This window comes from Hymenobacter sp. UYAg731 (assembly GCF_054061335.1).
Map to the genome: position 1 here is coordinate 634,387 of NZ_JBSSEC010000002.1, position 56,838 is coordinate 691,224.

The 56,838-nt window shown below is 61.1% G+C and carries 54 protein-coding genes (2 of these 54 cut by a window edge); 30 read left to right on the plus strand and 24 right to left on the minus strand.

Features of this window, described 5'->3' with window-relative positions:
- The 6 genes from ACVWYF_RS07105 to coaE form a co-directional block, all read left to right on the plus strand.
- Positions 1–295 carry the 3' portion of a YtxH domain-containing protein gene (locus ACVWYF_RS07105; RefSeq protein ID WP_457066055.1) on the plus strand. The gene continues 17 nt to the left of window position 1, outside the view, so 295 of the gene's 312 nt are visible here — the last part of the coding sequence; its start codon lies off the left edge, out of view; its stop codon occupies positions 293–295.
- Positions 296–423: 128 nt separating this feature from the next.
- Entirely contained in the window at positions 424–1,422 is a 999-nt protein-coding gene (locus ACVWYF_RS07110; RefSeq protein ID WP_457066057.1) for an isocitrate/isopropylmalate dehydrogenase family protein, read from the plus strand.
- Between the two features lie 134 nt (positions 1,423–1,556).
- Entirely contained in the window at positions 1,557–2,057 is a 501-nt protein-coding gene (locus ACVWYF_RS07115; RefSeq protein ID WP_457066059.1) for a DUF1573 domain-containing protein, read from the plus strand.
- A gap of 27 nt (positions 2,058–2,084) precedes the next feature.
- Positions 2,085–2,420 carry a preprotein translocase subunit YajC gene (gene yajC, locus ACVWYF_RS07120; protein WP_457066061.1) on the plus strand — a complete coding sequence of 112 codons (336 nt, stop codon included), beginning with the start codon at positions 2,085–2,087 and terminating at the stop codon, positions 2,418–2,420.
- A gap of 48 nt (positions 2,421–2,468) precedes the next feature.
- Positions 2,469–3,110 (plus strand): hypothetical protein, encoded by a 642-nt coding sequence (locus ACVWYF_RS07125; protein ID WP_457066063.1) that lies wholly within the window; start codon positions 2,469–2,471, stop codon positions 3,108–3,110.
- Positions 3,111–3,148: 38 nt separating this feature from the next.
- Positions 3,149–3,757, plus strand: a complete 609-nt coding sequence (gene coaE / locus ACVWYF_RS07130) for a dephospho-CoA kinase (protein WP_457066065.1) — start codon at positions 3,149–3,151, stop codon at positions 3,755–3,757.
- Between the two features lie 54 nt (positions 3,758–3,811).
- Here the strand turns inward: coaE and ACVWYF_RS07135 are convergent, their stop codons facing one another.
- The gene (locus ACVWYF_RS07135; RefSeq protein WP_168671712.1) at positions 3,812–4,132 is read right to left on the minus strand and encodes an ArsR/SmtB family transcription factor; all 321 of its coding nucleotides are present in this window, start codon (positions 4,130–4,132) and stop codon (positions 3,812–3,814) included.
- A 245-nt stretch (positions 4,133–4,377) separates the two neighbouring features.
- Between ACVWYF_RS07135 and ACVWYF_RS07140 the strand changes: the two genes are divergently transcribed.
- From ACVWYF_RS07140 to ACVWYF_RS07150, 3 genes are all read left to right on the plus strand, one after another.
- The gene (locus ACVWYF_RS07140) at positions 4,378–5,607 is read left to right on the plus strand and encodes a Glu/Leu/Phe/Val dehydrogenase dimerization domain-containing protein (RefSeq protein WP_457066067.1); all 1,230 of its coding nucleotides are present in this window, start codon (positions 4,378–4,380) and stop codon (positions 5,605–5,607) included.
- A gap of 377 nt (positions 5,608–5,984) precedes the next feature.
- Entirely contained in the window at positions 5,985–6,728 is a 744-nt protein-coding gene (locus ACVWYF_RS07145) for an LOG family protein (protein WP_457066517.1), read from the plus strand.
- Between the two features lie 144 nt (positions 6,729–6,872).
- Positions 6,873–8,072, plus strand: a complete 1,200-nt coding sequence (locus ACVWYF_RS07150; protein ID WP_457066069.1) for a lycopene cyclase family protein — start codon at positions 6,873–6,875, stop codon at positions 8,070–8,072.
- 29 nt (positions 8,073–8,101) lie between these two features.
- Here the strand turns inward: ACVWYF_RS07150 and ACVWYF_RS07155 are convergent, their stop codons facing one another.
- The 3 genes from ACVWYF_RS07155 to ACVWYF_RS07165 all read right to left on the minus strand — a co-directional run bounded on the left by ACVWYF_RS07155 (position 8,102) and on the right by ACVWYF_RS07165 (position 10,560).
- Positions 8,102–8,785 (minus strand): ABC transporter ATP-binding protein, encoded by a 684-nt coding sequence (locus ACVWYF_RS07155; protein ID WP_457066071.1) that lies wholly within the window; start codon positions 8,783–8,785, stop codon positions 8,102–8,104.
- Positions 8,786–8,919: 134 nt separating this feature from the next.
- Entirely contained in the window at positions 8,920–9,141 is a 222-nt protein-coding gene (locus ACVWYF_RS07160; protein WP_035561220.1) for a DUF2795 domain-containing protein, read from the minus strand.
- Positions 9,142–9,240: 99 nt separating this feature from the next.
- Complete coding sequence (locus ACVWYF_RS07165; protein WP_457066074.1) at positions 9,241–10,560, minus strand: DUF349 domain-containing protein; 1,320 nt, start codon at positions 10,558–10,560, stop codon at positions 9,241–9,243.
- Positions 10,561–10,842: 282 nt separating this feature from the next.
- On the opposite strand from ACVWYF_RS07165, the gene ettA reads away from it, so the two are divergent.
- The gene (ettA, locus tag ACVWYF_RS07170; protein ID WP_457066076.1) at positions 10,843–12,507 is read left to right on the plus strand and encodes an energy-dependent translational throttle protein EttA; all 1,665 of its coding nucleotides are present in this window, start codon (positions 10,843–10,845) and stop codon (positions 12,505–12,507) included.
- An 87-nt stretch (positions 12,508–12,594) separates the two neighbouring features.
- Here ettA and ACVWYF_RS07175 read toward each other — a convergent pair whose 3' ends face one another.
- The 12 genes from ACVWYF_RS07175 to panC form a co-directional block, all read right to left on the minus strand.
- Positions 12,595–13,968: a hypothetical protein gene (locus ACVWYF_RS07175; protein ID WP_457066078.1), complete on the minus strand. Its 1,374-nt coding sequence runs from the start codon at positions 13,966–13,968 to the stop codon at positions 12,595–12,597.
- A 13-nt stretch (positions 13,969–13,981) separates the two neighbouring features.
- Entirely contained in the window at positions 13,982–14,344 is a 363-nt protein-coding gene (locus ACVWYF_RS07180) for a hypothetical protein (protein ID WP_457066080.1), read from the minus strand.
- Between the two features lie 108 nt (positions 14,345–14,452).
- The gene (locus ACVWYF_RS07185) at positions 14,453–15,160 is read right to left on the minus strand and encodes a peptidoglycan-binding domain-containing protein (RefSeq protein WP_457066082.1); all 708 of its coding nucleotides are present in this window, start codon (positions 15,158–15,160) and stop codon (positions 14,453–14,455) included.
- A gap of 66 nt (positions 15,161–15,226) precedes the next feature.
- A complete protein-coding gene (locus ACVWYF_RS07190) occupies positions 15,227–16,456 on the minus strand; it encodes an amidohydrolase family protein (RefSeq protein WP_457066084.1) in 1,230 nt (409 codons plus the stop codon).
- Between the two features lie 7 nt (positions 16,457–16,463).
- The gene (locus tag ACVWYF_RS07195) at positions 16,464–17,828 is read right to left on the minus strand and encodes a hypothetical protein (RefSeq protein ID WP_457066086.1); all 1,365 of its coding nucleotides are present in this window, start codon (positions 17,826–17,828) and stop codon (positions 16,464–16,466) included.
- A gap of 76 nt (positions 17,829–17,904) precedes the next feature.
- Positions 17,905–18,432, minus strand: a complete 528-nt coding sequence (locus ACVWYF_RS07200; protein ID WP_457066087.1) for a hypothetical protein — start codon at positions 18,430–18,432, stop codon at positions 17,905–17,907.
- A gap of 241 nt (positions 18,433–18,673) precedes the next feature.
- Positions 18,674–19,288 carry a LuxR C-terminal-related transcriptional regulator gene (locus tag ACVWYF_RS07205; protein ID WP_457066089.1) on the minus strand — a complete coding sequence of 205 codons (615 nt, stop codon included), beginning with the start codon at positions 19,286–19,288 and terminating at the stop codon, positions 18,674–18,676.
- A 264-nt stretch (positions 19,289–19,552) separates the two neighbouring features.
- Positions 19,553–20,230 (minus strand): zinc metallopeptidase, encoded by a 678-nt coding sequence (locus tag ACVWYF_RS07210; RefSeq protein WP_457066091.1) that lies wholly within the window; start codon positions 20,228–20,230, stop codon positions 19,553–19,555.
- Positions 20,231–20,335: 105 nt separating this feature from the next.
- On the minus strand, positions 20,336–20,815 hold the full coding sequence (rfaE2, locus tag ACVWYF_RS07215) for a D-glycero-beta-D-manno-heptose 1-phosphate adenylyltransferase (RefSeq protein ID WP_457066093.1): 480 nt from the start codon (positions 20,813–20,815) through the stop codon (positions 20,336–20,338).
- Between the two features lie 109 nt (positions 20,816–20,924).
- A complete protein-coding gene (locus ACVWYF_RS07220) occupies positions 20,925–21,974 on the minus strand; it encodes a lysylphosphatidylglycerol synthase transmembrane domain-containing protein (RefSeq protein ID WP_457066095.1) in 1,050 nt (349 codons plus the stop codon).
- An 84-nt stretch (positions 21,975–22,058) separates the two neighbouring features.
- Positions 22,059–22,406, minus strand: a complete 348-nt coding sequence (panD, locus tag ACVWYF_RS07225) for an aspartate 1-decarboxylase (RefSeq protein WP_457066097.1) — start codon at positions 22,404–22,406, stop codon at positions 22,059–22,061.
- A 69-nt stretch (positions 22,407–22,475) separates the two neighbouring features.
- Entirely contained in the window at positions 22,476–23,324 is an 849-nt protein-coding gene (gene panC / locus ACVWYF_RS07230; protein WP_457066099.1) for a pantoate--beta-alanine ligase, read from the minus strand.
- Positions 23,325–23,443: 119 nt separating this feature from the next.
- Between panC and ACVWYF_RS07235 the strand changes: the two genes are divergently transcribed.
- The 8 genes from ACVWYF_RS07235 to ACVWYF_RS07270 all read left to right on the plus strand — a co-directional run bounded on the left by ACVWYF_RS07235 (position 23,444) and on the right by ACVWYF_RS07270 (position 32,885).
- Positions 23,444–24,256, plus strand: coding sequence for a glycogen/starch synthase (locus tag ACVWYF_RS07235; protein WP_168671700.1), 813 nt, complete (start codon positions 23,444–23,446; stop codon positions 24,254–24,256).
- On the plus strand, positions 24,240–25,733 hold the full coding sequence (locus ACVWYF_RS07240; protein ID WP_457066101.1) for a DUF4270 family protein: 1,494 nt from the start codon (positions 24,240–24,242) through the stop codon (positions 25,731–25,733). Before ACVWYF_RS07235 ends, ACVWYF_RS07240 begins: the two co-directional genes overlap by 17 nt.
- 72 nt (positions 25,734–25,805) lie before the next feature.
- On the plus strand, positions 25,806–27,641 hold the full coding sequence (gene glmS, locus ACVWYF_RS07245; protein ID WP_457066103.1) for a glutamine--fructose-6-phosphate transaminase (isomerizing): 1,836 nt from the start codon (positions 25,806–25,808) through the stop codon (positions 27,639–27,641).
- A gap of 131 nt (positions 27,642–27,772) precedes the next feature.
- Complete coding sequence (locus tag ACVWYF_RS07250) at positions 27,773–28,156, plus strand: RidA family protein (RefSeq protein ID WP_457066105.1); 384 nt, start codon at positions 27,773–27,775, stop codon at positions 28,154–28,156.
- 58 nt (positions 28,157–28,214) lie between these two features.
- Positions 28,215–28,406 carry a hypothetical protein gene (locus ACVWYF_RS07255; protein ID WP_457066107.1) on the plus strand — a complete coding sequence of 64 codons (192 nt, stop codon included), beginning with the start codon at positions 28,215–28,217 and terminating at the stop codon, positions 28,404–28,406.
- A gap of 154 nt (positions 28,407–28,560) precedes the next feature.
- Positions 28,561–30,111 carry a glutamate--tRNA ligase gene (gene gltX, locus ACVWYF_RS07260; RefSeq protein WP_457066109.1) on the plus strand — a complete coding sequence of 517 codons (1,551 nt, stop codon included), beginning with the start codon at positions 28,561–28,563 and terminating at the stop codon, positions 30,109–30,111.
- Between the two features lie 192 nt (positions 30,112–30,303).
- A complete protein-coding gene (locus tag ACVWYF_RS07265; protein ID WP_457066111.1) occupies positions 30,304–32,352 on the plus strand; it encodes a tetratricopeptide repeat-containing sensor histidine kinase in 2,049 nt (682 codons plus the stop codon).
- A gap of 143 nt (positions 32,353–32,495) precedes the next feature.
- Positions 32,496–32,885 carry a hypothetical protein gene (locus ACVWYF_RS07270; RefSeq protein ID WP_457066113.1) on the plus strand — a complete coding sequence of 130 codons (390 nt, stop codon included), beginning with the start codon at positions 32,496–32,498 and terminating at the stop codon, positions 32,883–32,885.
- Positions 32,886–32,949: 64 nt separating this feature from the next.
- Here the strand turns inward: ACVWYF_RS07270 and ACVWYF_RS07275 are convergent, their stop codons facing one another.
- Complete coding sequence (locus ACVWYF_RS07275) at positions 32,950–33,558, minus strand: toxin-antitoxin system YwqK family antitoxin (RefSeq protein WP_457066115.1); 609 nt, start codon at positions 33,556–33,558, stop codon at positions 32,950–32,952.
- Positions 33,559–33,710: 152 nt separating this feature from the next.
- Here ACVWYF_RS07275 and ACVWYF_RS07280 point away from each other — a divergent pair, with 152 nt between their 5' ends.
- Positions 33,711–34,493 (plus strand): TIGR00266 family protein, encoded by a 783-nt coding sequence (locus ACVWYF_RS07280; protein WP_457066117.1) that lies wholly within the window; start codon positions 33,711–33,713, stop codon positions 34,491–34,493.
- 21 nt (positions 34,494–34,514) lie between these two features.
- On the opposite strand, the gene ACVWYF_RS07285 is transcribed toward ACVWYF_RS07280, so the two are convergent.
- The 3 genes from ACVWYF_RS07285 to lptB form a co-directional block, all read right to left on the minus strand.
- On the minus strand, positions 34,515–34,748 hold the full coding sequence (locus ACVWYF_RS07285) for a hypothetical protein (protein ID WP_457066119.1): 234 nt from the start codon (positions 34,746–34,748) through the stop codon (positions 34,515–34,517).
- A 136-nt stretch (positions 34,749–34,884) separates the two neighbouring features.
- Positions 34,885–36,435, minus strand: coding sequence for a GH3 auxin-responsive promoter family protein (locus ACVWYF_RS07290; RefSeq protein ID WP_457066121.1), 1,551 nt, complete (start codon positions 36,433–36,435; stop codon positions 34,885–34,887).
- A gap of 175 nt (positions 36,436–36,610) precedes the next feature.
- Positions 36,611–37,342 carry an LPS export ABC transporter ATP-binding protein gene (lptB, locus tag ACVWYF_RS07295; protein WP_457066123.1) on the minus strand — a complete coding sequence of 244 codons (732 nt, stop codon included), beginning with the start codon at positions 37,340–37,342 and terminating at the stop codon, positions 36,611–36,613.
- Positions 37,343–37,494: 152 nt separating this feature from the next.
- Here lptB and ACVWYF_RS07300 point away from each other — a divergent pair, with 152 nt between their 5' ends.
- The gene (locus tag ACVWYF_RS07300; protein WP_457066126.1) at positions 37,495–38,805 is read left to right on the plus strand and encodes an OmpP1/FadL family transporter; all 1,311 of its coding nucleotides are present in this window, start codon (positions 37,495–37,497) and stop codon (positions 38,803–38,805) included.
- A gap of 33 nt (positions 38,806–38,838) precedes the next feature.
- Positions 38,839–40,296 carry an SGNH/GDSL hydrolase family protein gene (locus ACVWYF_RS07305; RefSeq protein WP_457066128.1) on the plus strand — a complete coding sequence of 486 codons (1,458 nt, stop codon included), beginning with the start codon at positions 38,839–38,841 and terminating at the stop codon, positions 40,294–40,296.
- A 78-nt stretch (positions 40,297–40,374) separates the two neighbouring features.
- Here ACVWYF_RS07305 and ACVWYF_RS07310 read toward each other — a convergent pair whose 3' ends face one another.
- The gene (locus ACVWYF_RS07310) at positions 40,375–41,331 is read right to left on the minus strand and encodes a YpdA family putative bacillithiol disulfide reductase (RefSeq protein WP_457066130.1); all 957 of its coding nucleotides are present in this window, start codon (positions 41,329–41,331) and stop codon (positions 40,375–40,377) included.
- A gap of 115 nt (positions 41,332–41,446) precedes the next feature.
- Here ACVWYF_RS07310 and ACVWYF_RS07315 point away from each other — a divergent pair, with 115 nt between their 5' ends.
- Positions 41,447–42,361, plus strand: coding sequence for a class I SAM-dependent methyltransferase (locus tag ACVWYF_RS07315; RefSeq protein ID WP_457066132.1), 915 nt, complete (start codon positions 41,447–41,449; stop codon positions 42,359–42,361).
- 121 nt (positions 42,362–42,482) lie between these two features.
- Here the strand turns inward: ACVWYF_RS07315 and ACVWYF_RS07320 are convergent, their stop codons facing one another.
- Positions 42,483–44,600, minus strand: coding sequence for an alkaline phosphatase (locus tag ACVWYF_RS07320; RefSeq protein WP_457066134.1), 2,118 nt, complete (start codon positions 44,598–44,600; stop codon positions 42,483–42,485).
- A gap of 193 nt (positions 44,601–44,793) precedes the next feature.
- On the opposite strand from ACVWYF_RS07320, the gene ACVWYF_RS07325 reads away from it, so the two are divergent.
- Positions 44,794–45,864, plus strand: coding sequence for a hypothetical protein (locus tag ACVWYF_RS07325; protein ID WP_457066136.1), 1,071 nt, complete (start codon positions 44,794–44,796; stop codon positions 45,862–45,864).
- A gap of 104 nt (positions 45,865–45,968) precedes the next feature.
- On the opposite strand, the gene htpG is transcribed toward ACVWYF_RS07325, so the two are convergent.
- The gene (htpG, locus tag ACVWYF_RS07330) at positions 45,969–47,786 is read right to left on the minus strand and encodes a molecular chaperone HtpG (protein ID WP_457066138.1); all 1,818 of its coding nucleotides are present in this window, start codon (positions 47,784–47,786) and stop codon (positions 45,969–45,971) included.
- A 126-nt stretch (positions 47,787–47,912) separates the two neighbouring features.
- Positions 47,913–48,389 (minus strand): hypothetical protein, encoded by a 477-nt coding sequence (locus ACVWYF_RS07335; protein WP_457066140.1) that lies wholly within the window; start codon positions 48,387–48,389, stop codon positions 47,913–47,915.
- Between the two features lie 171 nt (positions 48,390–48,560).
- On the opposite strand from ACVWYF_RS07335, the gene ACVWYF_RS07340 reads away from it, so the two are divergent.
- The 7 genes from ACVWYF_RS07340 to ACVWYF_RS07370 all read left to right on the plus strand — a co-directional run.
- On the plus strand, positions 48,561–48,911 hold the full coding sequence (locus ACVWYF_RS07340) for a hypothetical protein (protein WP_457066142.1): 351 nt from the start codon (positions 48,561–48,563) through the stop codon (positions 48,909–48,911).
- 95 nt (positions 48,912–49,006) lie between these two features.
- The gene (locus ACVWYF_RS07345) at positions 49,007–51,466 is read left to right on the plus strand and encodes a TonB-dependent receptor (protein WP_457066144.1); all 2,460 of its coding nucleotides are present in this window, start codon (positions 49,007–49,009) and stop codon (positions 51,464–51,466) included.
- Between the two features lie 275 nt (positions 51,467–51,741).
- Positions 51,742–54,252, plus strand: a complete 2,511-nt coding sequence (locus ACVWYF_RS07350) for a T9SS type A sorting domain-containing protein (protein ID WP_457066146.1) — start codon at positions 51,742–51,744, stop codon at positions 54,250–54,252.
- Between the two features lie 142 nt (positions 54,253–54,394).
- Positions 54,395–54,952, plus strand: coding sequence for an RNA polymerase sigma factor (locus ACVWYF_RS07355; protein WP_457066148.1), 558 nt, complete (start codon positions 54,395–54,397; stop codon positions 54,950–54,952).
- Positions 54,953–54,955: 3 nt separating this feature from the next.
- Positions 54,956–55,210 (plus strand): hypothetical protein, encoded by a 255-nt coding sequence (locus ACVWYF_RS07360; RefSeq protein WP_457066150.1) that lies wholly within the window; start codon positions 54,956–54,958, stop codon positions 55,208–55,210.
- A gap of 168 nt (positions 55,211–55,378) precedes the next feature.
- Positions 55,379–56,074 (plus strand): ClpP family protease, encoded by a 696-nt coding sequence (locus ACVWYF_RS07365; protein WP_457066152.1) that lies wholly within the window; start codon positions 55,379–55,381, stop codon positions 56,072–56,074.
- A 64-nt stretch (positions 56,075–56,138) separates the two neighbouring features.
- Positions 56,139–56,838, plus strand: the 5' portion of a protein-coding gene (locus ACVWYF_RS07370) for a cation diffusion facilitator family transporter (RefSeq protein ID WP_457066154.1). 275 nt of this gene lie beyond the right edge of the window; 700 of the gene's 975 nt are visible here — the first part of the coding sequence; its start codon is at positions 56,139–56,141; its stop codon lies beyond the right edge, outside the window.

Sequence of the window (56,838 nt, forward strand, 5' to 3'; positions counted from 1 at the left end):
CACCGGCATCCTGTGCTTCGCGGGCGGCGCCCTCACCGGCGCAGCCCTTGGCTTGCTCTACGCCCCCGAACCCGGCACCGAAACCCGTTCCTGGCTCAGCTACCAGCTCGAAAAGTACCGCTCGGTGCTTGCCGACCTCACCGACAGCCTCGTGACCAGCCGCGAAGGCATGGGCCAGTCCTCAGCCAAAAGCGAGGGCCAGCGCGTGATTTCCGATGCCAAATCCAAAGCCGAACAATTGCTCGGCGATGTTGACCAGCTCATCAACCAAATCAATTCCCGCAAGGGCGCTTAATTTTTTTTACGGGTGCCTAAGTGATTGACGGAATGAGAGAATGGGTGAAAGGCCGATGAAAATTCAGTCTTCCCTCATTCCCTCATTCCGTTCTTTGCTTTCTCATTCAGTCATTTATTACCAGTACGATGCACGTAGTAACCCTTATTCCCGGCGATGGCATAGGCCCCGAAATCACAAAAGCGGTAACCGATATTTTTGCCGCCGCGCAGGTGCCCATTCAGTGGGAAGAGCAGAACGCCGGCCAAACAACGTTCGACCAGTCGGGAGAATTGATTCCGACCTCGCTGCTCAAGTCGCTGGAAAAGAATAAGGTGGCCCTCAAAGGTCCGATTACTACGCCGGTTGGCAAAGGCTTCCGCAGCATCAACATCACGCTGCGTCAGAAGTACGACCTCTACCAAAATGTGCGGCCCAGCAAAACCACGGCCGGCATCCACACCCGCTACGAGGGCATCGACCTCGTGCTGTTCCGCGAAAACACCGAAGGCCTGTACTCCGGCCTCGAAGTGTACGACGAGCGCCTCGGCATTGCCGACTCGTTCAACCGCATCACGGTGGCCGGCTCGCGCAAAATCTGCCGCGCCGCCTTTGCCTACGCCGCCAAGCACGGCCGCAAAAAGGTAACGCTGGCCCACAAAGCCAACATCCTGAAAATGGCCGGCACACTAATGCTCAATGCCTGCAAAGAAGCCAGCAACGAGTTTCCGCAGATTGTGTTCGAGGATAAAATCATCGACAACATGTGCATGCAGCTCGTGAACAAGCCCGAGCAGTTCGACGTGGTGGTGACCACCAACCTGTTCGGCGACATCCTGTCTGACCTCTGCGCCGGCCTCGTGGGCGGCCTGGGCGTGGTAGCCGGGGCCAACATCGGCGACAACATGGCCATTTTTGAAGCCGTACACGGCTCGGCCCCCGACATCGCCGGTCAGGGCAGAGCCAACCCCACCGCCCTGCTCCGCTCGGGTATCATGATGCTGCACTACCTCGGCGAGCACGCCCTGGCTGACAAAATCGACAAAGCCCTGGAAGCCACCCTGATGAACCAGGCAGAATGCACCGGCGACCTCGGCGGCAAAGCCAGCACCAGCCAGTTTGCCCAAAGCATTATCGACAAGTTGTAATTTTATACGGTTGTGCCCCATCTGTCATCCTGAGCTTGCGAAGGACCTTATTACCACCGAGCAATTTGTTCTGGTTTGATAAGGTCCTTCGCAAGCTCAGGATGACGGATTATTACAACAACCTCTTAACTCATATGAAACAGTACCTCATACTGGCGGCCGCCCTGTCGCTGGCAGCTTGCAACCGCGACAAAACCGCCGAAGTAGGCACCGAAGGCGTCAACGCCGCCGCAACTATCGAATCTGATGCCGCCAACCCGACTGTGGACAACCCCAACGTGGTGAGCGACAACGAAGCGCCCAACCCTAATGCTCCGGTAATGAAATTTGCCGAAGCCGAGTTTGATTTCGGCGATATTCAGCCCGATACCAAAGTTCACCACACGTTTACCTTTATCAACACCGGCAAGTCGCCGCTACTCATTGAGGATGCCACCGCTTCCTGCGGCTGCACTACCCCCAGCTGGACCAAGGAGCCCGTGGCTCCCGGTGCGCAGGGCAAAATGGAAGTGCAGTTCGACAGCCGGGGCAAGCAGGGCATCATCAGCAAGCAGGTGGCGGTGCGGGCCAATACGCAGCCCAGCATCACCACCATTCTCATCAAGGGCAACGTGCTCACCCCCAAGGCTAACTAGCCTATTCCCGCTTCTTACTCCAACGCCATGTTCCTGAACCTTATGCTGCAAGCCGCCGGCGGTGCCGACTACGCCCAGCCGCTTTTCCTGCTGATTGCTGCTGGCGTCTTCTATTTCTTCATGATTCGGCCGCAGCAAAAGCGGGCCACCGATGCCAAAACCTTCCGCCAGTCGCTGGCCAAGGGCTCGCGCATTGTCACCATCGGCGGCCTGCACGGGCTAATTGTGGAGCTCACCGACGACACCGTGGTGGTGGAAGTGGACCGGGGCACCAAGCTGCGCTTCGACCGCTCGGCCATTGCCCGCGAAGTGGGCAACAAGGCCAACACCGGCACCGGGGCCGACACCATCGCCGCCGCCTAAGTCATGGACGGGCCGCTGAATCGGGCAAGCAGGCTTCTGCGCTGGTTCGTGCGGCCCTTCGCGGGCCAGGAGCCCAGCTTTTACCGGGCCATCACGGCCTGCCTGCTGGCAGCGGGCCTGTTCTGGCAGATGAATGCCCTGAACAAAACCTACACCACCCGCCTGAACTTCCCGCTGGCCTGGCACTACGACTCCGTGCATTACGTGCCCATGCGGCCTTTGCCGACGGCGCTGCCCGTCACGGTCACGGGCCAGGGCTGGCGGCTGCTGCGCGCCAACCTGGGTTGGGGCACCCACCCCGCCGACCTGCGCCCGGTGCCGCTGCCAGGCACCCGCTACCTGCCCGCCACCGCCTGGCACCGGGGCCTGCAAAACGCGCTGGAAGGCGTGCAGGTAACCGAATGGGCCGGCGATACCCTACGCCTCACCTTCGACCGCTACGTCAGCCGCCGGTTGCCGCTGGCCCTGCCGCCCGACTCGGCCCGGCGCTACAAGGCCAGCTTCACGCCCGCAATGGTCACGTTTCGGGGGCCGGCCAGCTTGGTGCAGGCACTGCCCAGCCCCTACCCCATTGTGCCGCCGCAGTCCTCAGCGCGTGGCAGGGCGGAGGAAATGGAGGCAGACGTTAAAACCCCAGCCCGGATTCGGGCCTCCGTGCCCACGGTGCGCCTGCGCCAGACGCGGCGCTAGTTTCTTGCCGCATACTACATCCAAACCTCTGTTTTCCCATGTTGCGCATCGGCATTACCGGCGGAATCGGTTCAGGCAAAAGCATTGTCAGCCGCTTGTTTCATGCGCTGGGCGTGCCCATCTACGATGCCGACACCCGCGCCCGCTGGGTGATGGAAAACGACGCGGAGTTGCGCCAGCAGCTCACCGCTTCTTTTGGCCCCGATACGTACGATGTTGCCGGCCGCTTAAATCGGCCCGTGCTGGCTGGCACCGTATTCAACAACCCGGCGCTGCTGGCCCAGCTCAACAGCTTGGTACACCCGCACGTAGGTACCGATTTTGAGCGCTGGGCCAGGGAGCAGGCGCAGGCCGGCCACGCCTACGTGCTCAAAGAAGCCGCCCTGCTGTTCGAGGCCGGTTCCTACAGGCAACTCGACCGCGTCATCACCGTGTTTGCACCGCTGGCGGTGCGGGCGGCCCGCGTGCTGCGGCGCGACCCGCACCGCTCTACTGCCGACGTGCAGGCCATCATGGCCAAGCAGCTCAGCGAGGAAGAAAAAATAGCACGGGCCAACTACGTGCTGACCAACGACGATGTGCAGCCACTCTTGCCGCAGGTGCTGGCGTTGCACGCGGCCTTCAGCACCCCACCGGCCACCCCGTAAACGAAGAAAGGCTGCCTCTTGCGGGGCAGCCTTATCCTTCGGACGCTGGGGAGCTTAAATGCGGCCCGAGTAATCTTCCAAGGTATCAATCACTTTCAGGAGCTGGGGCACCGCCAGTGAGTAATAAATCTTCGTACCAATTTTGCTGGACTTCAACACGCCCCGGTCTTTAAGGGTGATGAGGTGCTGCGAGGCGATGGCTTGGGGCAAGTCGAGCGCCTGGTAGATGTCGGTAACCGACATTTGGCTGTCTTTGCCCTTAGTCTTTCCCAGCAGGTCCACAATGGCAAGGCGCTTAGGGTGCGAGAGAACCTTGAGCATAGCCGCGGCGCGGTCCAGCTGTTGCGCTTCTACACGCGAATGCAATGGTTTCATGAAGTCGATAAAAAGTGAGGGGGGGAATGGAAGAGTAGAATAAGTGCAATACAGCGGTACTGCTGAGCTAGTTCCTAATGATTACGCAAAATAGCGTTAAAGGGGTTTGTTATTCCTAAAATACTTTAATATTTATTCATTTTTATTTCTTACTGAAATCCTATTCCTGCCTTCCGGCCACTTCGGGAGCAGGGGCTACCTTTGTTGTTCTGCTTATTGGCATTCTTTCTTATCCTTTTTGTCCTATGCTCGACCTGCTCACCAAGTTTGAAAACAAGCGTCCCGAAATCGTCTTCGAGTGGAAAGATGCCGAAACCGAAGCCGAAGGCTGGGTCGTTATCAACTCCTTACGGGGCGGAGCTGCCGGTGGGGGCACCCGCATGCGAAAAGGTCTCGATAAGCGCGAAGTAGAAAGCCTGGCCAAGACCATGGAGGTGAAGTTCACGGTATCGGGGCCGGCCATCGGCGGGGCCAAGTCGGGCATCAACTTCGACCCGCAGGACCCCCGCAAGCGCGGCGTGCTGGAGCGCTGGTACCGCGCCGTATTTCCGCTGCTGAAAAATTATTACGGCACCGGCGGCGACCTCAACGTGGACGAGATTCACGAAGTCATCGCCATCACCGAGGAATATGGCCTCTGGCACCCGCAGGAAGGCGTAGTAACCGGCCACTACCACGCTACCGAGCCCCAGAAGATTCAGAAGCTCGGCCAGCTGCGCCAGGGTGTTATCAAGGTGGTGGAGGATGCCACATTCTCGCCCAATCTGGCCCGCAAGTACACCGTGGCCGACCTTATCACCGGCTACGGCGTGGCCGAGGCCGTGCGCCACTACTACCGCCTCTGGCCCGGCACGGAGTTGGCCGGGCAGCGCGCCATCATCCAGGGCTGGGGCAATGTGGGCGCGGCGGCGGCCTACTACCTGGCCGGGCAGGGCGTCCACATCGTGGGCATCATCGACCGGGCCGGTGGGCTGCTGAATGTTGAGGGCTTCGGGCTGGAAGAAATCCGGGCACTGCTGCTGGCCCGCCAGGGCAATGCCCTCACGGCCGATAACCTACTGTCCTTCGAGGAAGTGAACGAGAAAGTATGGTCGATAGGAGCTGATATCTTTATTCCGGCCGCGTCGTCGCGCCTCGTGGCGCGTGAGCAGGTGGAGCAGCTGCTGGCCGGGGGCCTCAAAGTCATCAGCTGCGGGGCCAACGTGCCGTTTGCCGACCCCGAGATTTTCTTCGGTCCCACCGGCGTCTTTGCCGATGAGCGCACGGCCGTCATCCCCGATTTCATTGCCAACTGCGGCATGGCCCGAGTCTTTGCATACCTCATGGAAACCGGGGCCGAAATCACCGACCAGGCCATTTTCGCCGATACTTCGCACATCATCGGCGCGGCTCTGGAGCGCACCCACGCCGAGAACGCGCAGCCCACCGGCATCGCGCAACGCTCGTTCGAGATGGCGCTGCGGCAGCTGGTGTAGGGTCATGCAATTGCGTCGAATTTCCAGAACGTCATGCTGAGCTTGTCGAAGCATCTCTACTGCACAAGTAATTATTTACTACTGCGGTAGAGATGCTTCGACAAGCTCAGCATGACCTGTCTGGTTTTGTTCTATAACATTGTAGTCGCAGCATTTTTATTTGGTAACAATTCGATAACTTTGACGCCCTACTTTTGGTCGCCCCGCGTTCGGGGCGATTTTGTTTTGGTAGGAATTCCCAATTGAATAATATGTCTACTCTGAAAAAAGCCAAGACCAGCAAAACCAAGGTCTCCGACGACATGCTGAATGCCGGCAGCGGCAAAACCATCAAGCAGCCCAACGTCAACGACGACAAGCTCACCTCCATCACGGAGATGCGCCAGACCACCAACGGCCAGACCGCCCTGGCCATCGAGGACGAGCAGCGCCTGCGTAAAGCCTTTGTGGACAAGGACTGGAACGAAATCAAAATCGCCGACTCCTGGCAGATTTTCAAGGTGATGGCCGAGTTCGTGGAGGGCTTCGAGAAGATGTCCAAAATCGGCCCTTGTGTGAGCATCTTCGGCTCGGCCCGTACCAAGCCGGACAACCCTTACTACCAGATGGCCGAGGAAATCGCGGCCAAACTGGTGCGCCACGGCTACGGCGTTATTACGGGCGGTGGCCCCGGCATCATGGAAGCCGGCAACAAGGGTGCCCGCGCCGAGGGCGGTAAGTCGGTGGGGCTCAACATTGAGCTGCCCTTCGAGCAAACCCACAACATCTACATCGACCAGGACAAGTGCATCAACTTCGACTACTTTTTTGTGCGGAAGGTGATGTTTGTGAAGTACGCGCAGGCCTTCGTGGGCATGCCCGGTGGCTTCGGCACGCTCGATGAGCTGTTTGAGGCCATGACGTTGATTCAGACCAAGAAAATCAGCCGCTTCCCCATCGTGCTAGTGGGTTCGGCCTACTGGAACGGCCTGTTCAAGTGGATTGAGGACGTGATGCTGCACGAAGAGCACAACATCTCGGCCGAGGACATGCAGCTGGTGCAGATTGTGGACGATGCCAGTGAGGCCGTGAAAATCATCGACGACTTCTACCACAAGTACCTGCTGTCGCCAAACTTCTAGACCACGGATTTTTGCAGATTTGACGGATACAAACGGGTTTTTTGCCGTATTGGCCAAACAGTCTGCAGGGAAAGCCGCTTCTTCGGGAGCGGCTTTTTTTGTGGGCTGCCGTGCGTTGTCGGTGCGTTTGTAGTTTCTTCGTTTATGCCCTCCCCTACTTCTGCCACTGTTCTGGAATTCGATTACCTCATTGTGGGCGGCGGGGCAGCGGGGCTGAGTCTGGCATATCACATTGCTCAGGAGCCTCGGTTAGCCAATAAGAAAATACTACTCATCGAGCCTGAGGCCAAAACGCAGAATGACCGCACCTGGTCGTTCTGGGCCGATGAGCCAGGAATGTTCGATAGCATTGTGGCCCACGAATGGCGCAAAATAGCCTTCCGTAGTCCCGGCTTCGAGCGCGTGATTGACATGGGCCGCTACCGCTACAAGACCATCAACGGGCTGGATTACTACCGCTTTGTGCAGCAGGCACTGGCTGATAATCCGCAGTTCACGCGGGTACGCGGCAATGTTGAGCAGTTGGACAACACGCCAGCTGGCGTGCGCGCAACCACCGCTGCCGGTGGGGCTTACACCGCCCGCTATGCCTTCGATAGCCGCCCGCCGAACCTAGCGAAGCTCCAGCAGCCCGAGAAATACCGCTACCTGTTGCAGCACTTCGTGGGCTGGGAAATTGAAACCGACACCGACGTTTTCGACCCGGCCACGGTGGAGTTCATGGACTTTCGCGGTGAGCAGCAGCATGAGGCGCGGTTCATCTACGTGCTGCCTTTCGGGCCACGCAAAGCGTTGGTTGAGTACACGTTGTTCTCGGAAACCATCTTACCCAAAGCGGAATACGAAACGGCTATTCGGGAGCATCTGAGCAACACGTCGGGCCTGAAAACCTATCGGATAGTAGCCGAAGAAGTAGGCGCTATTCCAATGACGGACCACCCCCTGCCGGTCCGCAACGGCGCGCACATCATCAACCTGGGCACGCGGGGCGGCCGGGCCAAGCCCAGCACCGGCTACGCCTTCAAACGCATTCAGCAGCACTCGGCGCGGCTGGTGGCGGCGCTGGCCGAAACCGGCCACCCGCCCGCCGACGCTACAGGCGACAAATGGCAATTCCGACTATTTGACACGCTGCTGCTCGACATTATGCGGCGGCGCGGCGAAACCACGCGCGATATTTTCCGGCAACTCTTCGAGCGCAACCCGGTAGAGCGCATTTTCCGCTTTCTGGATGAGCAAACCTCCTGGGCCGATAACCTGCGAGTGATGAACTCAGTATCGGCCGGGCCATTTATGCGGTCCATCGGGCAGGTGCTGCGCGGCCGGCCGGGGAGACGGAGTTAGGAGTGCAGAGTTAAGATTTTCAGGTCTTTTCAACTCTTAACTCCCAAAGGAGCCTGTTCCAGCCACGTCCGGGCCTCGCGTACGGTAGCCTCAGAAATTGGGCGCAGCTGCGGCTGCGGCTCCGACAGGTTTAGCAGGAAGCCGGTGAGGGCGGGCAGATTGTCAAGGTCGTGGGTGCTGCATAGCACGGTTTTGCCCTGCTGGGTAACCCAGTCGTGTACGAGGCTGAATACCTGGCGGCGGTAGTACACGTCGAGCTGCTGGGTGGGCTCATCAAGCAAATACACCTGGGCGTCCTGCAGGCTGAGTTGGGCCAGCCACACCAGCTGCTGCTCGCCGCCGGAAAGTTGCATGAAATTGCGGGCAGCCAGGTGGGCCATGCCTACGCGGGCCAGCGCAGCATCGGCCAGAGAATAATCGGCCGGGGCGTAGGCACTGAGCAGACCGTGGTGGCGGTAACGGCCCATCACCACCAGCTCACGCACGGCAATGGCAAAGTCGAGGCTGCCGCGCTGCGGTAGGTAGCCCAGCAGGCCGGCCGTGGCGGCGCGGCGCAGGTCGCGCACTTCGTGGCCGTGCAATTGAGCACTTCCTTCATAGGGAAGCTGCCCCGTGAGTACCCGAAACAGGGTGGTTTTGCCGCTGCCGTTGTGCCCCACCACGGCCACAAAGGCGGGCGCGGGCAGGCACAAAAAAAGGTTGCGGACCAACACCCTACCGGGGTAGCCCGCAACCAGATTCTCCGCGCTGAGCGCGGGAGTTATGAGTTGAGAGTTATGATTTATGAGTTCAGGGGAAGAATTACCGCTCAACTCATAATTCATAATTCAAAACCCATAATTAAAGATTAATACTCGTCCTCGTTGAACATGAAGTCCTCCTTGGTCGGGTAGTCGGGCCATACTTCCTCGATATTTTCGTAGGGTTGGCCGTCGTCCTCAAGGGCTTGCAGGTTCTCTACTACCTCCATGGGCGCACCCGAGCGGATAGAAAAGTCAATCAGTTCGTCTTTGGTGGCGGGCCAGGGAGCATCTTCCAGGTAGGAAGCCAGTTCGAGTGTCCAATACATAGTGAAGCGGATAAAAAAGGGTGGGCGAAGGTAACAGTTTCCCGTCAAGATACAAACGACGGGGAATTTTCAACCGACAACGCAAAATGTTGGCCAAGGTTAGCCGGCAGTCTGCGCCTGCTGGCTGAACAGGGCAATAAGGTCATTTTTTGTGCGGATTTTGCGTTCAAAGGACCTGATTTTGGTTTGCAGCATCTGCCGAAAAGCATCATTGGCGGCGCTGGGGCTCAGGTTGTCGAGGTTGGCCTGCAGGGTGTTGAGTTCCTCGTGGTCGTCCTTAAGCAGCTCACGTAGCGTGCTGGCCCGGAAGCGGGCGCGCTCGGCCGGGGCAGTGGGCATGGGCGCACCATCGGCCCGCTTGCGCAGGTGGTATTCGAGGGCACTCAGCTCAAAAATCTTATCGCAGGCCACCATGAAGCGCTGCCAGATGCGGTCCGACTCTTCGCCGCGCACGGTGCCGACTTGCTTCCATTCGGCCTGCAGCGACTTGGCCTGGTGAATAGCTTCCTGCGGCGGAATGGCCATCAGGGCTTCGGCGCGCTCGGCCAGAGAGCGTTTGCGGGCCAGCAGCACTTCGGGGGTGGCGGGGGCCCCGGGCGCGCCGGCCGACTGCTGCGCGGCAATATGCACCTTGAGCCGCTCGAAGAAGTGGTTGTTGGCGGCCCGAAAGCGCGTCCAGAGCTCGGAGGCCAGCTTTTTGGGCAGGTTGCCGTTCACGTCGCGCCAGACCTGTTGCAGCACCTTGAGTTGGCGTGAGGTGGTTTCGAACTGGTCGGAATTTTTGAGGGCTTCGGCTTGCTGAATGAGGTCACGGTAGCGGGTTTGCACCCGGTTGGTCATGGCCTTTTTATCGGACTGGAAGGCCTTACGGCGGTCGAAAAACACCTGAATGGCGGTCTGGAAGCGGTGCTCCAGTTCGTCGGTCATGGCTTTGTCGACGGGGCCAGTTTTGAGCCAGCCCTGGCGCAGGTCCTTCACTTTCTCGCTGGCCGAAATCCACTCCACGCTTTCGCTGAGGGCTTCGGCTTCGTGAATGAAGCTGATTTTGGTGGCCAGGTTTTTTTCACGGTTGCGGACCACGGTCACGGCAATGGCCTCCTCGGCCTCGGTGAGGCGGCGGTGCAGGCGGGCAAAATCGCCGAGGCCGTCGTGGGTCAGGAGCTGCTCTTTGAGGTGCAGGGCCTTCATCAGGAAGGAGCCTTTGTTGTCGCTGGCCTCCATTTTTTCCAGCAACGAATCGACTTTGGCGCGCAGGCTTTCAAAACGTTGGCTGAAGTACCGCAGGGCGGTATCGTCCGAATCTTTGACTAGGCCAATCTGGCGGGCGGGCTGGCCCAGCACGGGGCGTAGCCATACGCCGTCGGCGTCCACGTAGCCGTAGCGCTGGGCTTCGGCCAGCAGGTGGTCGGTTGGTTCCATAATAGATAGTAAGCTCGTGGGTAGGAAGGTGGAGTATTGGGCAGGAGAGGCAAAAAAGAACGTAGGGGGCTGCAATTGAAACGCGGACCGGGAAGGGACTACAAGTTTACGGTAAAAACGTGATGAATAGATGTGCCATTCGGTAAACCCCGGCTAAACCGGCTCATTCGGCGGCCAGGGCCGGACCAACCCGTTGACAGAACCCGGAGCCGGGTTGCGGGTTGCAAGCGGCGGCTGTCGTTCTTTGCAGTCGCAATTCTTTCATTAGCCCCACCCCACCCCATGAGCGACCAGACCATCATCTTCAGCATGGCCGGCGTGAGTAAGATTTACCCGCCGCAGAAGCAAGTTCTTAAAAACATCTACCTCTCGTTTTTCTACGGGGCCAAAATCGGCGTGCTGGGCCTCAACGGCTCGGGCAAGTCGAGTTTGCTGAAAATCATTGCTGGCGTTGATAAGCAGTTTCAGGGCGAAGTGGTATTTTCGCCGGGCTACTCGGTGGGCTACCTGGAGCAGGAGCCCCAGCTCGACCCTACCAAAACCGTGCGCGAGGTGGTGGAAGAAGGCGCGGCCGAAACCGTGGCCTTGCTGAAGGAATACGACGAAATCAACGAAGCCTTCGGGGCCGAGGATGCCGATTTCGACAAGCTGCTGGACCGCCAGGGCAAGGTGCAGGAGCGGCTGGACCAGCTCGACGCCTGGAACCTCGACACCAAGCTGGAGCGGGCGATGGACGCTCTGCGCACCCCGCCGCAGGAGGCCGTTATCGGTAACCTCTCGGGGGGCGAGAAGCGCCGCGTGGCGCTGTGCCGCCTGCTATTGCAGGAGCCGGATGTATTGCTACTGGACGAGCCCACCAACCACCTCGACGCCGAGAGCGTGCTGTGGCTGGAGCAGCACTTGCAGCAATATAAAGGCACGGTCATCGCCGTGACCCACGACCGGTACTTCCTCGACAACGTAGCGGGCTGGATTCTGGAGCTGGACCGGGGTTCGGGCATCCCGTGGAAGGGTAACTACTCCTCGTGGCTGGAGCAGAAAACCGACCGCATGGCCAAGGAGGAAAACTCGGAAAGCAAGCGGGCCAAAACCCTCCAGCGGGAGCTGGAATGGGTGCGAATGTCGCCCAAAGCCCGCCAAAGCAAGGGCAAGGCCCGCCTGGCCAACTACGACAAGCTGGCCAGCGAGGAAGCCAAGGACAAGGAGCAGAAGCTGGAGCTATTCATCCCCGACGGCCCGCGCCTGGGCGCGCAGGTGATTGAGGCCGAGGGCATCACGAAATCATTCGGCGACAAGCTGCTGTTTGAAAACCTGAGCTTCTCGCTGCCGCAGGGTGGCATCGTGGGCATTATCGGGCCGAACGGCGCGGGCAAAACCACGCTTTTCCGTCTCATTACGGACCAATTGCAGCCCGACGCGGGCACCTTTGAAGTGGGCCCCACGGTGCTCACGGCTTACATCGACCAGCAGCACGACACGCTGGATGGCGCGAAGTCGGTGTTCGACACTATCACGGGCGGCACCGAAACCATGCTGCTGGCCGGCCGGCCAGTGAACTCCCGCGCCTACGTGAGCAAGTTCAACTTCGGCGGCGGCGACCAGGAGAAGAAGGTCGGCACGCTCTCGGGCGGCGAGAAAAACCGCGTACATCTGGCCATGACGCTGAAGCAGGGAGCCAACCTGCTGCTGCTCGATGAGCCGACCAACGACCTGGACGTCAATGCTATCCGGGCGCTGGAAGACGCACTGGAAAACTTCGCCGGCTGCGCCGTTATCATCAGCCACGACCGGTGGTTCCTAGACCGGCTGGCCACTCACATCCTGGCCTTCGAGGGCGACTCGGAAGTGGTGTGGTTCGAGGGCAACTTTTCGGACTACGAAGAAGCCAAGCGCAAGCGCCTGGGCGACGTGGAGCCGAAGCGGGTGCGGTACAAGAAGCTGGGGTAGAAATCTCAATCAATAGCAGACCGAAGGGGCCACCGGAACGATTTCCGGTGGCCCCTTCGCATTTCACCAATCCTCCCATCCATAGACCTAAGGTTTGGCCGAATAACTGGCAACATTATATTGAATACCGAAAATGGTGAGCAGATTATTTGTGTTCACAAACATCTCATTAAAGTTCTTGCCGATAGTGGATGTAATAGAAATAGTGTCACTGAATTTATAGTTGATATTCACATCAAACCGCTCCGTGTTTTTCCGGAGCTTGTGAACCTCAAAGAATCCACTCCCAGCATCAATCGTTTTATCGCGGCGGTACTGGCGAAACAGCACTTCACCGCCTATCTTGAATTTACTCGTGCTCGTGCCGTAATTGAGTTTGATGCCCACATCCAGCGTGCGGGCACTGTCGGGAGTGCCCACGGGGTTCAAAAATCGGCCCACGGCCAGCAGGTCCAAATCGCCGGTATCGTAGCCGATGGTCGTCCAGGCCCCCCATCTCTGAAAGCTTGAATTGCCCCAGGTGCTTTCCGGAAAAGCCAGCACGGTAGCGGCCGCAAAGTCCCACAAAAAGCCCGACCGGTTTTTATCGAGCGAGACTTCGTTGGTAATAACCTGCTGCACCACCTTGTTCGCAATCGTCTCGTCCTTAAGGTGGTTCACCCAGGCTCGCAGGTCGGCCCGCGTGGCAATGGGGCCGGCATACTGAATGGTCAGGTCCTGAATGCAGACTTCCATGTACTGCGTAATCACGCGGGCCAGGTCATCATCCGAAAGCGCGCTACAGGTGGAACTGCTCTTAATGTTGGCTTGAATCGCCGGGCGGTTCTTGGTGATGCGCAGGCGGATGTGCCGGGCCACGGCCCGGCGAAGGCTGTCGTGTTTGGTCACAATGTCGTTATCAGTCAGCGGCAGCGTTCCGGTGAGGGCATCAGTATCGGTTTCGTTGTCGACAACGGCTACCGAAATCTCATTGCGTACGCCGTCGCGGGCAAAAATTTCCAGGCATTTCCGAGCGTTGCTGTCGGCCAGCTTATCAGGTGGGATGTGGCCGGAAAAAAGCTGGACCCGCGCCCCAATTCCCATTCCAGTGCCCACTTTGGCTAGGCTGGACGTAGCGAACGACAGGGAAAATGTCTGGCTAATGTTTTGCCGAACAGTCGGATTGCGGTACTCATCCAGCGTCAGCGACGGGCGGCTTACCAGCCAGTAAGGGGCTACTTCCATTGAATAGCCCGGCCGCACGCCCGTAGCGGTGATGGCTGATTGCAGACTGGTGGCGAAGGCCGAAGGCGTAGTCGGCTTATCAATGGATGTTGGCTCGATGCCAAGCAGCACAAACCCGGGGGCAGTAGGCGTGTGCAGGTCGGTTATCGTGGGCGTGCTTTGGGCCAGGACCGGCGTACCGGCAACGAGCACGGCCAAGCTCAGAATGCAAGCCCAAAGGAGTCGTTTTTTCATCATAATCCAATGGTTACTAGACGAATCTGACACGGTCATCAAAATACACGATGCTGTCTATTGGGTTTGTTACCGTATTATCGGCAGTCATTTGGGCCGGGCGGCCTCCCGAAGCTTCGTACAGCAGGTTGCAGGTCGTCACCTCGTTCGAATTGGGGCGCGTCACCGAGGTCATGATGCGTAGCGTTTTCCCACGGATGCTCTCACCACCCGCGAACGTAACTACCCCACTAGTTGAGTCAGGGCGTTCAGGAATCAGGATTTTAGTGCCGAGATAAAACGTTGGTAAGCCCGACTGGGCATTACCTACCGTCGCTTTTACCAGTACTTTTTGGCCGTCGAGCACTTTGTATTCCAGGTCTTTTTGAGGAGCATCCATGGGTAAGCTGAGTGAAAGGAGAAAAATATTCAATTGCTGAGCGCTGAGCATTCACCCGATGGTATTGCGGTATTCCTAATGCGACGCGCCAGCAATTAGCCAGTGTCATTACGGCCATTCCACGCCCAGCTTTTTGGCAGTGAGCGGCCCCACCACACCATCCGACACAAGGCGGTGGGTACTCTGGAAAGCCGCCACGGCAGCTACCGTATGCGGACCGTACTTATCGTCGAGTACCCCGGGGTTAAAGCCGGCATCGCGCAGGGCGTGCTGGATGCGGCCCACCAAGGCACTTTTGGTGTTGGGCTCTTCAAGCACGAGCAGGAAGGGCAGGGCTTTGGGGCGCACCACGGCACCGGAGTCCTGGTAGGTTACGTCGGGAATTTGCACGCAGAAGTGCCACAGGCGGCCTTCTACTTTGCCGCGGCGCACGTTCAGGCCCCGGCCGGCGGCTTCCACGGTGCCGCCCTGGCCGTCCGTGATGGCGACGTGGCCCATCTGGCCGGGCAGGGGCGGCCGGCGAATAAGGACGACGCCGGCCATGGTATTGGCATTGGCCTGGCTGGTGGGCAGCAACGGGCCGTTCAGCGCGTCGCGCACCCAGTAGCCAGAGTAGGCGTCGGCTGTGGCGGGCTTGCCGTGGTTGTTGTCGCAGCCGTAGAGCTGTTGGGTTTTCTGAAACACCACCCAAGAGGCAAACTCGGCGCAGTCCCAGGGGCCGTGCCAGTTGGCATTATCCTTCGGGACGAGGACGTTGACGTATTTTTCACCGAGGTGGGCTTCCGCTAGTTTCAGCAGGTCATTTCCGGTTGGCATGGCAGTGGGGTTGCTTGAGGTGAATGGATTAAGAGAAGTGGCCCTGGCACCGCAGCCCGGGCCAGGTTAGGCGACATCCCAGGCCAGGCCAGAGCGCTCCACGGGGGTGTAGGCTTTCGAGTGCAGGTAGCGCGTGGGATTTTCGTTGGCGAGTTGCTGCCAGGCACTGGCAGTAGGGTCGCGGGTTAGCAAATCAGTCATTAGCTCGCTGGCCAGCGCATCTTCGGGCTTCTCCTGGGTGGTCATGAAGAAATCGGTACCGAAGAGCACCCGCTCCCGCAGCGGGGCTGGCGGGGTGGCTGGCAGCAGGTCGGCGGCCAGGGTTTCGAACAAGCTTTTATCGGCCAGCGTGTACGATACATCGGTGTACACATTGGGGTATTTCGGATTGGCCAGCAGGGCGCGCACGCCTTGGTACCAGTTGAAGGCAGCAGAACCAGGATTTTTGATGTTCAGCTGGATTTCTTCGGCCCCACCGTAGTGCGCCAGGCAGATTTTCAGCTTCGGAAACCGGTCGAGCACCAGCTCGTAGGCGCGGGGGTCGAGGAAATAATCGCAGAAGCTGGCGTTGGTTTCCTTGCCCTCCACCTTCAATGGAAAAGGCTGGTCGTAAAGCCCCGGCGGGCTGGGCAGCGGATACGACAGATTGGACGGCAGGTCGGGCCGGCGCAGGGCGGTGGTCAGCCCACCCTGGTAGTAGATGCCGCCCCGGCTGCAGTGCGTCATGATGGGCAGGCCGTTTTGCTCAGCGTAACCATATACCTCGTCCAGGCCCTTATCGAAGGGATAAAACCCCAGGGCCGGATAAAGCTTGATGCCCACGAAGCCCCGGCCAATCCAGCGCTCCACAAAGGCACGGTTTTCGGCAGCCGTGCCTTGGCGGGGGTCTACACTCACGAAGGGCAGGCAGGTGTTGGGGTAGCGCTTGCGCACCTCCAGCAACTGCCACAGCTGGCTTTCCTGGTTAAGAGGCGCTTTGCCGGCCCCCATCAGGTCAAAATTAATGGGGAGGGCCACAAAGCGGGTGCCCGTGGGATAGGCTGGCAGCAGGTGCTTCTCAAAAATAGCCAACGGGGACAAGCTGCTGCCAATGCCCAGAAAAGCCGCATACTTGCGGGCGGCCGGAAACTGATTGGCTAGCCGCAGCCCCCAGCCCGTGACTGTGGGCAGGGCCAGTAGGCCATACAGCAGGTGCGCTCCAATCTTGCCCACCCAGCTGGGGGCCATGCCTTCCAGAAACCGGTCGGGCGTGCAGTCCAGGTTGAACAGGTGCGTGTGGCAATTGTAAATATTCATCACTGAGCTATTTAGAAGTGGACGCCCCATCCGCCGGCACCGTGGTGGAAGGCGGGCGCAGGCCGCCGCTGCGCATATTCACGAACTGATTGAGCAGCTGGAACCAGAACGGTGCCCCGAACGACAGCGCCGCCGCCGTGAGCAGCCAGCCGAGCGCCGCCCAGCCCCACCCCCAACCGTGGGGCCGGCCAGCAAGCCACGGCCCGTCGGGCTGAAGCCAGCCGGTGGCCGCCTTGGGCAGCGGCACTGCCAGTTGCTGCACATCTTCTTCGGCCACGGGCACCAGGCCAGTTCGCAACGCGTGGAGGGTATCCGGCTGCCACGCCCGGTGCCGCAGCAGCACCTGGCTGCGGCCCAGCGGCCGGGTGAAGGTGGTGAGCACGTAGCGCACCCAGTAGGGCTGGGGCTGCCAGTCGCCGGCCACACTCGCTGGCACGATGGCGCGGTACAGGGTATCCAGCGTGGTGCGGTGGTCCCGGAACGACCACCCAATGGGGAAGCCGAGGCCCTGCAGCGCCCGGGTAAGGGAGTCGACTTGGCTGGCGTAGCGGCGCACCGCCTGTTTCACCTGCCGGGTGGTGGCCGTGTCGGCCGGGGGTATGAATTGCAGCCGGGTCATCGTTGCCGAATCCCGGGCCTGCATTTCGGCAAAGGCCACGATGCGCTGCCGGGCGGCGGTATGCCGCCACAGGTAGCTGCCAACCCGCAGGGAATCCAGGTTGCAAACCACCGCAATAACCAAGCCGACAGCAAACAGAAAAGGCCGGACATAGCGCTTGTACCAGCCCGAGACGCGCTCCATATAATCATCATACCACACGGCCAGGCCGTGTAAAAATTGCTCGAACACGTTGGCATCGTCGGCCGCCTGGCACCCTTCGGCATTGAAGAGCAGGGTCCGCAACAGGACTTTGAAATCGCCTTCGGAGAGCCGGGCCACGCCCGCCTTTAGCTGCTGAAGGGGGGAAAGCGCGGTACTATCGGGAGCGGCCAGGTTGCTCAGCTGGTACACCCGCTCCCCACCGGGTACGGGGTTGCCGTGCTCGTCGAGGCGGGGGACAAATTCGTGCATCCGGACTTCGTCAATCACCAAATCCACAATGGCCTTCACGAACACGCTCGACGGCACATAGGCGGGTGTGCGGTTGGCTTTCTGCGCCAGCATGTCAACGCTGGGGTGGCGATACATCAGCTCGGCCCAGTTTTTATCGGTGCCGCTGTTAAGGGCCTCGTTCAGGTACCGCCGCAGGTACCGTCCCCGCAGGTTCAGGCGGCCGGCCAGCCACTCAAACACGGAAAGCACTACCTGGCTAAAGAACAAGTAGAGCAACGACAGCGAAATGGCAACTTCTACCAACGGCAGCGTAAACATGCGGGCACAATCAATGTAAAAATCAACTGACTACTGTACTAAAGGCAAGAGGGCCTTGGCGGTTGGCTACCAGATGCTACTGCGTCGCCTCGTCGAAATTTAGTGGCCCCGGCTGTGGTCCCCCTAGGCAGCGGTAGGCGTAGTTGCCAATCCAGTAAGGAGCCGTATTCTGCTTGCCCACCGAACTATTGTCTCCGTGGCCGAAATCGTGGACGGGGTCCGCCTCGTCGGCCGCATGCACACACTCATGGATGATAGTAGCGGCGATTTCGGCCATTGGCGGGGTCTTCTGGGCCAGCCAGCGACTGTTCAGGAAAAGGGTGTCGGGCTGGCCGGGGTCAGTATACGCCTGGGTTTTAAAATACTTGATGCGCTGAATTGGCCCGCGTGGCGTGAACAAGCTCACGCTGAAGGCGAGCGGTAGCTGCTGCATGAAGGCAGCAATTTGCGCGGGGCCAACGCGGGTCGGTGGCCCGCCCGCATCCTCGTCGAAGCTCGGATGGGCAGCAATGCCGGCAAAAAACGCGGGGTCCTGCAACAAGCCATTGGCCTGGGCACAGGCGCTGACCACGGAGGGCCAGTCAGTTTGGGCTATTACGTGCATGGCAATGGAGGGAAATAGCCGTCAAAAGCAGGCACCGGTGCAACCATTTAGCGGTTCAGGCTTGAGTCATCTGCGGATGCGAAGCATGGCGTGCCCACGCAACCAGACCGCCGACGGTGAATGAAAATAATGCGCCTACCACACTTAAACGAGCCTTGAATCAACTCATTTGCCAGTTGGCAGCGTGGGTGTAAAGCACGGCTTTTCGCCCCCCCATTCGCATCAGTGGCAGCACTGAAATTTAGGCTACCCAGCCCTCGCGCACGGCGCGGGCGGCGAGGCCCACCAGTGTGCGGGTGCCGGCTTTCTGGAGCAGCATGCGGCGGTGGCTTTCCACGGTGCGCACGCTCAGGCAGAGTTGGTCGGCAATTTCCTCGTTGCAATAGTCGGCCACTACCAGGCGCAACACCTCCAGCTCGCGGCGGCTGAACGGGTCGGGCACGGCATAGGCTCGGAGGGAGCAACCAGTCCCTGCAGTGCCATTCGGCGCATCAAGCCATTGCGTCAGCGCCCCAACCAGCACATGGGGCAATATGTGGCGGGGCAATTGCAGGGGCTTGCCGGGGCCGGCCGGCTGGGAAGCGGGGGCGTGATGGTCCGTGAGTACTACCAGGCGAAGACCGGGCCGGGCACGTTGCAGCCGCCCCAATAGTTCGGGCAGGTGGCGGCCGGGCAGCTGCTCATCCAGCACCAGCAGGCTGAATGCGACGTGGTCGACCAGCTCCACAACTTGCGTGGCATCGGCGGTGAGGGTGAGCTGGAGCTGGGGCCATTGCTCCCGCAGAGTCGCTACCAATCCCTGCCGGAGCAGCGTGGGAGCGGCCGCCACCAGGGCGGTGGGGGTAGAAGAAATCATAGCATTGGCAGACACAACGCGGTGAACCCGCTGACCAGCAAGCTTTGGGAGGCAAAGCGCTGGCGCAGGCAACAGGCGGAAAGGTCTGCCAAAGTAGTATTTTAACTTCGATAAACAATACTATAAATTATCTGAATAGTTGATTTATTATTGAAAGCTCGTTTGGGCCGCGTTTTACTATTGCCAACCGGCCTACTGTCCATAAAAAGAGCCGCCACTCTGCAAGCAGAATGACGGCTCCTATACTAAAAGCACGATGGTGGCTTAGCGGCGGCGCATGAAAATACCCACGTAATAAAGCAGCGTGGCCAGCGAAGCCAGGGCCGCTACCACGTAGGTCATGGCCGCCCACCACAGCGCGTCTTTGGCCATGGCGTGCTCCTGCACGGTTACCACGCCGCGCCGGTCCATCCAAGCCAGGGCCCGGCGCGAGGCATCGAACTCGACCGGCAGCGTGATGAACGAAAATAGCGTGGTGAGGGCAAACAAGCCAATGCCTACGCCCAACGGGATGATGCTGGTGCGCAGCATCAGAATGCCCGCAATCAATATCCAGGGCATGAAGCGTGACACAGAACTGAGCGCCGGCACCAAGGCTGACCGAAACGTCAGCATGGAGTACGCCGTGGCGTGCTGCACGGCGTGGCCGCACTCGTGGGCTGCGATGGCCGCCGCGGCCGCACTGCGCTCGGCGTACACGCCTTCGCTCAGGTTCACGGTTTTATCGGCGGGGTTGTAGTGGTCGGTAAGCTGGCCGGCGGTGCTGATGATGCGGACATCGTAAATACCGTGGTCGGCCAGCATGCGGGCCGCGATTTCGGCCCCGCTCAGGCCCGAGCTCAGGCCCACCTGGGCATACTGCTTAAACTTGCTGCGCAGCCGCCATTGAATGGCCCAGCTGGCCGCCATCAGCACGATGATGAGCAAATAGGAAACTGACATGGGGAGAAAGTGAGATGAAGAAACACGCGCGGCAAAATGCCTGGCGTTGCTATCAAAACACCAGCTCAGCAAAAAAGATGCAGTCTTTCGGCCCTGCCAAAGTGGCTACCGCGTGGCAATAATGTGCTCCACGATGCGCGAGGTGCTGTAGCCGGCCACCAGCGGCACGGTGAGCACCTGCCCGCCCCGGGCCAGCACCAGCTCGTGGCCCACAATGTGCTCTACGGCGTAGTCGTCGCCCTTCACCAGGATATCGGGCTGCACCAGTTCGATGAGGGCCAGCGGCGTGGGCTCGCCAAACAGCACCACGGCATCAACGAAACCCAGCGCGGCCAGAATGCGTGCCCGCGCCTCCTCGTCCTGAATGGGCCGGCCGGGCTTGAGGCAGCGCACCGAATTATCGGTGTTCACGCCCACTACCAGCGCATCGCCCAGGTGCCGGGCCTGCTCCAGGTAGTCGACGTGGCCGAGGTGCAGCAAATCGAAGCAGCCGTTGGTGAACACCACTTTGCGGCCTTGCGCGCGCCAGTCGGCCAGCGTGGCCGGCAGTTGCTCGCGGGTCAGGATTTTATCTTTCGTCCACATAGGAAGGGAGTTAAGAGTTATGAGTTAAAAGTTTAGTAGTTATGGGTTATGGGTGAGTGGAGCCATCGACCGCTCGCTCATCCGCAACTCTTAACGCCTACCTTTCAACTCATAACTCACTAGTAAGCGGTTCGTCGGCCAGGGCTTCGGCCTCGGTGAGCAGGCTGCGCTTGTCGGCGGCGGCCACGGCCACGAAGCTGATGCCGCCCATGAGCACCACCAGCAGCGTTTGGGCACCGTGTACCACCAGCGCGTAGGCAATGCCGGCCTCCTTACTCACGCCGTACACCAGCAAAATGCCCTGCACCATTACGTGGAACGGCCCGATGCCGCCCGCCACCGGCGCGGCCATTCCAAATGCGCCAAAGGTGAGCACCGCCAGACCGGCCTTCATGTCGAGGTTGTAGGTTTCGGGAAAGCAGAAGAAGGCCAGGTAATCCATGAGGTAATACACGCCCCAGGTAAACAGGGTGTGCAGCAGAAACACCCCCTTATTTTCCATCTTCAGAATGCTGAACACCCCCGCCAGCAGGCCCTTAACGAACAGAATACCCTTGTTGAAAAAGGCATTCTGCCGGAGCCGCTCCAGGTTGCGAAACAGCGCGTAGCCCGTGGCCAGCAGCAGCACCCCGCCAATGATGGCCGCGATAAGCAGCGGCGTACGGTTGCGGGCCAGCGCTTCGTAGCGCCCGCCCAGCACCTGCACCGTCACAAAATTCCAGAACGTATTGAAATCCAGCAGCAGCAGGCTGGCAATCAGGCTAAAAAGCACCAACACGTCAATCACGCGCTCCGTTACGACCGTGCCCAGGGCTACCTGCACGGGCACGCCGCTCGTGCGCCGCAGCACCGAGCAGCGGATAACTTCGCCCATACGCGGCAGCACCAGGTTGGCCAGGTAGCCCACCATCATGGCGTGGTACACGGCCCAGTACGGGGCCGGCGTTTGGGAAGCATTGAGCTGCATCTGCCAGCGGTAGGCCCGGCTGAAATAGCCCAGCGCCGACAGCGACAACGTGAGCGTAAGCCAGAAATAATTGGCTGTGGCGATGTAGTGCCCAATGCGCGACAGGTCCTGCCCGCGCACCGCGTACCACATCAGCGCCACCGAAATACTCAGCAGCAGCACGTACTTTACAACCGTCAGCAGGTGTTTCATCAATCAATGGGGAAATGAGTGAATAAGTGACTGAGCGAATGGCTGCGAAAACCATTCGCTTAGTCACCTCCTTCACCCATTTAGTTAGACTAAGCGGTTGTGCTCATTGGGAAAAATGACCGTGGGCTTGTGCTGCCGGGCTTCGGCAAAATCCACCAGTGCGTAGGAGAAGATGATGACCACATCGCCCACCGCCACTTTGCGCGCCGCCGGGCCATTCAGGCAGATGGTGCCCGAGCCCCGCTCCCCGCGAATGGTGTAGGTTTCAAACCGCTCGCCGTTGTTCACATTCACGACGGTCACCTTTTCGTTTTCCACGAAATTGGCAGCATCCAGGAGGTCTTCGTCAATCGTCACGCTGCCCACATAGTGCAATTCGGCCTGCGTGACCGTTGCATGGTGGATTTTGGACTTCATTACTTCAATGTGCATAGCTTGGCCCGCAGGCTTTGGTTGAGGGCTGCAAAGATAAACCCCGCCCCCGCCCCGCTTTGGCTGGGCTCACCCATCCACCACCACGTTATCAATCAGCCGTACGCCGCCCAGGTGGGCGGCCAGGCACAGCACCACGGCCCGGCCGGGTGCGTATTCGGCCAGCGGCTGCAGGGTTTGGGCATCGGCTATTTCCACGTATTCAGGCGTGATGCTGGGCTCATGAGCCAGCGCGGCCAAGGCATCGGCTTGCACCTGGGCCGGCCGCACGCCCTGCCGCACCTGGGCGGCGGCGGCGCTCAGCACCCGGTATAGCAGCGGGGCCACGGCCCGGGCGGGCGCATCGAGGCGGCGGTTGCGCGAGGACATGGCCAGCCCATCGGCTTCCCGGATGGTGGGGCAGGCCACGATTTCGAGGTCGAATGACAGGTCGGCCACCAGCTGCTTCACCACGGCCACCTGCTGCCAGTCCTTCTGCCCGAAATACGCCCGGTGCGGGCGGGCCAGGTGAAACAATTTGCTCACCACCGTGGCCACGCCGTTGAAATGCCCCGGCCGGTGCGCCCCTTCCATCACCTGTTCCAACGCCCCGAAATCGAACCGCAGCACCGTGGGCCGGGGGTACATTTCCTCCACCGAAGGCACGAATAAGGCCGTGCAGCCGGCCGGTTCCAGCAGGGCCGTATCGGCCTCCGGCACCCGGGGGTAGAGCCGGAAATCATCGGCGTTATTGAACTGCGTGGGGTTCACAAAGATGGTGGCTATCACCTCGTTGCACTCGGCCCGGGCGGCCTGCACCAGCTGGATGTGGCCGGCGTGCAAAGCGCCCATCGTGGGCACCAAGCCCACCCGTTGGCCGGCCTGGCGCGCCTGTTCGGTGTAGGCTTGCAACCCGGCAGCGGTAGTTAGTATCTGCATAGAAGAGGAAGGCAATTGGAACGGCCCCCAAAGTAGCTTTTATTGAATTTTCGCTCAAAATTGTTTAATTTTGTGGACCCATAGCATGGCCATGTTCCATTCTCTTCAATAATTCCTTTATGTCGAAGCTACGAATCCTTTACGCGGCCACCGAAATTGACCCCTTTCTCCAGACCACCAAGGTGGCCGAAATGCTGCGGCGCCTGCCCGCCAGCATGCAGGAGATGGGCTGCGAAATCCGGATTTTCGTGCCACGTTTTGGCATTATCAACGAGCGCAAGAACCGGTTGCACGAAGTAGTGCGCCTCTCGGGCATCAACATCGCGGTTGGTGATGACGAGAAACCGTTGGTTATTAAAGTCGCCTCGATTCCGACGGCAAAGTTGCAGGTTTATTTTATCGATAACGAAGATTATTTCCACCGCAAGTCGGCTTTGGTCGACAAAAACGATAAATTCTACGCCGACAACGACGAGCGTGCCATCTTTTTCTGCAAAGGCGTCCTCGAAACGGTGAAGAAGCTGGGCTGGTCGCCCAACATCGTACACTGCTCCGACTGGATGACCGGTCTGATTCCGTTGTACCTGAAAACCACCTACAAAAAAGACCCGGTGTTCAAGGATGCCAAATCGGTATTCTCGATTTATAGCAACGAGTTCATGGATAAGTTCGAGGGCAATATCCTCGAAAAAGCCAAAATGCTCGACATCGATGATTCCATGATGGCTTCGTTGAAAACCGCTGATTTCAGCGGATTTATCAAAATGGGCATGGAGTATGCCGATACCGTGGTGCGGTCCGACGAGGATTTTTCGGACAACATGAATGGCATGTTCCACGAATACGCCCTGCACAATAAGCTTAGCCAGGTGGCTACCGACGAAAACCTGCACTCTTCTTACCTAGCGCTCTACAATGAATTGGCTAACTAGCCGCTGTGCTCCTCTGGTAGCTTTTGCCGCACTGGCCCTGACGGGCTGCGACACGGGCACCGCCCTCAACGTGGACCTGCCCGATACCACGGGCATCAGCACCCAATACCTGGACTTGCCCGTGACGAGCGGCACCGTGCGCCTGGCACCGGTACAAAGCCTGAAAACCGACCGTTTCCTCATCGGCCGCCTCAACGACAACGTGGCCGGCCTGACCGAAGCCCGGGCGTATTTCAACGTGCTGAACGGGGCCGTAGCCGACTCATTGCCCGCCAAATTCACCACCCCGGTGCTGGATTCGGTGGTGATGGTGCTGGGTTTCGACAAGGTGAACGGCAGCACCACGCCGGTGCAATACGATGTGTACCAGCTCCCAACAGCGCTCGATGACCGGCAAGTGTATGATGCGAGCACCGCCACCCCGGTAGGTACCCTGCTGGGCCAGAACCTGACCAGCCGCCTCGACCGCACCCAGGTGCAAATCGTGACGGCGGCCGTAGCGGCCACCCCCGCCAACCCCGCTGTGCCAGCGGTGACGACCATCGCGGCCGACCCCACCGTGCGGCTGATACTGCAACGCACCACCGCCACAGCCGGGCAGCCGGCGGTGTCGTCGGCGTTTTTCACCGATTTTTTCCAAAAGCTTCAGCAGGCCAGCTTCACGCAGGCCCAGTTTGATGCGCTGCTGAAAGGCATTGCCATTGCCCCCAGTGCCGGCCACAATGGCAACATTCTGAGCTTTGGTCAGAATGGCCTGCCGCGCATTATCATGTATTTCCACTCGATGGGTGCTACCAGCAACGTGCTGAAGCACTTTTATGGGATTTACTTTGGGCCGGTATCGGCTTACCTGACTGGAACATCTACCGCCAGCGACCCGCGCTACTACACCCAGATTACGAACACATTACCGGCCGCACTACAAGCATTGGCCACCCGCCCCGGCTTCGTGGCCTCGGGCGACCTGAACAATACCAGCTACGCGCAAGAAGGCACGGGGCTGGGAACGCGCATTGCCTTCACGGGCCTGGCAGCCCTGGCCACCAAACCCGGCCTGACCATTAACCGTGCGGAGCTGCGCGTGCCGGTGAAGCCTTTTTCCAATGCGCTGTTTGCCAATCCGGCCCGCCTCTTTGCCCTGGAGGTGAACACCGCGAACGAGGTACTGCAACGCACAGTGAACTATACGGCCGTTGACCGGGTAGTGCAGGCCGATGGGACGCCCCAGCTAGCTGCCGGCTATCCTGCTTACAGCTTGCTGGTTGATGGCACCTCCACCCAGCCGTATTACAGCATTCCCGTTACGACTTACTTGCAGGAGTACCTGACCAACAAACTTGAAAGTACCCCCGATGCTCTGGTGCTGGTGCCCAACCTCCGCTCCTACGGCAACTTGGTAATTAATACCCTGACTCTTGACCGGGCAGCCATTGATGCCGCAAAAATAACATTGCGCGTATACTACTCCCAGCGTTAGCGCCGGGCCGGGGCCTTGATAACTGGCCCCACCAGTCACCTTCTGATTTTTAAGAACTTAACCCCATTTGCCATGTGCGGCATTGTTGCTTATTTGGGCCATCGTGAGGCCTGCCCTATTATCCTCAAAGGCCTGCATCGGCTCGAATACCGCGGGTACGACTCGGCGGGTGTGGCGCTGCTTAATGGTGACCTCACCGTTTATAAAAAGAAAGGCAAGGTTAGTGACCTCGAAGCGTTTATCGCTGACAAGAACACGCACGCCAACGTGGGCATGGGCCACACCCGTTGGGCTACCCACGGCGAGCCCAACGATGAGAATGCCCACCCGCATTACTCCACGTCGGAGCGCATTGCCATCATCCACAACGGCATTATTGAAAACTATGCGGCGCTGAAAACGCACTTGCAGCAGCAGGGTCACGTTTTTCATTCCGATACGGACACGGAGGTTTTCGTGAACCTGATTGAGGAAATCCAGAAGCAGAACAGTTGCTCGCTGGAAGAGGCCGTGCGGCTGGCCCTGCACGAAGTGGTAGGAGCCTACGCCATCGTGGTGCTCAGCAAGGACGCCCCCAACCAACTCATCGCCGCCCGCAAAGGCTCGCCGATGGTGATTGGCATCGGCGAAGGCGAGTTCTTCATTGCCTCCGATGCCACGCCCATCATTGAGTACACCAACGAAGTGGTGTATGTGAACGACTACGAAATCGTGGTTATCCGCGATGGCCAACTGGAAATCCGCAGCCGTGAGGACGTGAGCCAGACGCCCTACATCCAGAAGCTGGAGATGGAGTTGGACTCCATTGAGAAAGGTGGTTACCCGCACTTCATGCTGAAGGAGATTTTCGAGCAGCCCCGCTCCATCCTCGACTCCATGCGCGGCCGCCTGGAGCTGGAAGCTAACCACCTGAACATGGGCGGCATCCGCGCCTACGAGCAGAAGTTTATCAATGCCCAGCGCATCATCATCGTGGCCTGCGGCACCAGCTGGCACGCTGGCCTAGTGGCCGAGTACCTGATTGAAGACCTGGCCCGCATTCCGGTAGAGGTTGAATACGCGTCGGAATTCCGCTACCGCAACCCCATTATCACCGAGCGCGACATCGTAATTGCGATTTCGCAGAGCGGTGAGACGGCTGATACGCTGGCCGCCATCGAGCTGGCCAAGAGCAAGGGCGCCACCATTTTTGGCGTGTGCAACGTGGTGGGCAGCAGCATTGCCCGCGCTACGGATGCAGGAGCTTACACCCACGCCGGCCCCGAAATCGGGGTGGCTTCGACCAAAGCCTTTACGGCGCAGGTGACCGTACTGACGCTGTTGGCCATGATTATGGGCCAGAAGCGCGGCACCATCACCGACACCAAGCTGCGCGAACTGATGGTGGAACTGGAGACGATTCCGGCCAAAGTAACCAAGGCTCTGGAGCTGGATGCCCAGATTCAGGAGATTGCCGAGGAGTTCAAGGATGCCACCAACTTCCTGTACCTAGGCCGGGGCTACAACTTCCCCGTAGCCTTGGAAGGCGCGCTCAAACTCAAGGAAATCAGCTACATCCACGCCGAGGGCTACCCGGCTGCCGAGATGAAGCACGGCCCCATCGCCCTGATTGACGAGAACATGCCGATGGTGGTGATTGCCACCCGCGACAGCTCGTACGAGAAGGTGGTGAGCAACATTCAGGAGGTGAAAGCCCGCAAGGGCCGCATTATCGCCATCGTGAGCGAAGGCGATACGGTGATTCCGGCCATGGCCGAGTACGTGATTGAGGTGCCTCATACCTCGGAAGTGCTGATGCCGCTGGTGTCGGTAGTGCCGCTGCAGCTCCTCTCCTACCACATTGCCGTGCTGCGCGGCTGCAACGTCGACCAACCCCGCAACCTGGCCAAGTCAGTGACGGTGGAATAGTGGAGTATGAATTGGTGGGTTTCTAAAACTTGCCTTGGAGAAGCCGCTTCTGGAAACAGGGGCGGCTTTTCGCGTTATTTGCGTTCCATAATTCATTAATTCGCCAACCCACAAATCCACCAACCCACCGCATGGCCCACCAGATTATCCTCACCGACCAGGCTCCGGCCCCCATTGGCCCCTACTCGCAAGCCGTGAAAGCGGGCAACACCGTGTACGTTTCGGGTCAGATTCCGCTGGATGCGGCCGGGCAGCTGGTAGACGGCGACGTGACCGCCCAGACCCACCAGGTTCTGAAAAACCTGACTGCTGTGCTGACCGCCGCCGGCCTGAAACTCACCGATGTGGTGAAGTGCAGCATTTTCGTGAAAGACCTCGGCAACTTCGCCGCCATTAACCAAGTGTACGGCTCTTATTTCGACGATGCCACCGCCCCGGCCCGCGAAACGGTAGAAGTAGCCCGCCTGCCGCGCGACGTGGAAGTGGAAATATCCTGCATCGCCGTGGGCGCATAATATCCCGACAATGTGGGCGTTGGGTTGAAAAATCATTCCATCCCAACACCTACATCGCATGAAAGAACTTGGACTCGGCCTGCTCATTATTGGGTTTATTTCGCTGGTACTGCCGTTTATCAACCCCAATATCCACTACGTTTTCCTGACGTGGATTGACCAGTGGGGCTCCGCCGTGGCGTGGGGTATTCGGGGTGGCATTACGTTGCTCGGGCTGGTGCTCTGGCTGGGATTTAAAGACCGGAACTGAGTTTCAGTTAACATTTACCAATCAACATTTGACAGCTGTTCAACGGCAGCAAATCCGACTCGCCAAAACTGCTGTTAAATGATAAATGATAATTGTTAAATGACTCCGACCTTTGCAGCGCGTTCCGAACCCCGGGGCGCGCTTTTTTTCTGTTATGACCGAGAGAGAAGTCCGGGTGCGTTTCGCACCTTCGCCCACCGGGCCGCTGCACATTGGCGGCGTACGCACCGCCCTGTATAACTACCTGCTGGCCCGTAAGCTGGGCGGCAAAATGCTGCTGCGCATCGAGGATACGGACCAAAACCGCTTCGTGCCCGGTGCCGAGGAGTACATTCTGGAAGCCCTGGCCTGGATTGGCATCGTGATTGACGAAGGCCAGGGCGTGGGCGGCCCCCACGGCCCCTACAAGCAGAGCGAGCGCAAGCCCATGTACAAGCAGTACGCCGACCAGCTCATCGCCGACGGCCACGCCTACTACGCCTTCGACACGCCCGAGGAGCTGGACGCCATGCGCGCCCGCCTGCAGGCCGCCAAGGTGCCCAACCCGCAGTACAACTCCATCACCCGCGCCCAGATGCGCAACTCCCTCACCCTGCCCGAGGACGAGGTGAAAGCCCTGCTGGAAGGCGGCGCGCAGTATGTGATTCGTCTGAAAGTGCCCCGCAAGGAGGAAATCCGTTTTCAGGACATGATTCGCGGCTGGGTGGTGGTGCATTCTTCGGCGGTTGATGACAAGGTGCTGATGAAGTCGGACGGCATGCCGACCTACCACCTGGCCAACATCGTGGACGACCACCTGATGGAAATCTCGCACGTAATCCGGGGCGAGGAGTGGCTGCCGAGCGCGCCGCTGCACGTATTGCTGTACCGCTATTTGGGCTGGGAGAAGACCATGCCGCAGTTTGCGCACCTGCCCCTGCTGCTGAAACCCGACGGCACCGGCAAGCTGAGCAAGCGCGACGGCGACCGCCTGGGCTTCCCCGTGTTCCCGCTGGAGTGGCACGGCACCGATGCCGAAACCGGTGAAGCCACCGTCAGCCGGGGCTACCGCGAAGAGGGCTACCTGCCCGAGGCCATGGTAAACTTCCTGGCTTTCCTGGGCTGGAACCCCGGCACCCAGCAGGAGATTTTCTCGATGGATGAGCTGATTCAGGCCTTCTCGATTGAGCGCGTGAGCAAGTCGCCGGCCAAGTTCGACCAGAACAAGGTGAAGTGGTTCAACGAGCACTACCTGCGCGCCAAATCCAACGCCGAGCTGGCCCCTTACCTGCTCACGGCCCTGCACGAGCACGCCATTGTGTGCAGCCAGGAAAAAGCGGAGCAGATTGTGGGCGTGATGAAGGAGCGCGTGAGCTTCCCGCACGACTTCTGGCAGGAGGCCAAATACTTCTTCCAGGCTCCCACGACCTACGACGAAACCGTGGTGAGCAAGAAATGGAGCGGCCCGGTAGCCGCCGCCCTCACGGCCTACGCCACCGCGCTGCCCACCGCGCCCGAAGTTTCGGCCGAAGGCCTGAAAACCCTGTTCAACGACACCATGGCGGCCCAGGGCCTCAAGCCCGGCCAAGTGCTGCAAGCCCTCCGCACCGCCGTAACCGGCGGTGCCGCCGGCCCGGATTTGTTCGAGACGCTCGTAATTCTGGGCGTACCTGAAGTGGCCGACCGCCTGCACACGGCCGTGGCTACTATTCCGGTAGCGGCGTAATTTCAATGTCAACTGCTGCCAAAAAAGCCCGGATGCCTGATACCAGGCGGCCGGGCTTTTTTGGCAGCAATCCGGCCGCTTGTATCCATTGGAAATCACGAGGAAAGCGTCCGACTTGTTGCCTCCGCCAGCCTTATCCATTAGCAACCATCGCATAACTTTGATGGGTATTTATAGTTAGCTGCCAATCTGGTGGTTCCTCCCACTCTGCTGCTTAGCCTGACGGCTGGCGTGCGGAAGGCATTATTTGTTTATTCCGTGGCTTTTTACGGGCGTTACCTGCCGGCTTTCCGCACTGTTGCTATTGTTGGCGGCTGGTTGCTGGGCCTGTGCTCCGTACTGCCCCGGCTGGCGGCAGCCCAGTCCCAGCCGAGCCTTCGCCGCATCGACAGCCTGAAACTCCTGCTGCACACCCATCCGCAGCCCGATACGACCCGGATAAAGCTGCTGTTTGACTTGAGCGACGAGCTAATGGAGGTTGACGTGAGCGCCGTCGGCGCGGTGCGCCGCGAAACGCTCCTGCTGGCCCGCCGCCTACGCTACCGCGATTTTCTGGCCGAGGCTTTGCTGAATATAGCCGATTACCACATTGCCTTGGCCCAATACGACTCGGCCGGCCCACCGCTGGAGGCATCCCGCCGCGAGTTTGCCCGCCTGCACGACCTGGGCGGACAGATGCGCAACCTCGGCCGGCTGGCCCGTATGGCCGACCAGCAGGGCCATTTGGCGGAGGCCCTCGACTATTGCCTGCGCGGCATGGCCATCAGCTCGACGGGCAATGAGCGGCGTTTCCATACCAGTCTGAAAATCCACGCGGCCAGCCTTTATACCCGGCTGGGCGAGTTTGGCCCGGCCCGGCAGTATTTGCAGGAAGCGCTGGCCACTGCCCGCTACCACGACTATCCCGACCGCCTCAACCGGATTATGGCCGAATTGGGCGAGCTCAACCGCGCCCAGGGGCACTGGGCCGAAGCCCGGCGCTTCTACGGCATGAGCATTGCCGTGAGCCGGCAAATTGCCGTGGCCGACCAGGCCACGGTGCGGACCATGCGCTTCCACCTGGCCGACGTGACCGAGCGCCTAGGCGACCACACCGCCGCCCAGGTTCTGGCCCGCGCCACCCTGCACGAGGCCACCGCCGCCCACGATGTGCTGCTGGTGCCGCAGCTGCTGGCGCTGCTGGGCCGCACCTGGCTGCACCAGGGCCGGCCCGACAGCGCCCTGACCTACGCCGAACGAGGCCGCCAGGCCAGCGCCCGGGCGCGGGCTCCCGAAGGACTGCGCGCCGCTTACGAAGTGCTGGCCCTGGCCCACGCCGCACAGGGCAACTGGGCCGCCGCCTACCAGGACCAGCGCCGCTTCGAGGCCTACAACAACCGCCTGAACGGAGCCGCTGTGAGCCGCCGCACCGCCGCCCTGCGCTTCAACCACGCGGCGGCCCAGCACCGCGCCGAGCTGCAGTTGCTGGGCCAGCAGCAGGAGCTGGCCCGCCTGCGGCGGCAGCGCCTGACCGCCGGCCTGCTGGGGCTGGGGCTGCTGGCCGCAGTGGGTGGGGCCGCACTGCTGTGGCGCTACCGCCAGCGCCAGCGCCGCCGCGAAACGGCCCTCCGCACCACCCTGGCCGCCGACCTGCACGATGATGTGGGCACCCTGCTGAGCCAGATTGCCCGGCAAAGCAGCCTGCTCCAGGATGGCCTGGCCGATGCGGCCGGCCAACGCCAGCAGCTGGGCGAAATCACCGAAGCCAGCCGGGCGGCCGGGCGGCAACTCAACGACGTGCTGTGGAGCCTCGACACCCACCACGACCGCCTGCCCGACCTGCTGGACCGGATGCGCGACTACGCTGAGGAGGTACTGGGCCGGGCGGGCCTCGAAGTCACGTTTGATTTCCCGGCCGACCTCCCCGACCAGCGGCTGTCGGTGTTGCTGCGCCGCAACCTTTACCTCATCTACAAAGAGAGCCTGCACAACGTGCTGAAGCACGCCACCGGCGCTACTGCCGTGGCCGTGCGCCTGCGCTACATGGCCAGCAGCCTGCCCCAATTGGTGCTGGAAGTGCGCGACAACGCCCCGAGTCCGGCCGTTACCGAAGCCGGAGCCGGCCGGCCTCCGGGCCACGGCCTGCGCAACATGGCTACGCGGGCCGAAGCGCTGGTGGGCGCGGCCATTGCCGGTCCGGTGGCCGCCGGCGGATTCCGGGTGCAGGTGGCCGTGCCACTGCCCCGCGCCCGGCACAACTGAAGCACGAGCCGCCCCCTTCCGCCGCGCACCAGGCTGCCGGGAGCCGGCAAACCCGCTTTTTTGGCCGCCCGGCCAACTGGCCACCACCCAAACCCGTGGTTTCGCGTACAGCAACGGAGTATTTTTCCATCTCGCATCCCGTCATGGCCAAGAAACCCGTCAAACCCAAGAAAGCTGCCACCGACCCCGCCAAAAAAGCCCGCGTTCACAAAGAGCTGGAAGGCTTTGAGATTGGGGTGAACCCACTGGGCGAAATCACGTCGAATTACTCCATCGAGCAGATAAACCAGTTTCTGGGCCGCCATGTGCGCGATAAAAAGCTGGTGGACCGTGCCGGCCAGTTCGGTGAAAAGCCTGGCGATGACGAGGTCGAAGACGCCAACTTCCCCATCGAAGACGGCCAGGCCGAGCCCGAGGAATCGGACGAAGACTTCATCAAGCGCACCAGCCGCGAGGCCAAACGCAAAAAAACCGTAGGCGACCCCGACAAGGAAGCCGCCGAAACCCGGGGCGAGCTGCCGCCGGAGGAGTAATTTTTAGTAGTTAATGATGAGTGATTAACGGTTAATAGTAAAGACTTAACCATTAACCACTGTTTCACAGCGTGCTGGTAGTGCCGGTGCGCAGGCCTTTCTCAAAGGATTCTACCTTGATGAGCTGGCCGTCGGCGTAGGTTTCGAGGCGGGTACGCTTGTTCTTATCGAAGGTTTCGACCTGCGTGAGCTGGCCGTTTTCGTAGGTTTCGGCCCGGGTAATGTTGCCATCGACGTAGGTCTGCACCGCCGAAACCTGTCCGCCGGGCTCGTAGCTCGTCCAGGTGCCGTACCAGTAGAAGCGGGGGGCCTGGCCCTTGCCAGTGACCCACTGGGCGGGGCCACGCCGGGCCAGCTGCCCACCGGGGTGCCAGTAGCTCACTTCGCAGTGGCCTTCCTGTCGGTAGGTTTCGGTGCGGTCGAGCTGACCCGTCGGGCCGTAGTAGCGGAAGGTTCGCACCGGTTGGCCGTGGCGGTAGCGTCCGGCCGTGTAGGGCCGGTGGCGGCCATCGTCGTAGTAGGTGCGCCAGCGACCGGTTTCGAGGCCGTGCCGGTCGAAGCGGTTGGGTAGCCAGATGGCCCACGCGGGCGGTGCCAGCGCGAAACGCGAGCCGGCGCAGCCGCTTAGCAAGCCACTGAACACAAGTAATAAAGGGAGTCGAAAGGAAGCCATAGGCGGAAAAGAAAGCAGTTAACTATAAAGTTAGTTAATTGAAGCTCTTTCAACGCACCCGCGAAAAAATATTGTGCCCGTCGCCATCCGCTCGCTGCAAATAGCCCTTCACCTATATCTTTGGCCGTACCAATTCCTTACCCGCTCCTGCTATGACTTCCCACGACGTTGACTACCGCATCCTCGGCTCCGATATCCAGGTGCTCGAAATTGAACTCGACCCCAATGAGACGGTCATTGCCGAGGCCGGGGCCATGGTCTACATGGAAGAAGCCATTGCGTTTGAAACCAAGATGGGCGACGGCTCCGAACCCGACCAGGGCCTGATGGGCAAGCTGTTCTCGGCCGGCACGCGCCTTATTACCGGCGAGTCGCTGTTTCTCACGCACTTCACGCACCGGGGCAGCTTCGGCAAGAGCAAGGTGGCCTTCTCGGCCCCCTATCCCGGCACCATCATCGCGGTTGATTTGCGGGAGATGCCCGCCGGCCTCATTGTGCAGAAAGACGGCTTTCTGGCCGCCGCGCGAGGCACCAAAATCAGCCTGCACTTCAACCAGAAATTCGGGGCCGGCCTGTTTGGCGGCGAGGGCTTCATCCTCCAGAAGCTGACCGGCGACGGCAAAGCCTTCGTACACGCGGGCGGCACCATCATCGAGAAGCGCCTCAACAACGAGCTGCTGCGCGTGGATACCGGCTGCGTGGTGGCCTTTGAGCCGGGCATCGACTTTAGCGTAGCCCGGGCGGGTGGCCTCAAGTCAATGATATTTGGCGGTGAGGGGCTGTTGCTGGCCACGTTGCGCGGCAGTGGCCGCGTATGGCTGCAATCCATGCCCGTCAAAAAGCTCATCCGGGCGCTGGCACCGGGCGGCGGCAATGCCCAGAAGGAAAGCGGAGGCGTATTGGGCGGCCTGCTCGGCGGGATGATGGACGAGTAGCCGGAGACGGCCCAACGGCCGCTATTGCGGCGCTTCGATAGCGACGGGCTCGGCGGGACTCATTGAGCCTTTGAGCATAAATGCCAGGGCCACGGCCAGCACGAGGGCCACGGCCACAGCCACGCGCACCAGGAATTTAACGTCGCTGGATTCGTCGTGCTTACGACGGTCGGTTTCGCGGCGCTGCTGCCGGGACTTATAAGGGCGTTTATAAGCTGACTTTCGCGCAGTTGACAATTCGGTGGTATAGGACATTTGGTGGGAATATGACGGTAATATTACCACTTTTAATCCAATATATAGTAGCCGAATTCGACTAAAATCCAAGTATACTATGCCAAACGCATAATTGGCCCGGTAAACGGGCACAGAAAGCCTATAGAATTGATTACTATGCCAGTCCCGCCGCTACGCTGGCGGCCCGCAACACCGCCTCCAGCACTTCGCGCGAGTTGAGCAGGCGTGGTACCTTGTGCTGGCCACCCAGCTTGCCTTGGTGGGCCAGCCACGCCTCGAAGGTGCCGCCGGGCACGGCCCGCACCCTGGGCGGGGCCAGGGCCAGGCTACGGTGGCGCTTGGCGGCGTAGTCGGAGTTCAGGGCGCAGAGCGTGGCATCGAGCACGGCCCCGAACCGGGCCATATCGGGTGCGGTGGGATGTTCAGCAAACTCAATCGCCCACTCGTGGCCGCCCCGTGAGGTGGCGCTGTCGGCCGTGAACCAGACCGGGGCCGCCGTGAAATCGCGCACCAGCAGGCCGGTGGCGTGGCTGGCGGCAGCCACGGCGGCCTCGGCGGTTTCAATCACCACTTCCTCGCCAAAGGCATTGAGGAAGTGCTTGGTGCGGCCGGTGATGCGCACCCGGTACGGAGCCAGCGAGGTGAAGCGCACGGTGTCGCCCACCACGTAGCGCCACAGGCCGGCATTGGTGCTGATGACCAGGGCGTAGGGCCGGTGCAACTCTACGGCGGCCAGGGGGATGGGACGTGGGTCGGATGCGGCCCACTGGTCGGCGGGCAGGAATTCGTAGTAGATGCCGTGGTCGAGCAGGAGCAGCAGGTCCTCGCTGTCGGGCTCGTCCTGCAGCGCAAAGTAGCCCTCCGAGGCGTTGTAGATTTCGAGGTAGCGCATGCGCGCATCGGGAATGAGCTGGCGAAACAGCTCGCGGTACGGCCCAAACGCCACCGCACCGTGCAGAAACAGCCGCAGCTGCGGCCACACCTCGGTAATGTTATCGGCCCCGGCCAGGGCCACCACGCGGCGCAGCAGTACCACCATCCAGGTGGGCACGCCGGCCAGCACGCGCACATCCTGCCGCAGGGCGTGGGCCGCAATGCGCTCAATCTTTTCCTCCCACTCGTCCAGCAGGGCCAGTTGGAGCGGCGGCGTGCGCAGCCGTTCGGCCCAGCCCGGCAGCTGCGCCATGATGACGGCCGACACATCGCCCACCCGTGAGGCCGGCTCGTGGGGCCGGAACGGATTAGGCACGTGCGCGCCGCCCAGCGAGAGGGTTTTGCCGGCCAGCAGCCGCTCGCGGGGGTAGAGGTGCGTACTCAGGGCCAGCATGTCGCGCCCGGCGCGGTAGTGACAGTGGTGCAGGGCCTCGGCCGTGACGGGGATAAACTTGCTGCGGGCGTTGGTGGTGCCGCTGCTCTTGGCAAACCATTGCGGCCGGCCGGGCCACAGCACGTCGGGCTGGCCGCGCAGCACCTTTTCCAGCTCCGGATACAACTGCTCGTAAGTGCTTGTGGGCACGCGCCGGGAAAAGTCGGCAGGCGTCATTTGCTCCCCGAAGCCGTAGCGCCGGCCCCACTCCGTGCCCTGCGCCCGGCGCAGCAGCCCCCGCAGCAGCCGCGCCTGCACCTCGTGCGGCTGCTGCCGGATGCGGGCCAGCCGCGACAGGCTGCTGAGCTGAACGGCATGGGCGACTAGCTGGTCGAGCATAGGCAGTTATGTTATTAGATAGAATTAGCTAAGAATAAACAGGGCCGTCATGCTGAGCTTGCCTAAGCATCTCTACTGCAATACTAACCCAATCGAAAGAGTTGGTTGCGCGGTAGAGATACTTCGGCAGGCTCAGCATGACGGCCTTCCGAGACGGTCTAGCCAATGTTGCGCTTCACACATTCCGCTTCAACTCGAAATTCTTGCCCAGGTACACGCGGCGCACGGTTTCATCGCCGGCCAGTTCTTCGGCGGTGCCGGCTTTGAGGAGCTTGCCTTCGAAAAGCAGGTAGGCACGGTCCACGATGCTAAGGGTGGAGTTCACGTCGTGGTCGGTGATGAGCACGCCGATGTTGCGGTGCTTGAGCTTGGACACGATGCCCTGGATTTCCTCGGTGGCGATGGGGTCGACGCCGGCGAAGGGCTCGTCGAGGAGGACGAATTTGGGGTCCACGGCCAGGGCGCGGGCTATTTCGGTGCGGCGGCGCTCGCCCCCGCTCAATACTTTGCCCAGATTTTTGCGCACATGGGTCAGGCTGAACTCTTCGAGCATTTCTTCCACTTTGTCCTGCCGGGCCTGCTTTTTCATGCTGGTCATTTCGAGCACGGCCATGATGTTTTCCTCCACGCTCAGGTCGCGGAACACGCTGGCTTCCTGGGCCAGGTAGCCCACCCCGAGGCGCGCGCGCTGGTAGATGGGCATGGTGGTTATCTCGGTGTTATCCAGAAAGATGCGGCCGCCGTTGGGCTTCACCATGCCCACCATCATGTAGAAGCAGGTGGTTTTGCCGGCCCCGTTCGGCCCGAGCAGGCCCACGATTTCGCCTTGCTCCACGGTCACCGACATGTCGTTGACGACGGTGCGGGCTTTGTATTTTTTGACGAGGTGGTCGGCGCGAAGAATCATACGGGCAAAGGTACGGGTTGGGCGGAGGGTAGGCGAATGCCGCACCAAACGATTGTGAACGGGATAAAATATTCGGCTTGCCTAACAAATGGCGTGAAAATTTCCGTTACTTTTAAGCCCACAACCTAACCCACCTAATTTTTCTTTTTTTTATGACGGTAAAAACACTACTCCTTGCGGGGGGCACGCTGCTGGTCAGCGCGTCGGCCGCGTCTGCCAGTGGCTTCCAGGTGAACCTGGGCGGGCAGAAAAACATCGGCATGGGCGGTGTCGGAGTGGGCTTGTCGCTCGACCAGGCCGCGATGTTCTACAACCCCGGTGCCCTGGCCATGGTGCGCGACAACGGCGTGCAGGTGGGCGTGAACGCCGCATTGGCCCGCTCCAGCTTCCGCAGCGACGTGGGCGGCCCGCAGCGCCAGCTCGACAACAAGCTGGTGGTTCCCTTCAACTTCTACGCCGGCTTCGGCCCCAAAGACGCCAAGTATAAGTTTGGCGTGGCCGTGTACACGCCCTACGGCAGTACCCTGAAGTACGCCGACGGCTGGGAAGGCCGCTATGCCCTCACCGAAATCACGCTGCAATCGGTGTACGTGCAGCCCACCGCTTCCTACGCCATCACCCCCACGCTGAGCGTGGGCGCGGGCCTGATGATTCTGGCCTACGGCTCGGTGAATTTGCAGAAGGACCTGCCGCTGCCCACCGGCCCCGGCCACATCACCCTCGATGGCAAGACCAAGACCCAGTTTGGCTACAACGCCGGCATTTTCTTTAAGCCGTCGGACAAGCTGAGCGCGGGCGTGAGCTACCGCTCGAAGATTGACGCGACGGTGGATAACGGGTCGGTGACGTATTCGGGCCTAGCCACGGGTGCCAGCGCGGCCCTCGTGAACCGCCAGTTCACGGCCACCAATTTCACGGCCACGCTGCCGCTGCCGGCCGTGGCCAGCATTGGGGTGGGCGTGATGCCCACCGAGAAACTGACCATTGGCATTGATGCCTCGCTCACGTTCTGGAGCGCTTACCGCAACCTGGATTTCAACTTCAGTGGCAATAACGGCAACGCCGGCACGACCACCGACGCCAACACCGGTCTGGTGGGCGGCAACAACTTCAGCACCTCGAAGCGCTCCTACCAGGATGCCCTGGCTTTCCGCCTCGGCGGCCAGTACAAAGTGGACGATAAGCTGACGGTGCGTCTGGGCACGGCCTATGACTTCTCGGCTGTGAAGGACGGTTACGTAGGCCCCGAAACGCCGGATGCCGACCGCATTCAGGCCACAGCCGGGCTGTCGTACCAGGTTACGGAGCACTTCGGGGTCGATGGCTCTTTCCTGTTTGAAGCCTTCCGCCAGCGCAGCCAGACCCAGGGCCAGCTGCTAGACAACGGCACCACTGACAGGGTTGCGGGCACGTACCGCACCGATATTTTCATTCCCGGCATCGGCCTGAACTACAAGTTCTAACCCCTTCCCACCCAACTTTAACTTCTCGCTGATATGAACCTGTTTATCAAACGTACCGCTCCGGCGCTGGGGCTCATGGGCCTGGCGCTGGCCAGCTGCCAGCCAGACATTACCAACCCGAAACCGAGCGCCGGCTCGGCCAGCTTCACTACGTACATCGCGGTGGGCAACTCGCTCACGGCCGGCTACGGCGATAACGGCCTGTACCTGGAAGGCCAGCAGAACTCGTACCCGTCCATCCTGGCCGGGCAGTTTGCGCAAGTGGGCGGCGGAGCCTTCGTGCAGCCGCTCTTCGACGGAGCCAACCAGTCCAATGGCTCGGGCTACCTGAAAATTACGGCCTTCACCGCCGCCGGCTCCCCCACGCTGGGAGCCGAAACCAGCAGCTTGGCCGTGGTGAATGGTAGCCAAGCGGCCGGAACTAATTTGCTGACTAAATCGACTGCTAACAACCAGAACCTGGGGGTTCCTGGCATTCGGGTGGCCGACATTCAGACGCCCGGCTATGGCTTTAACAATCCTCTTGGCTTCAATAATTACTTTGAGCGCCTGCTGGGCGCATCCAACGCGGCCATCTCCTACCAGGACTACGTGCAGGAACGGGTAAATACCCTCAAGCCCACGTTCTTCACCAACTGGCTGGGCAACAATGACGTGCTGGGCTATGCCAGTTCGGGCGGCACCGCCGCGCCCCTCACGCCGGTGGCCGAATTCACCACCAAATACACGGCCATCACCAACGTGCTGACGGCCGGCGGAGCCAAGGGCCTGGTGGCCACGATTCCGAACGTGACCAACGTCCCATTGTTCACTACGGTGCCCACGGCTAGTACCATCGCCCAAATTAGCAGCGCCCCCGTGCCTGCTGCCACCATCGCCGCCCTCACGGCCGGCCTGAGCCTGACTCCGACGCAGGTCGCTACTATCCGCTTTGGCCTTTTCATCCAGGCCCTCAACGCAGCGGGCACGGCAACCGTGACGCGCGAAGCCACGGCGGCCGACCTGCTGCTGCTGCCTGCCAGTTCCGTTATCAACACGCCCTCTACCACGACCAACCCGCTGCCCCGGGGCCTGGGCATCGTTATCACGGGTCTGGCGGCGCCACAGGCCGCAGGCTTGCTCGTAGCGGCCCCGGCCAACCCACTGCCTAGCAGCCTGGTATTGGATGCCGTGGAAGTGAGCAACGTACAAAAAGCCACCACGGACCTGAATGCCGTCATCACCAGCGTGGCCAACCAGAAGGGCTTGGCAGTATTCGATGCCAACACCTTCTTCAACGGCATTGCGCGCACCGGCGTGGTTATCAACACGGTGAACAACAGCGCGGCGTTTGTGTCCGGCAACCTGTTTTCGCTGGATGGTGTGCATCCCACGCCCCGCGGCTACGCCGTGGTAGCCAATGAGATGATTAAGTCCATCAATGCCTATTACGGTGCCGCAGTCCCCGGCGTGGATGCCACGAAATATCGCGGCGTGAAGTTCCCCAACTAAGGAATATGCCGAATAAGATGACCTGAAAAAGCGCCTCCCTGAATCAGGGAGGCGCTTTTTTGTTAACCATGCGTTGAGCTAATCTGCCAGGTACGCTGCGATAAGCTGGGCGTGGTGCCGGCCGTTTTCGATGAACCAGCGGCTGGTGGCGCGGCCGCCGCACACGGTGCCGGCTACGAACAGGCCGGGCCGGGTGGTTTGGTGGGTGGCGGGGTCGAAGAGCGGGGCGCGGGCCTCGTCGGCCGGGTCAGGCTCCACGCCGAGGCGGCCGAGCAAGGCCTCGTCGGGGTGGTAGCCGGTGAGGGCGTACACGAAATCGGTGGGGATGGTGAGGGGGCCGTCGGGCGTGAGGACTTCGATGGCCGCCGGGGTAATGGCGGTGATGGTGGTGTTAAAGTGCGCCGTGATGCGGCCTTCGGCAATGCGGTTGACGAGGTCGGGGCGAATCCAGTATTTCACGGAGTCGCTGATGGCGGGGCCGCGCACAATGAGCGTGACCTTGGCCCCGGCGCGGGTCATTTGCAGGGCGGCTTTGGCCGAAGAGTTTTTGGCCCCTATGACGACCACATTTTGCATCACATGCTGGTAGGGCTCTTTGTAGTAGTGACTTACGTGGGGCAGGTCTTCGCCAGGCACGTTGAGCGGGTTGGGCAAATCGTAGAAGCCGGTGGCCACGATAACGTTGCGGGTCGGGATTGTGCCTTTGTCAGTAGTGATGATGAAATTATCCTGCTCGCCGCTCAGGCTCAGCACTTTCTCATGCAGGCGAATGTCGATTTTTTCGTCGCGGGCTACGCGCTGATAGTAGTCGAGGGCATCTTCGCGCAGGGGCTTGTAGTGGGCCGTGGGGAAGGGGTAGCCGCCGATTTCGAGCAGCTCGGGCGTGGAGAAAAACTCCATGTTGGTGGGGTAGCCCACCAGGGAATTCACCAGCGCGCCTTTTTCGATGATGGCCACTTTGAGGCCTTTGCGCTGGGTTTCGAGGGCGCAGGCCAGGCCCACGGGGCCGGCTCCGATAATGAGAACGTCGAGCATATAATATAGAGACGCGTATTCGCGCCTTATCGTTGAACAGTAAATGAGGATGTTTCCTCTTTAAAACAACCGGGCCAGACGCAGAGACGCAAATATGCGCCCCTACCTTTGCGCTATGCGTACCTGCGACTTGTGCGGCAGCACCGATTTTAAGAAGCTGCCCTTTTACTACGAATTTGAAGGCCAGCGGCTACAAGGTACCCAGTGCCGCAGCTGCGCCCTGATGTTTCTCGACCCTCAGCCCACGCCTGCGCAGCTGGAACGGCTCTACGGGAAAGACTATTTCACCGAGCGCCCCAACTACGACCGGACCCAGCAGGAGGTCGTGTTCATCGAGGAAGGCCAGAAGCAGGCTGCTTTAAACCAGGTTCGGCCCGACAAGTTCACGAACTACATCCTGGCCAAGTACCCCGGCCGCAAGTTTCGCTACCTCGACGTGGGCTGTGGCCCCGGCTACACCCTCAAAAGCCTGGAGGCGCTGGGCTGGGAAGCCCACGGCCTGGAAATATCGGAGCACGCCGCCGACTTTGCCCGCCGCGAGTTGCACCTGCCCGTGGTGACGGGCAACATCGAAACCACCGAGGATTTCCACGAAAACCAGTTCGACCTGGCTTACATGGGCGACGTGCTGGAGCACCTGCTCTCCCCCGCCGCCACGCTAGCCAAATTCCACCACATTCTGGAGCCGGGCGGGCTGCTGGTGCTGGCCCTGCCGGCTACCCTCAATTTGCCCACCGTGCGCCTGGGGTTCGCGGCCTACGGGGCGCTGGGCAAGGAGCGCAAGATGGACATTCCACCCTATCATTTATTTGAATTCACGCCGGCTACCATCACCAAAATGCTCAAGAAGCAGGGTTTTGAGGTAGTGGAACTGCTGAATCCGGTGAAGCCGCCGAAGAATATTCGTCTGGGTGGCAGCGTGGTGGAGAAGGTGAGCAAGCTGGCCGGGCAGTACCCCACGTACTACCTGAACAAGCTGACCGGCCGGTTCGGGGACCGGATGTTTGTGGTGGCGCGGAACGTGAAGTAACGCGGACTCTGTGGGTCCGCGAGTACACCGATACCACGAAATTCAGACACAAAAAACGCCTGAAGCAACGACTGCTTCAGGCGTTTTGGCATTACGCCAACTCGCAGACTAAAAGTCCGCGTTACAGCTTAATGGTACGCTTGCTCACTACTTGGCCATTCACCGTGACAGCGGCGATGTAGAGGCCGGCCCGCAGGCGGCTGCCATCCACGGCCACGGAGTGGGTGCCGGTGCTGAATTTTTGGTTGGTCACCACGCTTTGCACGCGCCGGCCCATCTCGTCGAATAGCTCGACCGTGACAGCACCGGCAGCGGGCAGCGTGAAGTTTATGTCGAACTGGTTGAGGAAGGGCACGGGGCTGAGCTGCATGCCGGTCAGTTCATCCACTTTGCCGGGGGTGGTGCGCAGGGTGATGGTGGTGTAGAAGCTCGTGAGGCCCAGAAAGCGGGCCATGATGGGCGTGATGGACGTGTTGTCGAGCAGGCCCTGGCCGGTGATGGCCGCCGCGTCGGTGGCCAGGCTGGTGTTATCCTCGGCTCCTACCCAGATGTCCTGCGGGGTGTGGTTGCCGGGGGTAGCGCCCTGGTTGCTGCCCACGCCGGTGCTGGCGCGGGTGCCGTTGCCGTTGGTGAGGGGGTTCGAGCCGTAGGCCACCACAATGCGTTTGCCCGTAGCCGAAGCCGGCTGCGGATAGTCCTTGCCCTGGAAGCTATTCATCACGTAATCAGGAAACCAGCCGCCCGCGCCGCCATCGCCGCGCACCAGATTGGTGGGCGTGGCGTAGCCGGCTTCGGCCGCCACCGACTTGGTAATCTGGCCCGCGTAGGTCCGGATTTTGGTGCCGTTGGCCTGGGCATCGGCCTCGTCGTGCAGGCCCGTCACGGCAAAGCCGCCGCACTCGTGGTCGGAAGTGCTAAAAATCAGGGTTTTGCCGGTGGTGGTGGGCGTGGCGAGCAGGGCGCGGCCCTCGGCCACGGCATAATCGAAAGCCATTACCTCCTTAATCATGTAGTCGGAAGCGTACACGTTGGCGGTGCGGACCGTGCTGGGTGTGGCAATATAGTTGGCCTCGCCGCCGCCGGGGGCGTAGGTGGGTTTGTCAGAATCGACGGTGTATTGATTGACCCCGGCAGCGTTGGCTACCACCGAGATGCCGCCGGTGTTGGCGTGCTCCAGGTGGTCGATGCGGCCGGCCTCCACCATCAGGAAAAAGCCTTTGCCGTTGCTCTTGGCCTTGAGGACTTCGATGGCCATGTGGGTCATTTCGGCCAGCGAGGGCTCCCAGGCGGCGCTGGTCTGGCGGTCCTGCTCGTAGTTAACGTGCGAGGCGTTGAACAGGCCCAGCAGCTTCTTGCCGCCGGGGCCGTACTGGCTGAGGTTGATGTTGTTGAGGGCATCACGGCTGTTCACGTAGCCATAGTTGCGCTGGGTTACGGCATAGTTAACGAGGTCTACGTCATCGGCGCGGTTGCCGCGCAGGGTGGCGGCCACGCCGGTGGCGGGGTCGATGATGGCCGCGCCGTTGCGGTCCACGATGGTTTCGTAGGAGCTGGCCGCCGTGCGGGTGCGGGGCATGAAGTGGCGGGCCCCGCCGCCGAGCAGCACGTCGAGCTCAACGCCTACTTTCTTGTCGGGCAGCACCCAATCGCGGGCCGCCGTGTAGCGGTACGAAGCCGTGGGGCTGCTGTCGAAGATGGCCTGGTATTGGGCCTGGGTCGAGGCGATGTACTGGGCCGAGATGTAGTCCTCCAAGTCGCGGTACCAGATGTGGCTGGCGAAGGCGGCCGGCGTGGCGTGCGTGATGCGGGCCGTGCTCACGAGGCCCACCGCGTAGCCCTGCTTCTTCGCCGCTTCCAGAATGGTTTCGATGGACGCACCGGTGGCGGGGTTCAGCGAAATCACTTCGTTGTCCTGCTTGCCAGGCTTGCCGCAGGCGTACACCGCTGCACCGGGGGCCGAGTCCGTAATCCAGGAATTCAGCGAGTGCGTGGTGACGGTGGCGTTGTACTTCAGCTTGTCCAGGTTCAGTACCTGAAAGCCGGCATCGGAGGGGAAGCGCTTGCCCGTGCTGCCCTGGCCCATGGCCATGCGGGCGGCCGTTTTGGGGGCAAGCCCGAAGCCGTCGCCGATGTAGATGATGACGTTGTTGTTAGCCGCCGATGCCTGGGCCTGGGCCTCTTGGTGGGCCGTTAGGGCCGAGAGCAGCAGCCCGCCGGTAAGTAAAACTTTCGCTTTCATAAAACCGTGAAAAAGTGAGGGAAGTGGTTACCGGCCACAAAAGTCCATGGCTGCCGTGAGGTCGGCGTTACGGCTTAATCAATCCTTCATTATGAATGAAAATCAAGTTTCACATTTGGTAACGATTATGTAACCAACCGATTATATCGAAAATTCTACCTTTGCGGCACCCGTTACCCTGCTCATTAGCCCCATGTTTTCACCTCGCCCGAATTGGTTATTTCCCCGCCTGCACCTGGTTCTGCTGGGCCTGCTGCTGCTGGGCAGCGTGGGCACCGCGCCGGCCCGCCCGCGCCCGCGCTACGCCGTGGCCGGCCACGAAAAGCCGGTGGCCCTGCTACACGCTGGCAAGGCCACCTACCTCATCACGGCGCACAGCGTGTTCCGGCTCGAAGGCGCGGAATTTGTACGCAAAGCGCAGGTTGCCAATATTATTCAGTGCGCCGCGCTGGCTGATACGGCCTTGTGGCTGGGCACCCAGGCCGGCGTGTTGCGGCTGAACACGGCCACCTACCGTCCGCGTCCGGTGGCGCTGCCCGGTACCGATGCTATGCCCGGCATTACGGCGCTGTTTCGGGATGGGCGGGGCGCGGTGTGGGTGGGTGCCAACGGCGCGGGCGTGTTCCGCTGGGACAACGGCAGTTTCACGCAGGAGCTGCGCACGCCCGCCATCAACGGCGGCGTGGCCACGGCCGACAGCTCCATCTGGATTGCCACCAGCATCGGCCTCAGCCGCAAGCAGGGCGCGGAGTGGACGCGCTACAACGAGGAAGGCGTGGCCAACCACGAAATCCCCGACAACATCGTGGAAAAGCTGCTGCCCGACAATGCCGGCAACCTCTGGGTGGTGATGTCGGACGCCGTCTGTGTGTTTGAGGGCGGCGGCCAGCGTGGCGCGGCCGAAGCCGAGCTGCCCACCGTGAAATTCCTGGGCCGGCCCGGCAACGAGCTGTTCGGTGTGGCCAGCCTGCCAGGTACCGGCCGCCTTTTCGCCACCACCGACGGCCTGCTACTGCTGCCCAACGAGCCCGGCGGCTTTGCTAGCTTCACCCCGGCCACCGACAAGATTGAACCCAAACGGCTGTTGCGCCCTCTGCCCCCGCTGCCGGGCGCAGGCAAACCCATACTGCTGGAAGTAGACCAGCAGCAGCGGCTGTGGCTGGCGAGCGAGGAGGGCGTGACCGTGCTGACGGCGAAGGAGTTCCGGCGGTTTGCGCAGGCGCAGGCGGTTGGGAAGGCATTGGCGGGTCACTTAACCCCTTGACCGCGATATTATCCCCGGCTAATGTGGTAGTGCATCACAACAAAGCCCCGCTACCAGTGTGGTAGCGGGGCTTTGTTGGTAATTTGCGGAAGCGGTGACTGGGATTACAGCAGCTCCGTGCTGCGCTTCACGAACGCCGTCAGGGCCTCGCCTTTTAGCATGCCTTGGGCCAGTAGGGCCAGGTCGAAGGCTTGCTTGGCAAGCTGGTCGCCGCCATCGGCCAGCACTTTGCTAGCCAGCGGGTGGTTGGCGTTCACGGTCACGTCGTACGACTCAGGGAAGGCCCCGAACATCTGCATGCCGCCACCGCCGCCGGTGCGCTGCATGTCCTTCATGCGGCGCATGAACTCGTTCTGGGTGATGGTGACCGGGGCATCCTGCGGGCTGAGGGCGGCCACTTTCACGTGCATGGCCGGATTGGAAATGGCCGTGGTGAAGGTTGTTTCCAGCTTCTTGGAGTCGTCCTCGGTCAGCACGCTTTCGGTGGTGCCTTCCTTTTCGATGAGCTTGCTCACGGTATCGGCATCAACGCGCTTGAAGCTGGTTTTTTCCAGTTTCTGCTCCAGTTGGCCGATGAAGTGCGGGTCGAGGATGTGGTCGAAGTTGAGCACGTCGTAACCGCGCTCCTGGGCGGCGGCCACATAGCCGTGCTGCTGCTCGGCATCGTTGGTGTAGAGCACCACGGTATTGCCGTCCTTGTCCTGCTGGTTGGCCTGAATATGTTCCGTATACTCACTGATGGTGAACAGCTTGCCGTCCACGTTTTTCAGCAGCACGAAGTCTTTGCCCTTGTCGTAAAACTTCTCGTCGCTCAGCATGCCGTACTTCACGAACATGCCGATATCAGACCACTTTTCCTCGTAACCGGGCCGGTCCTGCTTGAACAGGCTGCTCAGCTTATCGGCCACCTTCTTGGTGATGTAGGTATTGATTTTGCGCACCGCCGCGTCGGCCTGCAGGAAGCTGCGCGACACGTTGAGCGGGATATCGGGCGAGTCAATCACGCCGTGCAGCAGCATCAGGAACTCGGGCACCACATCTTTCACCTCGTCGGTGATGAACACCTGGCGCGAGTAGAGCTGAATCTTGTTGCGCGAGAACTGGAGCTCGTCCTTCACCTTCGGGAAGTACAGAATACCCGTGAGATTAAACGGATAGTCCACGTTCAGGTGAATCCAGAATAGGGGCTCGTCCATGCTCATGGGATACAGCTCCTGGTAGAATTTCTTGTAGTCCTCATCGGTCAGCTCGCTGGGCTGCTTGGTCCAGATGGGGTTGGTGTCGTTGATGAGCTGGCCCTCAAACTCAATCGGAATAGGCAGGAACTTGCAGTACTTGGTGAGGATGGTACGCAGGCGGGCTTCCTCCAAAAACTCGTCGGAGTCTTCGGCCACGTTCAGCACCACATCGGTGCCGCGCTCGGCTTTCTCGGTGCTTTCCAGGGTGAAAGAGGTGCTGCCGTCGCAGGTCCAGTGGGCGGCTTCGGTGCCTTCCTTGTAGCTCTGCGAGAAGATTTCGACCTCCTTCGCCACCATGAACGCGGAGTAGAAACCGAGGCCGAATTGCCCGATAATCTGGTCTTTGGTGGCCGCGTCCTTCTCCTTGTACTGCTCCACAAACTCGGTGGCGCCGGAGAAGGCAATCTGGTTGATGTACTTCTTGATTTCTTCGCCGGTCATGCCCAGGCCGCGGTCCGAAATCGTGATTTTACGCGCTTCCTTGTCCACGGTCACGCGCACTTTCAGTTCGCCGAGCTCACCGGTATACTCGCCCAACTGGGCCAGGCTTTTCAGCTTTTGGGTGGCATCAACCGCGTTCGAGACCAATTCCCGCAGGAAAATCTCGTGGTCGGAATACAAGAACTTCTTGATGATGGGGAAGATGTTCTCGGTGTGGATGGAAATGGAGCCGGTTTCTTGCATGATATAAGATGGAAACGGTTGAATACAGACGGAATGGCCGGGCGCAAAGGCACCGGCCACGGTTCCCGTAGCTTTCAAAGGTCGTTCCAAGGGGCATTCGGCTGTCAGATTGACAGCGCCGGCGGGCTAAAACCGCTCGGGCTGGTGCCGGTGCGGGGCTTCGGGGCCGCCGGCTGGCACCGGACCGGGACCAAACACGGCATCCCATTCGGCCTGTATTTCGGGCAGGCGCGCCGAATGGTCCGTCATCCATTCCAAGCCGGCCTCGGGGTGGGGGAAATACTGGATATCGAACTTGATGATGCTCCGGAACATGCCCAACAGCGAGTCGATGGCCAGCTGATTATGCACGCGGTGGCGGTGGTTTACGAGCACCACGCGCTCCAGCGGCAGCTTCATGATGCCCGGCATCCAGCTCACGCCCAGCCACACCTGGTCGTAGACCGAAATGTCGGGGAAGGTATTCATGTTGAGCAAAAAATTGCGCACGCCCAACTCCCGGTCCAGGGCCAGGAGTTGCCCAGCGCTTTGGCGCAGGGTGCGGGTATCGGCCCCGGAGGCCCATTCAATGCGTAACAGGCTCAGCTGTTCGTCGAATTGCAAAGAAAAGTCAGGAATATTGCTAATTATCACAGAAAAAGGCGCTAAAAAGCCGCTCAGGCAGCAAGTTACTGCACCGTTACGGGAAATGCAGCGCGACAGATTTACGAACACACAGGCCACGTAAGAATTATTTACTGAGCAACTTCCGGCGTTTACCTCCATCTTTGTATTGTGCAAGCCATCCGCTCCCATTTAGCCCTGCTGCTACTGCTCTGCCTCGTGCGGACGCTGCTGCCCGAGGCGTGGATTCTGGCCCTGCACCCCCACGCCCACACCACCGAGGAGCCGGCCCAGGCTCCGGCGTTTCGCCATAAGGGCAAGGCGCTGGTCAGCGCCCGGCACCAGCACTGCGACGTAGAGCAGTTCTACAATGTGGCGTTTCAGGCGGCCGTGCCGGTGGCCGTGCCCCGGCCCCGCGTGGCCCTGTGCTACGCCGCCACGCCTGCCCTACCGCCCGTGCGGCCGGCAGCGGGCGAGGTGCTTTTTGCGCGGTCGTTGCGTGGCCCGCCCGCCCGCGCCTAACCTCCGGCGCATTCCTTTTTTTCCTGGTAACAACCTGCTTTGCCCGCAGCCGCGCTTTTGCAGCGGCTGGCGGGCCGGGCTGCTTTGGCTTTTTTATGTCATTTCTTAATCCCCGTTTTTCGTTATTGATGGGCCTGGCGGTGGTGCCAACGGCTCTTTTTGCCCAGACGGTCCCGGTTGTTGCGCCGCGTGTGCGCACGGCCGCGCCGCCCCTCACCGGCCGCATTACCGACGCGGCCACCGGCGAGGGCCTGCCGGGGGCCAACATTATTTTCGACGACCTGAAGCAAGGCACCGCCGCCGGCCCGGATGGCTCGTTCCGCTTCAGTAACCTACCCCGGGGGCGCTTCACGGTGCAGGTGCGCTCACTGGGCTACAACACCGTGACGCAGACCGTGGACACGGGCAGCGGCCAGCCGCTCGATTTCAAGCTGACGGTGGCGGCTACCGAGATTGGCCAGGTGGTGGTCACGGGCGTGTCGCAGGCCACGCAGCTGCGGCGCTCTCCCATTCCGACCTCGGTGGTGGACCACACGCGACTGAACCAGACGGCCGGCTCGAACTTGGTGGATGCCATTGCGCACACGCCGGGCGTGAGCCAGATTACGACCGGCGCGGCCATCAGCAAGCCCGTCGTGCGCGGGCTGGGCTACAACCGCGTCATCACCCTGAACAACGGAGCCAAACAGGAAGGCCAGCAATGGGGCGACGAGCACGGCATTGAGATTGATGAGTTTAGCGTGGACCGGGCCGAGATTATCAAAGGCCCGGGCTCGCTGCTGTACGGCTCCGATGCCATGGCCGGGGTTATCAATTTCCTGGCCCCCGACCCTATTGCCGAAGGCCACATTACGGGCACGGCCACGGCGAATTATCAAACGAATAATCACCTGCAAGCCTACTCCTTCCAGAACGCGGGCAATATCAACGGTTTCAACTGGCTGGCGCGGGGCACCCGCAAGGTGGCCGGCGACTACCAGAACCGCTACGACGGCCGGGTGTACAACTCGGGCTTTAATGAGTGGGACGCCAACGGCTACGTGGGTGTAAATAAAAGCTGGGGCTATTCGCACCTCACTTTCAGCACCTTCAACCAGCACCTGGGGCTGACGGAGGGCGCGCGCGACCCGCAAACTGGCCGCTTCGTGAAGGACGTGCCCAGCGGCGACTCTACCCTGAGCGTGCCCGTGACCGATGGCGACCTGCGCGGCTACGGCCTGGCCGTGCCCCAGCAGCAGATTAACCACCTGCGCATTGGCACCGATAACAGCTTCGTGCTGGGCTCGAACGGCGGCCGCATCGGCTTGCAGGTGAGCTACCAGCAGAACCTGCGCCGGGAGTACGGCAACGTGCTCGACCCCAGTGAAACCTCGCTCTACTTCCAGCTGCGCACCGTGGACTATTCGCTGCGCTACTTTCTGCCCGAAACCAACGGCTGGAACCTGACCGTGGGCACCAGCGGCCTGCACCAGCAAAACCAGAACCTGGGCCAGGAATTCCTGATTCCGGCCTACCGCGTGAACGAGGGCGGCGTGTTTGGCGTGGCCAAGAAAACCATTGGTGCGCTCGACATCAGCGGCGGGCTGCGGTACGATGTGCGCCAGATTGCGGCCGATAAGCTGCTGCTCGACGGCAGCGAGCGGCCCAGCACCGCCCTGGACGCCGAAACCAAGTTTCCGGGTTTTCAAAGCACCTTTCGCAACTACAGCGGCAGCCTGGGGGCGGCGTATAACCTGAATGAGAAGCTGACGGTGAAGGCCAACCTCTCGCGCGGCTTCCGCGCTCCGAACATCGCCGAGCTGGGTTCGAACGGCAAGCACGAGGGCACCATTCGCTACGAAATCGGTAACGACAATCTGGCCCCCGAAACCAGCCTGCAACTTGATGCCGGCGTGAGCTACGTCACGGACCACGTCCGGTTCAGCGTCGATGCGTTCGAGAACAGCATTGATAACTATATCTTTACCCGCCGGCTGGTCACGGCCAGCGGGGGCGACTCGCTCCGCGACGATACCCGCGTTTATAAGTACGCGCAGGGCAAAGCCCGGCTGGTGGGCGGCGAGGTCAGCCTCGACTTTCACCCCCACCCGCTCGACTGGCTGCACTTTGAAAACTCGTTCTCGATGGTGCGCGCCGAGCAGCTGAACGTAGCCGCTGCCGAGAAGTACCTGCCCTTCATCCCCGGCGACCGGCTGCAATCGGAGCTGCGGGCCAACTTCCGCCGCCAGGGCCAGCGCATCACCAACCCCTACGCCCGCGTGCAGTTGGAGCACACCTTCGCTCAAGACCGATTCTTCTCGGCCTTCGACACCGAGACGGCCACGCCCGGCTACACGCTCATCAATGCCGGCATCGGCACCGATTTGGCCGATGCGAAGGGCCGCACACTGTTTTCGGTGTTTCTCACGGCCAATAACCTGCTCGACGTGGGCTACCAGAGCCACCTGAGCCGGTTAAAGTACGCCGATTTCAATGTGGCCAACGGGCGCACCGGCGTGTTCAACCAAGGGCGGAATGTGAGTATGCGGCTGGTGGTCCCGTTGGCGTTCAAGTAGGCAGGCAGTCGTTGCGGGCAACCCTAAAGGGCCGCAGCTGAATGCCCCCGGTATTAGCGCCGTCAGCGCCTTAGGCCAGTCACTTTCCGGCTGGTCCAAGGCGCTGGCGGCGCTAATCATGCTTATTATGAAATCGTAAAGCCTGGGGTTTCAACCGGTTTTCCTGCAACTTACTCGTGCGTCTGCGGCTCAGTTATGGACACCTTACCATACTGCCAGTGCTTGCTAACCCCGTTTACGTCCGATTTTTTTGTGGTCTTCGCGGCTTAATCTACGTGCTTCTGCTTCTGGGCAGCGGCAGCGGATGGGCGCAGGGCGGACCATTGCTCGACCCCGGTTTTCAGCCGCTGACCCTCTACCGACCCGCTATCGTGCGGGGGGCACTACAGCTCAGCGACGGCTCGCGGGTGGTAGCGGGCCAGTTTATCCGGGCCGATGGCCAAGCCTGCAACGGCCTGGCCCGCTACCTGCCCAATGGCCAGCCCGATGCAGTCTTCAGCGCCCAAACCCAGGCCAACACCTGGCAGATATTCGCCTTGCGCGAAGCCCCGGGCAACAAGCTCATCGTCCTGTTCGGCGACACGGCCCGGGTGAGTGGGCAGCTGTGCGCCAGCCTAGTGCGCCTCCTGCCCAACGGCCGGCGCGACAGCACCTTCGCCTCGCCGCCCACGCCCCTGGCGGATACGGGAGCCCTGCTGGTGCAGCCCGATGGCAGCCTGCTGGTGGGGGTGCGAACGGGCCTGATGCACTTGCTCGCGGACGGCTCGTTCGATATAGCTTTTTTCCAGCAGTACGGCAGCCAGTTTCAGGGCCGGGTAGGCGGGTTTGTGTCAACGTTAGCGCGCCAGGCCGACGGAAAATTGCTGGTTGGGGGCAGCTTCACCACCGTGCAGGGCCAGCCTAGGGCCGGCCTGGCGCGGCTGCTACCAAGCGGCGCGCTCGACACCAGCTACCAACCCACGCTGCCGGCCGGGGCTGGTTGCCGCTCCCTCACCGTGCAGCCCACCGATGGAGCCTTGTTGTGCGCCTATGAAATCAGCTCGGGCACCAATGCCAGGCTGGTGCGCCTGCTGCCCGCTACCGGCACCCTGGATGCCACGTTTCAACGCGACCAAAGCGTGATTATCAACGCGAGCTCAATGATTGGACCTGCCATTCAGGTGCAGGCAGCGGGGGGCATTCTGGTATCGGGCTGGTGGACCGCCGCGCCGGGCGGAACGGAAGAGCGGTTAATCATCCGCCTCACACCCACGGGGGCCCACGACCCCACCTGGCAGGTTTCGCACGCCAGCCCGCTGGTGCAGAATGCTGCCAGCGTGCAGGTATTGCCGTCGGGCCAGGTGCTGGTATCGGCAGACTCGCCACAGCTTTTCAGCACTGGCACCCCGGCTACCTCCGTGGCGCTGCTCGGTACCAACGGGGCGTATGTCCCGGGTTTCACACCCGCGTTGCAGAAAACCGGGCACCTGAGCAGCATGGCGTTGCAGGGCGATGGCAAAATCATTATTGCCGGTTTATTCACGGAAGTGAACGGGGTGGCGGCCATTGGCATTGCCCGCCTGCTGCCCACCGGCGCGCTCGATGCAGGGTTTGGGGCCGGGTGCGGGACATTTACGGCGCTCGGGCAATATGCGACAATCTCGCCCTTGTACGAGCCACTGGTGGCGTTGCAGCCCGACGGCAAAATCCTGGTCAGTGGCCTGAGTCTTAGCACCGGCTCGACAGTAGATGTGGCCCGCCTGCTGCCCACCGGCTGCCTGGACGCCACCTTCAGCCCCGCGCTCAGCCTAGGCTTTGTGCGGGGGATGACGCTGCAACCCGATGGCAAGGTGCTGCTGACCGGAATTTTGGAACCCAGCGGCACTTATACTATCGAGGGGGCCGTACGACTGACTGCAACGGGGGGCCATGATGCGGCTTATCAATTGGCCATCGGCACCTCGTTTTCGATACAGGACCAGCTGGTGGCCCAGCCCGATGGCTCGGCCCTGCTGCTCAACGGCGCGAACGGGAGCCCGGTCGGGGTCGTAACGCGGCGATTAGCCAGCGGTGCCCCCGACCCGGCCTTTTCGTCCTCCGCACTGTTTCCCGCGCTACCGAGCCGCCCCCTCGCGTTTGCCAATGGGTTGAGCCGCGACGCGGCCGGCCGCCAACTCCTCTTCGGCTATTTCGGCGGAGCGGGGGCCGTCACTTCCAGCGGGGTAGCCCGCCTGCTGGCCACGGGCAGCCCCGACCCCAGCTTTCAGGCCACCCTTATTACCACGGGATTTTCACCGGAGGTTACGGCCGTGGCCGAGCAGCCCAATGGCCGCATTCTGGTGGGCACGGGCACCGAATACGGCCTGCAGCGCCTGTTGCCCGACGGCCAGCCTGACCCTGATTTCGATTTCACCCAAGGCCCGCGCGATGGGGCCGTGCGTACCCTCCTGGTGCAACCCAATGGGGCGATATTGGTGAGCGGCGCGTTCACGCACGTCGGCAATCAGGCCCGGACGGGCTTGATTCGCCTCCTCGACCCGCATGTGCTGCATACTGCCGCCACTCACCTGGCAGCAACGACCCTCGTCTGGCCCGTGCCCACGCACGGCGACCTACATATTACATTGGACGCCGCAGCCCGCCCGCAACAAGTGCAGCTCCTCGATGTACTGGGCCGCCCGGTTCTTACCCAAACCGCCAGACAACCGGAGCTCACCTTAGCGACCACGGCCTTGCCGGTCGGCACTTATGTGTTGCGCGTGACCTACGCTACTGGTACCGTCACCCGCCGCGTGGTGGTGGAATAGTACATCTAGTGCGAATACGCGCTGGTTAATAGATTATTAATCAGAAATAAGGGAATAAGTCGTTTGTCCCCTGCCGGGGAAGCAAACAACTTTTTTTGAGCTTGCCCGGTGATAGTTAAGCCAGAAATGGATTAATTAGTACATGCCCGCCCCAACTACTTCCGCCCTCCGCCACACGCTGCTCACCGACCGCGAGCAGGCGCTAACGCAGCTCTACCGCCGCGCCTTCCCGCTGGTGCGCCGCCACGTCAGCCGCCACGGCGGCTCTGTTCAGGATGCGCAGGACATCTTTCACGATGCGCTGGTTATCCTTTACGAGCAGGCGGTGGGCGGCACGCTGGTGCTCACGGCCGCGCCCAGCACCTACCTGGTGGGCATCAGCCGCAACCTGTGGCACCACGAGCAGCGCCGCCGCGCCCGCCTGCCGCACGAGGCCCTGCCCGATGAGCTTAATACGATGGCCGAGGAACCGACCGAAGCCGAACCCGCCTTTGCCGTGCTCGACTACGTGGCACGGCTGGGCGAAAAATGCCGGAACGTGCTGCTGGCTTTTTATTACTTCCAGCAGCCCCTCACCCAGATTGCCGAAGCCAACGGCTACCGCTCCGTGCGCTCGGCTACGGTGCAGAAATTCAAGTGCCTGGAACGGCTGCGCGAATCGGTGCGGGCTGCTTTTCAGGCTGAAACCATCGAATATTAAGCCATGCGTCCCGAACTCGAACGCTTGCAGCTGATTGAGCAGCAATTGCTCAACGGCCCAGCCGCCCTCCCGGCCGAGGACTGGAACCTGCGCCAGCTTTTCGACGGCGAGCTGGCCGCCGATACGCAGGTGCAGCAGCAGCTCTACCACGGCCTGCGCATGGCCGGCCAGCAACAGCTGCGGCAGGAGCTTTGCCAGATTCACGCGCGGCTGTATGGCGGCTGTCGGGCCTGGTTCTGCCGCCTCTGGCCGATGTAGAGACGCATACTTGCGTCTCATGGTTGAACGATTATAGCCAAAAGGCGCGGACGGTGAGACGCGAATACGCGTCTCTACAACTCCTCATCTCCCTAATTCGCGGGCTTTTTTTCTCTTGCTCATCAGCACGGCGGGCCGCGCCTTGCCCATTCAAAACCCAATACACTCATGCTCAATCAAGCCGAATTCCGAAAATTCGCCGTTCACGGCCGGGGCCTTAATGGCCTGACCGTCGACCAATACCTGACTCGCACCGAAGCCCTGGCCCGGCCCTACATCACCAACATGACCCGCTCCGTAATCGAAGAACGGCCGCAGAATTTCCGCGAAATCGACGTGTTTTCGCGCCTCATTATGGACCGCATCATCTTTCTCGGCCAGGCCGTGGATGACAACATTGCCAACATCATCAACGCCCAGCTGCTATTTCTGGAATCGGCCGATGCTCGGAAAGACATTTTGCTCTACGTCAACTCGCCGGGCGGCTCGGTGTATGCCGGCTTCGGCATGTACGACACCATGCAGTACGTGACGCCCGACGTGGCCACCATCTGCACCGGGCTGGCGGCCAGCATGGGCGCGTTTCTGCTGTGCGGCGGGGCCATCGGCAAACGCTCGGCCCTGCCCCACGCCCGCGTCATGATTCACCAGCCCTCGGGCGGCGTGCAGGGCCCGTCGGCCGACATCGAAATCACGGCCCGCGAGGTCATCAAACTCCGCCAGGAGCTCTACGGCATCTACGCCGAGCGCACCGGCAAAACCTACCAGCAAATCCACACCGACTCCGACCGCGACTACTGGCTGCGGGCCGATGAGGCGAAAGAATACGGCCTGATTGACGAAGTGCTGACCCGCCAGCCGTAGCTTGCCGCACCCAAAACCGCCGCCCTGCGTTTAGAGCGCAGCCCCCAAGGTTTCCCTGCGCCCCATGCCCCACGACCACGACCATTCCGCCCCCGGCCACTCCCACGCCGGCCACCAGCACGCCGCCCCGCCGCCCGGCGGCGGCTTCAGCGCCGCCTTCGCCATCGGCATTGCCCTCAACCTGGCCTTCGTCATCGCCGAAACCATTGGCGGCTTCTGGGCCAATTCCAGCGCCCTGCTCTCCGATGCCGGCCACAACCTGAGCGACGTGCTCAGCCTGGCCCTAGCCTGGGGCGCGGCCTGGCTGGCGGGCCGCCCGGCCACGCGGCGCTACACCTTCGGCTACCGGGGCGCCACCATCCAGGCCGCGCTCCTGAATACCGCCTTGCTCTACGCCGCGCTGGGCTTCATTTTGTGGGAAACCATCGACCACCTGCGCCACCCCGCCCCCGTCAACGGCCGCTGGGTGATGCTACTGGCCGGCATCGGCATCCTCGTCAACGGCATCACCGCCCTGCTTTTCCGCAGCGGACAGAAAGACGACGTGAATGTGCGCGGGGCCTACCTGCACATGATGACCGACGCCCTAGTGAGCGTGGGCGTGGTGGCCGGCGGCGGCCTGGTGCTGCTCACCGGCTGGGCCTGGCTCGACCCCGCCATCAGCTTCATCATCCTCGGCATCATCGCCTATAGCTCCTGGGGCTTGCTGCGCGACAGCCTCCGCCTGGGCCTGCAAGCCGTGCCCGACGGCATCGACCCCGAAG

Coding starts and splice junctions, on each gene's coding strand:
- ACVWYF_RS07195 (WP_457066086.1), bottom strand. CDS start 17,828: ATGTTTACGCTGCCGTTGGTAGAAGTTGCCATTTCGCTGTCGTTGCTC.
- ACVWYF_RS07360 (WP_457066150.1), top strand. CDS start 54,956: ATGCGTCCCGAACTCGAACGCTTGCAGCTGATTGAGCAGCAATTGCTC.
- ACVWYF_RS07300 (WP_457066126.1), top strand. CDS start 37,495: ATGACGGTAAAAACACTACTCCTTGCGGGGGGCACGCTGCTGGTCAGC.
- lptB (WP_457066123.1), bottom strand. CDS start 37,342: ATGATTCTTCGCGCCGACCACCTCGTCAAAAAATACAAAGCCCGCACC.
- yajC (WP_457066061.1), top strand. CDS start 2,085: ATGTTCCTGAACCTTATGCTGCAAGCCGCCGGCGGTGCCGACTACGCC.
- ACVWYF_RS07185 (WP_457066082.1), bottom strand. CDS start 15,160: ATGCCAACCGGAAATGACCTGCTGAAACTAGCGGAAGCCCACCTCGGT.
- ACVWYF_RS07290 (WP_457066121.1), bottom strand. CDS start 36,435: ATGCTCGACCAGCTAGTCGCCCATGCCGTTCAGCTCAGCAGCCTGTCG.
- ACVWYF_RS07275 (WP_457066115.1), bottom strand. CDS start 33,558: ATGGCTTCCTTTCGACTCCCTTTATTACTTGTGTTCAGTGGCTTGCTA.
- ACVWYF_RS07175 (WP_457066078.1), bottom strand. CDS start 13,968: ATGATGAAAAAACGACTCCTTTGGGCTTGCATTCTGAGCTTGGCCGTG.
- rfaE2 (WP_457066093.1), bottom strand. CDS start 20,815: ATGTGGACGAAAGATAAAATCCTGACCCGCGAGCAACTGCCGGCCACG.
- ACVWYF_RS07315 (WP_457066132.1), top strand. CDS start 41,447: ATGCGTACCTGCGACTTGTGCGGCAGCACCGATTTTAAGAAGCTGCCC.
- ACVWYF_RS07365 (WP_457066152.1), top strand. CDS start 55,379: ATGCTCAATCAAGCCGAATTCCGAAAATTCGCCGTTCACGGCCGGGGC.
- ACVWYF_RS07200 (WP_457066087.1), bottom strand. CDS start 18,432: ATGCACGTAATAGCCCAAACTGACTGGCCCTCCGTGGTCAGCGCCTGT.
- htpG (WP_457066138.1), bottom strand. CDS start 47,786: ATGCAAGAAACCGGCTCCATTTCCATCCACACCGAGAACATCTTCCCC.
- glmS (WP_457066103.1), top strand. CDS start 25,806: ATGTGCGGCATTGTTGCTTATTTGGGCCATCGTGAGGCCTGCCCTATT.
- ACVWYF_RS07135 (WP_168671712.1), bottom strand. CDS start 4,132: ATGAAACCATTGCATTCGCGTGTAGAAGCGCAACAGCTGGACCGCGCC.
- ACVWYF_RS07240 (WP_457066101.1), top strand. CDS start 24,240: ATGAATTGGCTAACTAGCCGCTGTGCTCCTCTGGTAGCTTTTGCCGCA.
- ACVWYF_RS07235 (WP_168671700.1), top strand. CDS start 23,444: ATGTCGAAGCTACGAATCCTTTACGCGGCCACCGAAATTGACCCCTTT.
- ACVWYF_RS07345 (WP_457066144.1), top strand. CDS start 49,007: ATGTCATTTCTTAATCCCCGTTTTTCGTTATTGATGGGCCTGGCGGTG.
- ACVWYF_RS07310 (WP_457066130.1), bottom strand. CDS start 41,331: ATGCTCGACGTTCTCATTATCGGAGCCGGCCCCGTGGGCCTGGCCTGC.
- ACVWYF_RS07220 (WP_457066095.1), bottom strand. CDS start 21,974: ATGAAACACCTGCTGACGGTTGTAAAGTACGTGCTGCTGCTGAGTATT.
- panC (WP_457066099.1), bottom strand. CDS start 23,324: ATGCAGATACTAACTACCGCTGCCGGGTTGCAAGCCTACACCGAACAG.
- ettA (WP_457066076.1), top strand. CDS start 10,843: ATGAGCGACCAGACCATCATCTTCAGCATGGCCGGCGTGAGTAAGATT.
- ACVWYF_RS07205 (WP_457066089.1), bottom strand. CDS start 19,288: ATGATTTCTTCTACCCCCACCGCCCTGGTGGCGGCCGCTCCCACGCTG.
- ACVWYF_RS07145 (WP_457066517.1), top strand. CDS start 5,985: ATGCGCCAGACCACCAACGGCCAGACCGCCCTGGCCATCGAGGACGAG.
- ACVWYF_RS07325 (WP_457066136.1), top strand. CDS start 44,794: ATGTTTTCACCTCGCCCGAATTGGTTATTTCCCCGCCTGCACCTGGTT.
- ACVWYF_RS07190 (WP_457066084.1), bottom strand. CDS start 16,456: ATGAATATTTACAATTGCCACACGCACCTGTTCAACCTGGACTGCACG.
- ACVWYF_RS07280 (WP_457066117.1), top strand. CDS start 33,711: ATGACTTCCCACGACGTTGACTACCGCATCCTCGGCTCCGATATCCAG.
- ACVWYF_RS07305 (WP_457066128.1), top strand. CDS start 38,839: ATGAACCTGTTTATCAAACGTACCGCTCCGGCGCTGGGGCTCATGGGC.
- ACVWYF_RS07150 (WP_457066069.1), top strand. CDS start 6,873: ATGCCCTCCCCTACTTCTGCCACTGTTCTGGAATTCGATTACCTCATT.
- ACVWYF_RS07110 (WP_457066057.1), top strand. CDS start 424: ATGCACGTAGTAACCCTTATTCCCGGCGATGGCATAGGCCCCGAAATC.
- ACVWYF_RS07250 (WP_457066105.1), top strand. CDS start 27,773: ATGGCCCACCAGATTATCCTCACCGACCAGGCTCCGGCCCCCATTGGC.
- ACVWYF_RS07160 (WP_035561220.1), bottom strand. CDS start 9,141: ATGTATTGGACACTCGAACTGGCTTCCTACCTGGAAGATGCTCCCTGG.
- gltX (WP_457066109.1), top strand. CDS start 28,561: ATGACCGAGAGAGAAGTCCGGGTGCGTTTCGCACCTTCGCCCACCGGG.
- ACVWYF_RS07140 (WP_457066067.1), top strand. CDS start 4,378: ATGCTCGACCTGCTCACCAAGTTTGAAAACAAGCGTCCCGAAATCGTC.
- ACVWYF_RS07285 (WP_457066119.1), bottom strand. CDS start 34,748: ATGTCCTATACCACCGAATTGTCAACTGCGCGAAAGTCAGCTTATAAA.
- ACVWYF_RS07210 (WP_457066091.1), bottom strand. CDS start 20,230: ATGTCAGTTTCCTATTTGCTCATCATCGTGCTGATGGCGGCCAGCTGG.
- ACVWYF_RS07270 (WP_457066113.1), top strand. CDS start 32,496: ATGGCCAAGAAACCCGTCAAACCCAAGAAAGCTGCCACCGACCCCGCC.
- ACVWYF_RS07180 (WP_457066080.1), bottom strand. CDS start 14,344: ATGGATGCTCCTCAAAAAGACCTGGAATACAAAGTGCTCGACGGCCAA.
- ACVWYF_RS07255 (WP_457066107.1), top strand. CDS start 28,215: ATGAAAGAACTTGGACTCGGCCTGCTCATTATTGGGTTTATTTCGCTG.
- panD (WP_457066097.1), bottom strand. CDS start 22,406: ATGCACATTGAAGTAATGAAGTCCAAAATCCACCATGCAACGGTCACG.
- ACVWYF_RS07165 (WP_457066074.1), bottom strand. CDS start 10,560: ATGGAACCAACCGACCACCTGCTGGCCGAAGCCCAGCGCTACGGCTAC.
- coaE (WP_457066065.1), top strand. CDS start 3,149: ATGTTGCGCATCGGCATTACCGGCGGAATCGGTTCAGGCAAAAGCATT.
- ACVWYF_RS07320 (WP_457066134.1), bottom strand. CDS start 44,600: ATGAAAGCGAAAGTTTTACTTACCGGCGGGCTGCTGCTCTCGGCCCTA.
- ACVWYF_RS07115 (WP_457066059.1), top strand. CDS start 1,557: ATGAAACAGTACCTCATACTGGCGGCCGCCCTGTCGCTGGCAGCTTGC.
- ACVWYF_RS07355 (WP_457066148.1), top strand. CDS start 54,395: ATGCCCGCCCCAACTACTTCCGCCCTCCGCCACACGCTGCTCACCGAC.